57 protein-coding genes and 3 pseudogenes (2 of these 60 cut by a window edge) are annotated in these 54,567 nt (G+C 59.1%); 28 read left to right on the plus strand and 32 right to left on the minus strand.

Annotation, left to right across the window (positions count from 1 at the left end; translation table 11 throughout):
• From ICY20_RS20355 to gstA, 3 genes are all read right to left on the minus strand, one after another.
• Positions 1-128, minus strand: the 5' end (the start) of a protein-coding gene (locus tag ICY20_RS20355) for a class I SAM-dependent methyltransferase (RefSeq protein WP_194938445.1). 691 nt of this gene lie to the left of the window's left edge; 128 of the gene's 819 nt are visible here — the first part of the coding sequence; it begins with the start codon at positions 126-128; the stop codon falls past the left edge of the window.
• Positions 129-188: 60 nt separating this feature from the next.
• A complete protein-coding gene (locus ICY20_RS20360) occupies positions 189-626 on the minus strand; it encodes a GNAT family N-acetyltransferase (protein ID WP_159955704.1) in 438 nt (145 codons plus the stop codon).
• A gap of 309 nt (positions 627-935) precedes the next feature.
• Positions 936-1,538 (minus strand): glutathione transferase GstA, encoded by a 603-nt coding sequence (gstA, locus tag ICY20_RS20365; protein WP_194938446.1) that lies wholly within the window; start codon positions 1,536-1,538, stop codon positions 936-938.
• 108 nt (positions 1,539-1,646) lie between these two features.
• On the opposite strand from gstA, the gene ICY20_RS20370 reads away from it, so the two are divergent.
• The 3 genes and pseudogenes from ICY20_RS20370 to ICY20_RS28490 form a co-directional block, all read left to right on the plus strand.
• The gene (locus ICY20_RS20370) at positions 1,647-2,516 is read left to right on the plus strand and encodes a LysR family transcriptional regulator (protein ID WP_159955708.1); all 870 of its coding nucleotides are present in this window, start codon (positions 1,647-1,649) and stop codon (positions 2,514-2,516) included.
• Positions 2,517-2,659: 143 nt separating this feature from the next.
• A pseudogene (locus ICY20_RS28485) lies at positions 2,660-3,436 on the plus strand (PAS domain-containing protein); the annotation flags it as partial.
• Between the two features lie 123 nt (positions 3,437-3,559).
• A pseudogene (locus tag ICY20_RS28490) lies at positions 3,560-3,979 on the plus strand (methyl-accepting chemotaxis protein); the annotation flags it as partial.
• A 130-nt stretch (positions 3,980-4,109) separates the two neighbouring features.
• On the opposite strand, the gene ICY20_RS20380 reads toward ICY20_RS28490, so the two are convergent.
• The 6 genes from ICY20_RS20380 to gntR all read right to left on the minus strand — a co-directional run bounded on the left by ICY20_RS20380 (position 4,110) and on the right by gntR (position 9,512).
• Positions 4,110-4,598, minus strand: a complete 489-nt coding sequence (locus ICY20_RS20380) for a hypothetical protein (protein ID WP_194938448.1) — start codon at positions 4,596-4,598, stop codon at positions 4,110-4,112.
• 133 nt (positions 4,599-4,731) lie between these two features.
• The gene (locus ICY20_RS20385) at positions 4,732-6,147 is read right to left on the minus strand and encodes an MFS transporter (protein WP_194938449.1); all 1,416 of its coding nucleotides are present in this window, start codon (positions 6,145-6,147) and stop codon (positions 4,732-4,734) included.
• Between the two features lie 156 nt (positions 6,148-6,303).
• Complete coding sequence (locus ICY20_RS20390; protein ID WP_159955716.1) at positions 6,304-6,744, minus strand: hypothetical protein; 441 nt, start codon at positions 6,742-6,744, stop codon at positions 6,304-6,306.
• A 149-nt stretch (positions 6,745-6,893) separates the two neighbouring features.
• Positions 6,894-7,631: an NAD-dependent epimerase/dehydratase family protein gene (locus ICY20_RS20395; RefSeq protein ID WP_194938450.1), complete on the minus strand. Its 738-nt coding sequence runs from the start codon at positions 7,629-7,631 to the stop codon at positions 6,894-6,896.
• A 16-nt stretch (positions 7,632-7,647) separates the two neighbouring features.
• Positions 7,648-8,280, minus strand: a complete 633-nt coding sequence (locus tag ICY20_RS20400) for a glutathione S-transferase family protein (RefSeq protein ID WP_194938451.1) — start codon at positions 8,278-8,280, stop codon at positions 7,648-7,650.
• A 200-nt stretch (positions 8,281-8,480) separates the two neighbouring features.
• The gene (gene gntR / locus ICY20_RS20405; protein ID WP_194938488.1) at positions 8,481-9,512 is read right to left on the minus strand and encodes an HTH-type transcriptional regulator GntR; all 1,032 of its coding nucleotides are present in this window, start codon (positions 9,510-9,512) and stop codon (positions 8,481-8,483) included.
• A 214-nt stretch (positions 9,513-9,726) separates the two neighbouring features.
• Between gntR and ICY20_RS20410 the strand changes: the two genes are divergently transcribed.
• Both ICY20_RS20410 and ICY20_RS20415 read left to right on the plus strand, forming a co-directional pair.
• Entirely contained in the window at positions 9,727-10,260 is a 534-nt protein-coding gene (locus tag ICY20_RS20410) for a gluconokinase (protein ID WP_159955724.1), read from the plus strand.
• Between the two features lie 84 nt (positions 10,261-10,344).
• Positions 10,345-11,697, plus strand: coding sequence for a GntP family permease (locus ICY20_RS20415; protein WP_017738791.1), 1,353 nt, complete (start codon positions 10,345-10,347; stop codon positions 11,695-11,697).
• 160 nt (positions 11,698-11,857) lie between these two features.
• Here ICY20_RS20415 and alaC read toward each other — a convergent pair whose 3' ends face one another.
• Positions 11,858-13,069, minus strand: coding sequence for an alanine transaminase (gene alaC / locus ICY20_RS20420; RefSeq protein WP_122488942.1), 1,212 nt, complete (start codon positions 13,067-13,069; stop codon positions 11,858-11,860).
• Between the two features lie 195 nt (positions 13,070-13,264).
• On the opposite strand from alaC, the gene ICY20_RS20425 reads away from it, so the two are divergent.
• Positions 13,265-13,747 carry a GyrI-like domain-containing protein gene (locus ICY20_RS20425; protein ID WP_159955726.1) on the plus strand — a complete coding sequence of 161 codons (483 nt, stop codon included), beginning with the start codon at positions 13,265-13,267 and terminating at the stop codon, positions 13,745-13,747.
• A gap of 60 nt (positions 13,748-13,807) precedes the next feature.
• Here the strand turns inward: ICY20_RS20425 and ICY20_RS20430 are convergent, their stop codons facing one another.
• The gene (locus tag ICY20_RS20430; RefSeq protein WP_159955728.1) at positions 13,808-14,308 is read right to left on the minus strand and encodes a GNAT family N-acetyltransferase; all 501 of its coding nucleotides are present in this window, start codon (positions 14,306-14,308) and stop codon (positions 13,808-13,810) included.
• A gap of 127 nt (positions 14,309-14,435) precedes the next feature.
• On the opposite strand from ICY20_RS20430, the gene ICY20_RS20435 reads away from it, so the two are divergent.
• On the plus strand, positions 14,436-14,915 hold the full coding sequence (locus tag ICY20_RS20435; protein ID WP_194938452.1) for an SRPBCC family protein: 480 nt from the start codon (positions 14,436-14,438) through the stop codon (positions 14,913-14,915).
• A 77-nt stretch (positions 14,916-14,992) separates the two neighbouring features.
• Here the strand turns inward: ICY20_RS20435 and ICY20_RS20440 are convergent, their stop codons facing one another.
• A complete protein-coding gene (locus ICY20_RS20440; RefSeq protein ID WP_194938453.1) occupies positions 14,993-15,847 on the minus strand; it encodes a LysR family transcriptional regulator in 855 nt (284 codons plus the stop codon).
• Positions 15,848-15,935: 88 nt separating this feature from the next.
• Here ICY20_RS20440 and ICY20_RS20445 point away from each other — a divergent pair, with 88 nt between their 5' ends.
• Positions 15,936-16,448 carry a multidrug/biocide efflux PACE transporter gene (locus tag ICY20_RS20445; protein WP_159955734.1) on the plus strand — a complete coding sequence of 171 codons (513 nt, stop codon included), beginning with the start codon at positions 15,936-15,938 and terminating at the stop codon, positions 16,446-16,448.
• On the opposite strand, the gene ICY20_RS20450 is transcribed toward ICY20_RS20445, so the two are convergent.
• Positions 16,347-17,105: an SDR family NAD(P)-dependent oxidoreductase gene (locus tag ICY20_RS20450; protein WP_159955736.1), complete on the minus strand. Its 759-nt coding sequence runs from the start codon at positions 17,103-17,105 to the stop codon at positions 16,347-16,349. The two genes, ICY20_RS20445 and ICY20_RS20450, sit on opposite strands and share 102 nt — an antisense overlap.
• 106 nt (positions 17,106-17,211) lie before the next feature.
• Between ICY20_RS20450 and ICY20_RS20455 the strand changes: the two genes are divergently transcribed.
• Complete coding sequence (locus ICY20_RS20455; RefSeq protein ID WP_194938454.1) at positions 17,212-18,108, plus strand: LysR family transcriptional regulator; 897 nt, start codon at positions 17,212-17,214, stop codon at positions 18,106-18,108.
• Here the strand turns inward: ICY20_RS20455 and ICY20_RS20460 are convergent.
• Entirely contained in the window at positions 18,105-19,022 is a 918-nt protein-coding gene (locus ICY20_RS20460; RefSeq protein ID WP_159955740.1) for a LysR family transcriptional regulator, read from the minus strand. The genes ICY20_RS20455 and ICY20_RS20460 overlap by 4 nt on opposite strands.
• A gap of 119 nt (positions 19,023-19,141) precedes the next feature.
• Here ICY20_RS20460 and ICY20_RS20465 point away from each other — a divergent pair, with 119 nt between their 5' ends.
• From ICY20_RS20465 to ICY20_RS20475, 3 genes are read left to right on the plus strand one after another with little or no spacing between them, the layout of a single operon-like run.
• Positions 19,142-19,900 carry a 5-oxoprolinase subunit PxpA gene (locus tag ICY20_RS20465; RefSeq protein ID WP_194938455.1) on the plus strand — a complete coding sequence of 253 codons (759 nt, stop codon included), beginning with the start codon at positions 19,142-19,144 and terminating at the stop codon, positions 19,898-19,900.
• A 56-nt stretch (positions 19,901-19,956) separates the two neighbouring features.
• Positions 19,957-20,835, plus strand: a complete 879-nt coding sequence (locus ICY20_RS20470; RefSeq protein WP_194938456.1) for a 5-oxoprolinase subunit B family protein — start codon at positions 19,957-19,959, stop codon at positions 20,833-20,835.
• On the plus strand, positions 20,832-21,806 hold the full coding sequence (locus tag ICY20_RS20475; protein WP_159955746.1) for a 5-oxoprolinase subunit C family protein: 975 nt from the start codon (positions 20,832-20,834) through the stop codon (positions 21,804-21,806). Before ICY20_RS20470 ends, ICY20_RS20475 begins: the two co-directional genes overlap by 4 nt.
• A 79-nt stretch (positions 21,807-21,885) precedes the next feature.
• Here ICY20_RS20475 and ICY20_RS20480 read toward each other — a convergent pair whose 3' ends face one another.
• Both ICY20_RS20480 and ICY20_RS20485 read right to left on the minus strand, forming a co-directional pair.
• Positions 21,886-23,493: an inorganic phosphate transporter gene (locus tag ICY20_RS20480; protein ID WP_159955748.1), complete on the minus strand. Its 1,608-nt coding sequence runs from the start codon at positions 23,491-23,493 to the stop codon at positions 21,886-21,888.
• Positions 23,494-23,722: 229 nt separating this feature from the next.
• Entirely contained in the window at positions 23,723-24,742 is a 1,020-nt protein-coding gene (locus ICY20_RS20485; RefSeq protein ID WP_194938457.1) for a transporter, read from the minus strand.
• Between the two features lie 242 nt (positions 24,743-24,984).
• On the opposite strand from ICY20_RS20485, the gene ICY20_RS20490 reads away from it, so the two are divergent.
• On the plus strand, positions 24,985-26,613 hold the full coding sequence (locus tag ICY20_RS20490; protein ID WP_194938458.1) for a methyl-accepting chemotaxis protein: 1,629 nt from the start codon (positions 24,985-24,987) through the stop codon (positions 26,611-26,613).
• A 13-nt stretch (positions 26,614-26,626) separates the two neighbouring features.
• On the opposite strand, the gene ICY20_RS20495 is transcribed toward ICY20_RS20490, so the two are convergent.
• Entirely contained in the window at positions 26,627-27,799 is a 1,173-nt protein-coding gene (locus tag ICY20_RS20495; RefSeq protein ID WP_159955754.1) for a GAF domain-containing sensor histidine kinase, read from the minus strand.
• Between the two features lie 181 nt (positions 27,800-27,980).
• Positions 27,981-28,286 (minus strand): PepSY domain-containing protein, encoded by a 306-nt coding sequence (locus ICY20_RS20500; protein ID WP_159955756.1) that lies wholly within the window; start codon positions 28,284-28,286, stop codon positions 27,981-27,983.
• A 155-nt stretch (positions 28,287-28,441) separates the two neighbouring features.
• Here ICY20_RS20500 and ICY20_RS20505 point away from each other — a divergent pair, with 155 nt between their 5' ends.
• Positions 28,442-29,305: a sterol desaturase family protein gene (locus tag ICY20_RS20505; RefSeq protein WP_159955758.1), complete on the plus strand. Its 864-nt coding sequence runs from the start codon at positions 28,442-28,444 to the stop codon at positions 29,303-29,305.
• Here ICY20_RS20505 and ICY20_RS20510 read toward each other — a convergent pair.
• Complete coding sequence (locus tag ICY20_RS20510) at positions 29,297-29,950, minus strand: helix-turn-helix domain-containing protein (RefSeq protein WP_159955760.1); 654 nt, start codon at positions 29,948-29,950, stop codon at positions 29,297-29,299. The genes ICY20_RS20505 and ICY20_RS20510 overlap by 9 nt on opposite strands.
• Positions 29,951-31,078: a glycerophosphodiester phosphodiesterase family protein gene (locus ICY20_RS20515; RefSeq protein WP_159955762.1), complete on the minus strand. Its 1,128-nt coding sequence runs from the start codon at positions 31,076-31,078 to the stop codon at positions 29,951-29,953.
• 233 nt (positions 31,079-31,311) lie between these two features.
• Between ICY20_RS20515 and ICY20_RS20520 the strand changes: the two genes are divergently transcribed.
• The gene (locus tag ICY20_RS20520; protein WP_194938459.1) at positions 31,312-31,635 is read left to right on the plus strand and encodes a DUF2025 family protein; all 324 of its coding nucleotides are present in this window, start codon (positions 31,312-31,314) and stop codon (positions 31,633-31,635) included.
• Between the two features lie 135 nt (positions 31,636-31,770).
• Here ICY20_RS20520 and ICY20_RS20525 read toward each other — a convergent pair whose 3' ends face one another.
• Complete coding sequence (locus tag ICY20_RS20525; RefSeq protein ID WP_194938460.1) at positions 31,771-32,091, minus strand: antibiotic biosynthesis monooxygenase family protein; 321 nt, start codon at positions 32,089-32,091, stop codon at positions 31,771-31,773.
• Positions 32,088-32,789 (minus strand): CTP synthase C-terminal region-related (seleno)protein, encoded by a 702-nt coding sequence (locus tag ICY20_RS20530; RefSeq protein WP_159955802.1) that lies wholly within the window; start codon positions 32,787-32,789, stop codon positions 32,088-32,090. The genes ICY20_RS20525 and ICY20_RS20530 overlap by 4 nt, the downstream gene beginning before the upstream one ends.
• A 53-nt stretch (positions 32,790-32,842) precedes the next feature.
• Between ICY20_RS20530 and ICY20_RS20535 the strand changes: the two genes are divergently transcribed.
• The gene (locus ICY20_RS20535; RefSeq protein WP_194938461.1) at positions 32,843-33,766 is read left to right on the plus strand and encodes a LysR family transcriptional regulator; all 924 of its coding nucleotides are present in this window, start codon (positions 32,843-32,845) and stop codon (positions 33,764-33,766) included.
• 49 nt (positions 33,767-33,815) lie between these two features.
• Here the strand turns inward: ICY20_RS20535 and ICY20_RS20540 are convergent, their stop codons facing one another.
• The gene (locus ICY20_RS20540; protein ID WP_194938462.1) at positions 33,816-34,874 is read right to left on the minus strand and encodes a diguanylate cyclase; all 1,059 of its coding nucleotides are present in this window, start codon (positions 34,872-34,874) and stop codon (positions 33,816-33,818) included.
• Between the two features lie 187 nt (positions 34,875-35,061).
• On the minus strand, positions 35,062-35,688 hold the full coding sequence (locus tag ICY20_RS20545; RefSeq protein WP_159955772.1) for a TetR/AcrR family transcriptional regulator: 627 nt from the start codon (positions 35,686-35,688) through the stop codon (positions 35,062-35,064).
• Between the two features lie 122 nt (positions 35,689-35,810).
• Between ICY20_RS20545 and ICY20_RS20550 the strand changes: the two genes are divergently transcribed.
• From ICY20_RS20550 to ICY20_RS20560, 3 genes are all read left to right on the plus strand, one after another.
• On the plus strand, positions 35,811-36,869 hold the full coding sequence (locus ICY20_RS20550; protein WP_159955774.1) for an MBL fold metallo-hydrolase: 1,059 nt from the start codon (positions 35,811-35,813) through the stop codon (positions 36,867-36,869).
• A gap of 189 nt (positions 36,870-37,058) precedes the next feature.
• A complete protein-coding gene (locus ICY20_RS20555; RefSeq protein WP_159955776.1) occupies positions 37,059-37,742 on the plus strand; it encodes an amidase family protein in 684 nt (227 codons plus the stop codon).
• A gap of 202 nt (positions 37,743-37,944) precedes the next feature.
• Positions 37,945-39,396 (plus strand): amidase family protein, encoded by a 1,452-nt coding sequence (locus tag ICY20_RS20560; protein ID WP_194938463.1) that lies wholly within the window; start codon positions 37,945-37,947, stop codon positions 39,394-39,396.
• A gap of 156 nt (positions 39,397-39,552) precedes the next feature.
• Here the strand turns inward: ICY20_RS20560 and ICY20_RS20565 are convergent, their stop codons facing one another.
• The gene (locus tag ICY20_RS20565) at positions 39,553-39,933 is read right to left on the minus strand and encodes a helix-turn-helix domain-containing protein (protein WP_159955780.1); all 381 of its coding nucleotides are present in this window, start codon (positions 39,931-39,933) and stop codon (positions 39,553-39,555) included.
• 214 nt (positions 39,934-40,147) lie between these two features.
• On the opposite strand from ICY20_RS20565, the gene ICY20_RS20570 reads away from it, so the two are divergent.
• Positions 40,148-40,510: a hypothetical protein gene (locus ICY20_RS20570; RefSeq protein ID WP_194938464.1), complete on the plus strand. Its 363-nt coding sequence runs from the start codon at positions 40,148-40,150 to the stop codon at positions 40,508-40,510.
• Between the two features lie 41 nt (positions 40,511-40,551).
• Positions 40,552-41,217, plus strand: coding sequence for a DUF6933 domain-containing protein (locus ICY20_RS20575; RefSeq protein ID WP_200846222.1), 666 nt, complete (start codon positions 40,552-40,554; stop codon positions 41,215-41,217).
• Here the strand turns inward: ICY20_RS20575 and ICY20_RS20580 are convergent.
• The 6 genes and pseudogenes from ICY20_RS20580 to ICY20_RS20605 all read right to left on the minus strand — a co-directional run bounded on the left by ICY20_RS20580 (position 41,214) and on the right by ICY20_RS20605 (position 45,916).
• Positions 41,214-42,167, minus strand: coding sequence for a hypothetical protein (locus tag ICY20_RS20580; protein ID WP_194938465.1), 954 nt, complete (start codon positions 42,165-42,167; stop codon positions 41,214-41,216). The two genes, ICY20_RS20575 and ICY20_RS20580, sit on opposite strands and share 4 nt — an antisense overlap.
• Positions 42,168-42,307: 140 nt before the next feature.
• The gene (locus ICY20_RS20585; protein WP_194938489.1) at positions 42,308-42,952 is read right to left on the minus strand and encodes an HAD-IB family hydrolase; all 645 of its coding nucleotides are present in this window, start codon (positions 42,950-42,952) and stop codon (positions 42,308-42,310) included.
• Positions 42,953-43,025: 73 nt separating this feature from the next.
• Positions 43,026-43,196, minus strand: a pseudogene (locus tag ICY20_RS20590) (HNH endonuclease); the annotation flags it as partial.
• Positions 43,197-43,233: 37 nt separating this feature from the next.
• Entirely contained in the window at positions 43,234-43,743 is a 510-nt protein-coding gene (locus tag ICY20_RS20595) for a hypothetical protein (protein WP_159955788.1), read from the minus strand.
• 75 nt (positions 43,744-43,818) lie between these two features.
• Positions 43,819-45,069, minus strand: a complete 1,251-nt coding sequence (locus tag ICY20_RS20600; protein WP_194938466.1) for a ribonucleotide-diphosphate reductase subunit beta — start codon at positions 45,067-45,069, stop codon at positions 43,819-43,821.
• Positions 45,070-45,646: 577 nt separating this feature from the next.
• Complete coding sequence (locus ICY20_RS20605) at positions 45,647-45,916, minus strand: DUF2790 domain-containing protein (RefSeq protein ID WP_194938467.1); 270 nt, start codon at positions 45,914-45,916, stop codon at positions 45,647-45,649.
• Between the two features lie 398 nt (positions 45,917-46,314).
• Between ICY20_RS20605 and acs the strand changes: the two genes are divergently transcribed.
• The 7 genes from acs (at position 46,315) to ICY20_RS20640 (ending at position 54,363) form a co-directional block, all read left to right on the plus strand.
• Complete coding sequence (gene acs / locus ICY20_RS20610) at positions 46,315-48,270, plus strand: acetate--CoA ligase (protein ID WP_122485096.1); 1,956 nt, start codon at positions 46,315-46,317, stop codon at positions 48,268-48,270.
• A 696-nt stretch (positions 48,271-48,966) separates the two neighbouring features.
• Complete coding sequence (locus ICY20_RS20615; protein WP_159961327.1) at positions 48,967-49,752, plus strand: ABC transporter substrate-binding protein; 786 nt, start codon at positions 48,967-48,969, stop codon at positions 49,750-49,752.
• A 91-nt stretch (positions 49,753-49,843) separates the two neighbouring features.
• Complete coding sequence (locus ICY20_RS20620; RefSeq protein WP_032886746.1) at positions 49,844-50,533, plus strand: ABC transporter permease; 690 nt, start codon at positions 49,844-49,846, stop codon at positions 50,531-50,533.
• Positions 50,530-51,228, plus strand: coding sequence for an ABC transporter permease (locus ICY20_RS20625; RefSeq protein WP_090400459.1), 699 nt, complete (start codon positions 50,530-50,532; stop codon positions 51,226-51,228). The genes ICY20_RS20620 and ICY20_RS20625 overlap by 4 nt, the downstream gene beginning before the upstream one ends.
• 1 nt (position 51,229) lies before the next feature.
• Entirely contained in the window at positions 51,230-52,342 is a 1,113-nt protein-coding gene (locus ICY20_RS20630) for a succinylglutamate desuccinylase/aspartoacylase family protein (RefSeq protein WP_194938468.1), read from the plus strand.
• 27 nt (positions 52,343-52,369) lie between these two features.
• A complete protein-coding gene (locus ICY20_RS20635) occupies positions 52,370-53,134 on the plus strand; it encodes an ABC transporter ATP-binding protein (RefSeq protein WP_194938469.1) in 765 nt (254 codons plus the stop codon).
• Between the two features lie 248 nt (positions 53,135-53,382).
• Positions 53,383-54,363, plus strand: a complete 981-nt coding sequence (locus tag ICY20_RS20640) for a GlxA family transcriptional regulator (protein WP_194938470.1) — start codon at positions 53,383-53,385, stop codon at positions 54,361-54,363.
• Between the two features lie 3 nt (positions 54,364-54,366).
• Here the strand turns inward: ICY20_RS20640 and ICY20_RS20645 are convergent, their stop codons facing one another.
• Positions 54,367-54,567, minus strand: partial view of a dermonecrotic toxin domain-containing protein gene (locus ICY20_RS20645; RefSeq protein ID WP_194938471.1) — the final stretch only. The gene runs 5,721 nt beyond the window's last position; only the last 201 of its 5,922 coding nucleotides appear in the window; its start codon lies off the right edge, out of view; its stop codon occupies positions 54,367-54,369.

The raw sequence follows: 54,567 nt of genomic DNA on the forward strand, positions 1-54,567 counted from the left end.
GCCGGGTCGCGCCAGCTGCCGGCCAGTACGCTTTGGTACTGCTTGGCGCTGATGGGCGCGTCGGCGGCCTGGGTGAACGTGGGGAGGAGGAGGGCGGTAAGGGACAGCACTGCAAACGTCGTTTTCATGATCATCCGAAAAGTGGGCCACTGTGCCGCCGAGGCTAGCACGGGCCCTCTCTCGGCCGATCACACATTATCTAAGGACGACCTCACCAAAGGTTCTAAGCCCATCGCGATCATGGGTTTGTTGCGCTTGTAGCGCACCAACCGCTCGCTGAGGGATTGTGGCAATAGCGTGTCCTGGGTGAAGCCCATGCGCTGGTACAACGTTTCCAGATCCGGATGGCACAGCAGCCATGTCGTGCCTTGCACCGACGCGAGCGCTTGAAGAATCAACTTCGCCGCCAACCCTTGGCCGCGATAGGCCGGGTCTACAAATACCCCCGTCAACCATTGCCCACCCACCACCGGCGTCAGGCACAAGCCGGCGACAATCTCGCCCTCGCGCGCCACCCACAAATGCCCGCCCTTGAGCGCCTTCATCGACGAGTTGTGGTTGCGGTAAAACTTGTTCAGCAGCGGCCACAGGGGCTCTGCCAGCAGATCGATGGTCAACTCGGGCATGGTGTTCAGGCAGCGTGATGGAGGGGCGGGGATTATAAGCGCCTTCTGCCTGGCAATAGGTGGTATACCCACTGCTACATCCCCTTACAGTGGAGTACGCATCATGGCCAAAGGTATGGATTCAAAGAAAGCCGCGAAGAAAAAACCGGCAAAGACCGCCGATGAAAAACGCGCCGACAAGAAAGCCAAGAAAACCGAGAGCGGTTTGTTCGGCCATTGAGTTAAACCTTTAAAACCAGGCATCCGCAAGATTTCCCGCGCCCCAGCACCGCGCGGGAAACATCACCCAAAGGGTGATCGCATTTCAGGTCATTCAGCTTCGGCAGCCAACGCAGCAATCACTGCCGAGCGCTGACCGACTCGTTGTTGAAACCCATCCAGTGCCGGCCATTCACTCAGGTTAATGGAGTGGAAAGCGGCCCAGCGCAGCACCACAAACAGATACGCATCCGCCACCGAATACTGCGCGCCCAGCAGATAATCCTGGCGTTCCAACGTCTGCACCAGCACCGCAAAACGCTTAAACAGCGTGGCCTGGAACATCGCCCGCACATCGCCCTGAATCGCGCCGTTGAAGAACACCGCTAACCCGCCATGAATCTCGGTGGCGATGAAGTTCAGCCATTCCTGCAACCGCACGCGCTCCCAACTGCCATTGGCCGGGGCCAGGTTGGCTGTGGGTTTAAGGTCGGCCAGGTATTGCAGGATCGCACTGGCTTCGGTCAGTACCTGGCCGTTGTCCAGTTGCAGTGCCGCCACGTAACCCTTGGGGTTGATTTGCAGGAAGTCCTCGCCGTTTGCGGTGATTTTCTTTTGGTTGTCCACCCGCACGAGCTCGAATGGCAGCGCCAATTCCCGCAGCACAATATGAGGGGCGAGGGAGCAGGCGTGGGGGAAGTAATACAGTTTCATCTCTGGCAATTCCTGATCGTGGGAGAGGGGATTTGCGCCAGTCTCGCGGCCATGGCACCGTGCGTAAAATTAAACCTTCAGCCCCCTGCCATAAGGACAGCTACTGTCATGATGAACCTGATGCACTGGCGCTTGCTGGTGGCCGTGGCTGATCACGGCAGCATCACCGCTGCCGCCGAACGTGTGGGCATGACCCAATCCGCCGCCAGCCAGGCTATGGCGGGCATGGAGGCGACGTTGGGCGCGCAGTTATTCACCCGGGAGCCGCGCAAGACGTTGCCCACTGCACTGGGGCTCAGTGTGATCGAACAGGCGCGGGTGATGCTCGGCGCCCTTCAGGCGATTCGCAGCACGGTGGACGATGCCAAGCCCACCCTACGTGGGACGCTTCGCATCGCCAGTTTCCCCATGGTGTTGGCGACGTTCCTGACCCCACTTTTACAGCGTTTCGCGCAGCTGTATCCCGGTATCGAGGTCACCACCCTGGATGTCAGCGATAACGAAGTGCACACCTTGCTCAACGCCGATTTGATCGACCTGGGCGTGGTGCTCAACCCCAAGCCTGAACAAAACGCCACGGTGCTGGGCCGCGATTTCTGGATGGCGGTGCTGCCAATACACCACCCCTTGGCGCAACGCCCGGCGGATGCAACGGTGACGCTGGCCGAACTGCTCGACCAATCTTTCGTGCTCGCCACTGGCGGGTGCGTTGCCAATGCTCGCAGCCTGGGCGCCACTGCCGGGCTGACCCTGCGGGACATCCGCGTGGAGGTGCGTGAGTGGAGCAGCGCCTACAGCCTGGTGCGCGAGGGTGTCGGCGTGACCCTGGTGCCGGAAATGGCGTTGCCGGTGCAGCGCAATGGCCTGCGTGTGATGCCGTTGACGGAGCCGCTGCATCGGGAATTCGCCTTGGTCGGCGCCCCGACCCGATCACCGTCCGTCGCCACCCGTGCATTGTTAAAAATGCTGGCTGACTAGTGACCTTGCATAGCGCCAAGCCCTGTCTATGCTCACCCAGAACCGTTGATGACGCTTGGCATATAAAGCGATTCGGATGGTTGTTTCCCCATAAATGAATGGAATGCGCCTTTTTGGCGCCGGGAATCAAGGGTGATCTGACCATGTTCAACCTCCACCACAAAGCCGACCTGCAAGAAATCGAACGTTTCTCCTGCGCCCTTACCGAATCCAACGCCAAACTCGCCGCCATCAGCCGTTCCATGGCGATGATCGAGTTCGACCGTCATGGGGTGATCCTCGACGCCAATGACAACTTCTGCAAAACCATGGGCTACAGTGCCGATGAGATCCGTGGCAAGCACCATCGGGTGTTCTGCGAAGAGGCCTACACCCATACCGAGGAATACGCCAAGTTGTGGCGCGACCTGGCGCGGGGCGAGGCCATCAGTGGCACGTTTATGCGCCTGAACAAGCGCGGTGAAGAAGTGTGGCTTGAAGCCAGCTACATGCCGGTGCTGGACAGCGAAAAACAGGTGCAGAGTGTCATCAAGGTGGCGTCGGACATTTCGGCGCGGGTTCACCACGAACACGAAAACCAAAGCCTGATCGATGCCATCAGCCGGTCCATGGCGGTGATCGAGTTCACGCCCCAGGGGCAGATCCTCAACGCCAACGACAACTTTTTGCGCACCGTGCAATATTCCCGCGAAGAAATCATCGGCCAGCACCACAGTATGTTTTGCCATCGCAGCGAAGTGGAATCGCCGGCCTACAAGGCGTTTTGGGCGTCCCTCAACCGCGGCGAATACCACTCGCACCGTTTCGAGCGCAAAAACAAATACGGCAAGACCCTGTTTCTGGAAGCGTCCTACAACCCGATCTTCGACACCAACGGGCGCCTGTACAAAGTGGTGAAGTTCGCCAGTGACATCACCGATCAGGTGACCACCCTGCGCAACGCCGCCGATTCCGCCCACGCCACCTCCGTCCAAAACGACGCCTGCGCCCGTAAAGGCTCGGAGGTGGTGCAGCAAACCGTGCAGATTATCGAAGAGATTTCCCACGACCTGAACGAGGCGGCCAAGAGCATCGATGCGGTAAGCAAACAGTCCGACATCATCGGCGCGATTGTGCAGACCATCCGCAGCATTGCCGAGCAGACCAATATGCTTGCGCTCAACGCCGCCATCGAAGCCGCGCGGGCCGGTGAACATGGGCGTGGGTTTGCCGTGGTAGCCGATGAAGTGCGCACCCTCGCGGCCCGCACCAGCCAGGCCACGGTGGAGATTGTGGACGTGGTGCGCAAGAACCACGACCTGTCGCTGAGTGCGGTGTCGAGCATGCAGTCGAGTTTGAGTCGCACGGGGCTGGGGGTGGAGTTGGCGAACGAGGCGGGGCAGGTGATCCTGGAAATTCAGGAAGGCTCACGGCATGTAGTCGATGCGATTGGCCAGTTCAATTCGACGTTGCAACTGCAATAACTCTATCAATGTGGGAGCTGGCTTGCCTGCGATACAGGCACCTCGGTGCTTCAGATGTACCGAGGCGATGCAATCGCAGGCAAGCCAGCTCCCACACAAGCCTGCTTTCACATTGGATCAGTGCTGTGGCTTAGATCGCTGCCAGGGTTTCTTTAACAGTGTGCGCTGGGTCAGTGGCTTTGGCCGTTAGCTGCTGCTCTTGCTGTTGTTTCACACGGTCGGCCACTTGCTTGGAAATCGCGTCCTGCTTTTCCTGGGACATGTTCTGCACATCCGCCTCGGTCAAACCTTGCTCCTTGAGCAACTGCTCACGAATGCGTTCGGCTGGGGATTTGCTCATGTAGTCGGTGAACTCGGAGCGCGCCGCAGACGTGGCACTGGTGGCCGGCACATCGGTCGTGCTGGCCTGCAACTGCACACGGGTTTTGGCGAAGGCTTCGTCGATACGGTCGGCGGCCTTGTCCAATGCCTTCTGCGCAGCCGGCACGGTCACGCTTTGCTGCGCCGCTTGCAGGGCACCGCTGTACAGCGCGCTGGCAGCGGCGTTGGCCGGGTCCATGTCGGAGCGCTTGAGTTGCTGCACGGTGGTCACGGCTTGGGTGTTGTTGTTAACCAGCATGATCGGTCACCTGTGGAAAAATGCATGTGCCACAGGTGGAGCAAATAGCGTGCCGGGCAGCAAGTGCCCAGTTTTGTTAGGGGGGAGTGACCGCCGCGGCAAGACTTGTCCCGCCGGCGGCCATCCGTTGCCGTCAGTGGGCGATATTATCCAGCGCCAGGTTACGCGTACGCGGCCCGAACCAACTGATGGTGATCATTACGATCAACATGCTGCTGGCGATAAACGCCAGCACGCCCGGCGTGCCCAAGTGTTCGAGGATAAAGCCGATCAGCAGGCTGCTGAACACCGTCGACAAGCGGCTGAACGAATAGCAGAACCCCACTGCCCGCGCACGAATATTGGTGGGGAACAGTTCGCTCTGGTACGAGTGATAACTGAAGCTCAGCCAGGCATTGCAGAAAGTGATCATCACCCCGCAAATCACCAACCCCACCGCCGTGGTTTGCAGGGCGAACAGGCTGCCGAAGACCATCGCGCCCAGGGCTGAGCCGACGATCTGCCATTTGTTTTCAAAGCGGTTGGCTACCTTCACAAACAACAACGGCCCCAGTGGGTAGGCAAGGGTGATGATGAAGGCGTAGAGCAAACTGTGGGTCACGCTGACACCCTGGCCCGACAGCAACGCCGGCAGCCAATTGCCGAAGCCGAAGAAGCCGATGGCCTGGAACACATGGAACACGATCAGCATCAAGGCGCGGCGGCGGTATGGCGGTTGCCAGATATCGGCAAAGCGCCCACTGCCTTGCACGCTGACGGCTTCTGGTTCCGGCTCATCCAAGGGTTTGCCGTGGTCCTTCTGGCAGCGCGCCTCAAGGTTATCCATGATCGCTCCGGCTTCGTTGAAGCGACCTTTCTGTGCGAGCCAGCGCGGTGACTCCGGCAGGCGCTTGCGCAGTTGCCAGATAAACAGCGCAAATACCGCACTGCTCAACACCACCCAACGCCAACCGGATACGCCGAACGGCGCTTGGGGCACCAGCCACCACGACATCAGCGCCACCGCCGGCACCGACAGAAACTGGATAAAAAACGCAAAGGCGAATGCCGAGCTGCGCATGCGCTTGGGCACCAGTTCCGAGAGGTAGGCGTCGATGGTCACCAGTTCAATCCCCAGGCCAATGCCCACCAAAAAGCGCATGCAGATGATGCCTATGGCGGAGGTCTGGATGCCCATTAGCACCGTAGCGACGGTGTACCAGATCAGCGCAAAGGTGAAGATCGCTCGCCGCCCGAAACGGTCGGCGATGGGGCTAAGTAGGCTGGCACCGAGGAACAGACCCAGAAACGTCGCCGAGGCAAATGCAGCCTGGTCGGAGAAGCCGAAGACGCCCTCCTTGCCGAGATGGAAGATGCCATCGCTGATCAGGCCGGGGCTGATGTAGGCGGTCTGGAACAGGTCATACAGCTCGAAAAAACCGCCGATGGACAGCAAAGCCACCAGGCGCCAGACGGTGGCGACGGCAGGCAGGCGATCAATGCGCGCGCTGATATGGGCGGCACGTATCGGGTCGATGCCGTCGGTGGCAGAGGCGGTGAGAGTGGACATGGTGGGAGATTCCGGGGGCAGTGACCTGGAATCTTAGCTGGCTAACGGAAATCGGTGTTTGTGAAGTTGCAGGCAGCGGGCTGTATTTTTGCTGATTTATTGCGTAAAGCCCCTACGATTCAATGAATTATGGCGTAGGGGGCCACATGAGAGACGTTACGCGTGGCGTCCAGGCCCACCAATCTTCAACTCGCCTTGAGTCACGTGCAGCGGGTCTTCCTTCGGTGGGACGTCTTCAGACGTGAAGGAGAAAGTCGCCGTGACTTGCTGATCCTCCACATTGAACTCAGTGAGGCTCAGCGTCCCCGTGCTGGGCTGGTAAGTCCATGGCGTCGAGCCTTGAGCGAGGTAGTAAGAGACCTTAACTTTGCCCTTGTTATCGGCAAGATCATAGTTGCCGGGTGGCGTGCCTTTAGCAAACTCAAAGCTGACCATGCGATGTTCTGTACTGATCCTGGCGTCTATAAAAACAGCCTCTGGGAAGTCGTGGAGTTGGATGTCAGCTGATTTGAACTCTCCAGTCGGATGGCTGATCTGTGCTGCTACCGAGCCATGGACGGGCAATGACTTCAAGGCCTTTGATCGATCATTAGTCATAACGGATATCTCTGAGTGGGCTAAAGGCACTTCCAGATCTTTTCGCGCTCAGTTAAACGGCGGCCAAGGGCAGCGTCTACTGTCAAGGTTGACAGTTGACCGGTGATATTCGATAGGCGGCTAATCCCGCGTCCAGCCGGGTAACCAACTTAGTCAGTAATAGGAATCTCAAAGGTCCGGAACGCATCATCCTGGGGGTGGTAACCCAGCACCCGCGTAGTTTCGCTCAAGTCCAGGCGCTTGAAGCGGTTATTGGAAATACCGTGGGCGATCAGGTGTTTCACGCCCTCGGCTTCCACTGAGCGTTGCAGCAAGTGCACCGCATCGCGGGGGCTGAGCCAGGCGCTGAGGTCGCGGGCGTTGTTGAGGTCGTGGGTTTCGGGGAATTCGAAGGCGCCGATGCGCAGGGCAATGGTCGACAGCGGCGTTTTGGCGGCGTAGTAGCCACACAGCGCCTCGCCGTAGCATTTGCTCACGCCATACAGGTTGGCGGGCATCACCTGCATGCCGGGCGTGATCTGGCGGTCTACCGGGTAGCCTTCGATGGTTTGCGCGCTGCTGGCAAACACCACGCGTTTGACCCCGGCGGCCACGGCAGCTTCGAACAGGTAGGTGGTGGCGAGGATATTGTTGGGCAGCAGTTCGTCGAACGACGCGCTGGCGTGAGGGATGCCCGACAGGTGCACGATCACGTCGATGCCATCGAGCAGGGCGGCCAGGCTGGATTTGTCGCTGAGGTCGGCCTGTACGAAACGGTGTTCGCCGAGGGCGAAATCCGGCGCGATGCGGTCGGTGAGGGTGAAGCGGTAGCGGTCGTTCGAGGTTTCGAAAAACGTCTTGCCGATTCTGCCGCAGGCGCCGGTTAGCAGTACCTTGAGTCCTTTCACGGTGTCGTCCTTGTGATTAGTTATGGCCATCGAGGGCAAAGGCCTGGAAGCCGGGGCGGTGGCTGAGGCGCTGGTAGTACGCCTCGACAGCGGGGTAGGGCGGGTGCGGTAGCGGCGCGTTGCGCCAGCGGTGCACCGACAGGCCGACGAGGATATCGGCCAGGGTGAATTCATTGCCGGCTACGTAGGCGCCGGTTTTGATCAGCTGTTGTTCGAGCAGGCCCATCTTGTCGTTCCAGGCTTGTACACCGGCCTGGATGCGCTGCGGGTCTTGGTAGTCGGGGTTTTGACGTACCAGTGCGTGGAACGCGTAGCCCCAGGATGGGTTGAGCTCGGTGGCTTGCCAGTCCATCCATTGTTCGACGCGGGCCCGCGGCGCGGGTTCGGCGGGGAGCAGGTCGTGGCGCTCATAGAGCCCGACCAGGTAACGGCAGATGGTATTGGACTCCCACAACACGCCGTGGTCATCGATTAATACGGGCACTTGGGCATTGGGGTTCAGCGCCAGGAACTCGGGGGATTGGGTGGGGGTGTAGCCGATGCCCCAGTCTTCGCGGTGATAGTCGATGCCCAGCTCCTGGCAGGTCCACAGTACTTTTCGTACGTTGATGGAGGACGTGCGGCCCAAGATTTTCAGTGAATGTCCCATGGTGCTTCCCTGGCAGTCGAGAGCAGCCAATCTAGCAGGGGCAGGAAGTTACGGCGATGTTTCCAAGTGGGCACAGTAAAAAATGTGGGAGGGGGCTTGCCCCCGATTGCGGTGGGTCAGTCAATAGGGTTGGTGACTGTTACACCGCTATCGGGGGCAAGCCCCCTCCCACATTTTTGACCGTGCTCGGCTTTAGAGGGTCAGGTGCTTTCGCGAATCTGGAGTTCAAACCCCATATCCACCACCGGCTTTGCCACCTTGTTACCCGCCATGATCGTCAACAAATGCTCCGCTGAACGCCGCCCAATCGCCTCACGTGGCGTACTGATGCTGCTCAAGCGCGGCACCATGAAGGACGAAGAGGGCAGGTCGTTGAAGCCCAGCACCGCCACACGTTCCGGCACCTTGATGCCATGGCGCATGGCTTCCAGCAAAGCGCCCTGGGCCAAGTCATCGTTGCCGAAGAAGATCGCATCCACATCGGGATGAGCGGCCAACAACTGCAGAAACAGTTCGCCACCCAGCCCAACAGAGGACGGGCGCGGCGTCAAAACTTCCAGTGCCGGGTCGTACAGGCCGGCCTGTTGCAGCGCCCGGCGGAAGCCTTCGCCACGCAACAACGTGCGCTGATCCAGTTGTGCACCTATATAAGCCAGGCGCTTGTGCCCACGCGACAGCAAATGCGCAGCTGCCGTTTCCCCCGCTGCCAATTGCGAAAACCCTACGCAGTTCACCCCGGCATTGGGGTCGAGGTCCATCATGTACACGCACGGCACATTGCTGGCCTCGACCATTCGTCGGGCGCTTTCGGTGCGGTCGAAGCCGGTCAGCAGCAAACCCCGTGGCTGGTAGGCCATGTAGTTGCGCAGCAGGTTTTCTTCTTCGTCACGCGAATAGTGGGAGTTGCCGATCAGCACTTCGAAGCCTTTAGGCCGCAGCACCTGGTGGATGGCTTCGAGGGTTTCGATAAACAGCAGGTTGGACAGCGACGGCACGATCACCACCACCGAATGGCTCTGGGCCGAGGCCAGGGCGCGGGCGGCGGGGTTGACCACGTAGTTGAGTTCGCTGGCGGCCTTTTGCACTTTTTCCACCAGTTCGGTGGCCACGGTGCTGATGCCGCGCAGGGCGCGGGAGGCGGTAATCGGGCTGACGCCAGCCAGGCGGGCGACTTCGTTGAGGGTCGGGCGACCCGTGGTGCGTAATTTTTTATCGTTCTTGGAGGTCATCAGGCGGCTTGCCAAACAAAAATCGAGGCACTAAGGTAGCGCTGTCTCCAAAAGGCTGCAAATTCTTGAATTTCGGGTTGCCTGATCCGGGTTCAAACGCTTGGAGCGGATGCACGCGTCACTCCATAAAAAAAGACAAGACGGCGCGGGAAAAGCCTGTTTTTGCACTAGCCTTACAGCGTGCAAAGGTAGCGCTATCTGCGTCCTGAGGTGTTTCATGAGTCAACCTGTTACTGCCCTGGTCATCATGGGTGTTGCTGGCTGTGGCAAGACCAGCGTCAGCGAAGCCGTGTGCCGCCTGAACGGCGCCACCGCCATTGAAGGCGACAGCTTCCACCCCGCCGCGAACATCGAAAAGATGAGCGCCGGCCACCCCCTCAACGACGACGACCGCGCCGGCTGGCTCGACATCCTCTGCGATGAACTGCGCCGCTCGCTCAAGGCCGGGGAACACCCGGTGCTCACCTGTTCAGCCCTCAAGAAGAAATACCGCGACCACCTGCGCGAAGCCGCGCCGGGCCTGGGTTTCGTATTTTTGGAGCTGACCCGTGAAGTCGCCTCTGACCGCGTGTCCCATCGCCCCGGCCATTTCATGCCGGCAAGCCTGATAGACAGCCAGTTCGCCACCCTTGAATCGCCCGTGGGCGAGCCGCTGACCCTGGCCCTCAACGCCAGCGTCGACAGCATCGAGCAATTGGCCGAGCAGACCCATGCCTGGTGGCTGCAACACGGCTTCGAACCTTCCAAGTAATTTTTTGCCAGAAAAGATAGCGCTATCTGCGGCAGGAAATTCAACACCCGCTTTAATAACAACAACAAACAGGAGAGACCCCCCATGTTTGGCATGTCCCACGAGTCTTACCTGCTGCTTGATGCAGTGGTCACTATCATCGGGTTGATCGTTCTGATCACCAAGTTCAAGGTGCACCCGTTCATTGCACTGATCATCGCGGCCGGCTTTCTCGGCCTGACCTCGGGCATGCCCGTGGACAAGATCATCAAGGCGTTCCAGGACGGCTTCGGCGGCGTGCTCGGCTTTGTCGGCATCATCCTCGCGCTGGGCACGATGCTCGGCAAGATGATGGCCGAATCCGGCGGTGCCGATCAGATCGCCCAGACCCTGATCCGCGCCTTCGGCAAAGAGAAGGTGCAGTGGGCGATGATGTTCGCTGCGTTCCTGGTGGGCATCCCGCTGTTCTTCGAGATCGGTTTTGTATTGCTGATCCCGCTGGTGTTTATCGTGGCGCGCCGTACCGGTGTGTCACTGATCAAGATCGGCATCCCGTTGCTCGCCGGCCTGTCGGCGGTGCACGGCCTGGTGCCACCGCACCCGGGCCCGCTGCTGGCCATCGGCGTGTTTGGTGCGGATATCGGCAAGACCATTCTGTACGGCCTGATCGTCGCACTGCCGACCGCCATCATTGCCGGCCCTATCTTCGGTACGTTCATCGCCAAGTACATCCCGGGCAACCCGTCCCAGGAACTGGTGGACCAACTGGCCCGCGAGTCGGAACACAAAAACCTGCCGAGCTTCAGCATTACCCTGATCACCGTGCTGTTGCCGGTGTTCCTGATGCTGCTCAAAACCTTCGCTGACATCGGTTTGCCAGACGGCCACATCGTGCGCAACTGGATGGACATGATCGGTCACCCGATCTCCGCCCTGTTGCTGGCGTTGCTGCTGTCGCTGTACACCTTTGGTCATCGCCAGGGCATTCACTCCAAGCAGATCCTCAAGCTGCTCGACGCCAGCCTTGCGCCGACTGCCGCGATCATCCTGATCATCGGTGCCGGTGGTGGCTTCAAGCAGATGCTGGTCACCAGCGGCGTGGGTGACGTGATCGGCCATATGGCGGTGAACGCGCAGATCAACCCGATTCTGCTGGCGTGGCTGGTGGCGGCAGTGATTCGTGTAGCGACGGGTTCGGCCACTGTGGCAACCATTACCGGCGCGGGCATCGTGGTGCCGGTGGTGGGGATGATTCCGGGGGTTAACCGTGAGCTGCTGGTGTTGGCGACGGGGGCGGGCTCGTTGATCTTGTCTCACGTCAACGATGCGGGGTTCTGGCTGGTGAAGCAGTACTTCAATATGACCGTGGCTGAGACGTTCAAGACGTGGACGGCGATGGAGACCATCCTGTCGGTGGTGGCGTTGATCTTCATCATGTTGCTGTCGTTGGTGGTCTAACAGGTACACCACAATCCAAATGTGGTAACCCAATCAAATGTGGGAGGGGGCTTGCTCCCGATTGCAGAGTGTCAGTCACTGCATCTGGTGACTGACCCACCGCTATCGGGAGCAAGCCCCCTCCCACATTTTTGACCACATTTATTCAGGTGGATCGGTGTTAGGCCTTTGTGACCAATCCATCCGCCCTGAACATCCCCCGAATCCCTCGCACTGCCTGCCGAATCCGGTCCTGGTTCTCGATCAGCGCGAAGCGCACATGATCATCGCCATACTCACCAAAGCCAATGCCCGGCGACACACACACCTTGGCTTCCAGCAGCAGCTTCTTGGCAAACTCCAGCGAACCCATGGCGGCGTACTGCTCGGGAATCTTGGCCCAGACGTACATCGACGCCTTCGGGTTTTCCACCATCCAACCCAGCTCATGCAAGCCTTTGACCAGCACGTTGCGACGCTGGCGGTACTGCTCGGCAATGTCTTTCACGCACTGTTGGTCGCCTTCCAATGCCGCAATGGCGGCCACTTGCAGCGGCGTGAACGTGCCGTAGTCGTGGTAGCTCTTGATGCGCGCCAGGGCGTTGACCAGTTCGGGGTTGCCCACCATGAAGCCGATGCGCCAGCCGGCCATGTTGTAGCTCTTGGACAGGGTGAAAAACTCCACCGCAATGTCCTTGGCGCCGGGCACTTGCATGATCGAGGGGGCTTTCCAGCCGTCGTAGACGATGTCGGCGTAGGCCAGGTCGTGGATCACCAGCACGTCGTACTGTTTGGCCAGGGCGATCACGCGTTCGAAGAAATCCAGCTCCACGCACTGCGCGGTGGGGTTGGACGGGAAGCCCAAAATCATCATCTTTGGCTTGGGGATCGAACCGCGAATCGCGCGCTCCAGCTCGGCAAAAAAATCGACGCCAGGAATCAGCGGCACCGAACGTACCTGGGCGCCGGCAATCACGGCACCGTAGATATGAATCGGATAGCTCGGGTTGGGCACCAAAACAGTGTCGCCCTGGTCCAGGGTGGCCAGCATCAAATGCGCCAGGCCTTCCTTGGACCCGATGGTCACGATGGCTTCCGACTCGGGGTCGATGTCCACTTCATAACGGTCTTTGTACCAACGCGAAATCGCCCGGCGCAGACGCGGAATGCCTTTGGAGGTGGAGTAGCCGTGGGTGTCTTCGCGCTGGGCCACTTGCACGAGTTTTTCAACAATGTGCGGCGGCGTGGGGCCGTCAGGGTTGCCCATGCTCAAGTCGATGATGTCTTCGCCGCGCCGACGCGCAGCCATCTTCAGCTCGGCAGTGATGTTGAACACATAAGGGGGGAGTCGATCTATGCGCGCAAAGCGGCGCGGCGAACCTTGGTCTGCCATTGTTGCCTCGAAGTACGTAAGCGCCCGGAACCGTCCGAGCGACGTCGGCCACTGCGGTGGCCTGCGGGGCAGACAATACGGTCGATGATGGCCAGTTGTCCAGATGCGTAGGAAAATTTTCTGCTTGGAGTGCAGCGCGGATATGCCCCTATACTCGATACGGGTTTGTTCCCTCATAAGAAGGAGACTGTTCGTATGGATCAGCAGACAAAACTACCGTTAGAGCCACGCATGGAAGCAGGCAAAGCACTGGTGATTGCGGGTGTGCAAGGGCGTTATTCGAAGGCCACCGTGGGGGATATCCCCAAGTTGTGGGAGCTGTTCGACACCTGCATCAAAGACATCAAGAAGCGCGTCGGCGGCGTGACCTACGGTGTGTGCCATAACCCCAAGCATGGTGAATTTGATTACATGGCCGGGGTTGAAGTACCGAGCAAAAGCGACGTGCCGGGCAACTTTGAAGTCATCGAAATTCCACCGCTCAACTATGCGGTATTCCCGCATTACGGGCCGGTGCAAGCACTTGAGCAAACGTACGAACGCATTATGTTCGAGTGGTTGCCGCACTCGGGCTACAAAGTCATGGGCGCGGACTTCGAGCGCTACAGCGCCGATTTTGATGTGCACAAGGGCACCGGGACGGTGGAAATCTGGCTACCGGTGGGCGAAAGAGGCTGAAACGGCAGCCAATGTCACGTAAACAGGACATGCACTTCTGAAAGTCATGTTTACGTGACATCAGCGTTGTTGATTAAACACCCAGCTCAACCTGCGCTCATGCCCAATCCGCCCCTTGTACGCCTCCCCGTTGTCCACCCAACCAGCGGACAGGTACAACCCCATCGCCACGGCATTGTCCGCGTCCACCGACAACTCGATCCCCTTGATCTGCGGCCAGGCCCGCAACGCCGCGTCGGGCAGCGCGTGCAAACACGCCTTGCCAAACCCCCGGCCTTGTTGCCCGCGGTCCACCTGCAACGCATGCAGCGTGGCGCTGTGTTCATCGGCCCAGTGGGGTAGGCAAGGTGGGCGTTTGAGCAGCAGGAAGGCGACGGGGAGGTCATCGGCGAGCAGCGCGAAGCCTTTGACGCTGTCAGGGTTGGGGTTGACCAGCAGGCTGTTCAGCGCGCAGTAGATATCGCCGGAATAGGCCAATTGCTCAGGGTGCACTTGCAGGGTGTCGAGCTGCTGTTTTTGCACAAGGCTCAGCGTCTCATAGGGGACGAGGCGGGTTTCCATCGGGGCTGCATCCCAAATACTACAGAGAGGCGGCGATTCTAGCGGGTTTGGCGCTGATCTATAGTGAATACCGTTCGAACACTGAATCCCTGACCACAACAACCCCAAGACTCAGGAGGTTTATCCCATGACTGCTCAACCTGCCGAATTTGAACTGTCCATCAGCCGCGTAATCGATGCGCCCCGCAGCCGGGTGTTTCGCGCCTGGACCGAGCCTGCCCTGCTGCAACAGTGGTGGGGGCCCCACGGCATGACCACCCCCGAGTGCGAAATGAACCTGTGGGTGGGTGGGCTGTTTCGTACCTTGATGCGTGCCCCGGATGGCAGCGAATACCCGACCCAAGGCGTGTTCCTGGAGATCGTCGCGCCCCGGCGACTGGTGTTTACCGATGCGTTTACACCGGGCTGGATTCCGTCCGGCAAGCCGTTTATGACGGCTGAAGTGACCTTGCAGGAAGTAGAGGGCAACAAGACGCTCTACACCGCCCGTGCCATGCATTGGAATGCCGAAGACAAAAAAGCCCATGAGGCCATGGGCTTTCACGACGGCTGGGGACAGAGCCTGGACCGTCTGGTGACGTTGGTCACCGAAAGCATGCGAGATTAAACAGGCTGGAGAAGCTCTAAATGTGGGAGGGGGCTTGCTCCCACACTTCGATCTTTATTGCCTGCAAGTGAGGGGCATCATTCGAGCATCTTGCCCAACAGCCAACTCCCCGCCGGCCCCGGCGGGAGCTGGCGCGACCACAACGCATCCACTGCCACAAAACGCGGCCAACTGCGCGCCTTGAGTTCCACCAGTTGGCCGCGCGCAAAGCGTTCCACCAACCAGCGTGGCAGGGGCGTCCAGCCAAAACCCAGCTGGGCCATTTCCATCAGCATCAGGTAACTGGGGGCCGACCATACACGGCCGCTGGCGCGGGTTTCCGTGGGGTTGATGATGCTCGCAAGGCGCAGCTCGCGGTGTTGTTGCAGGGTGTCGGCCGAGATGTTTTGCAGGGTGGCCAGCGGGTGCCCCGGTGAGACAAACAGCGCAATCTCCGTGCTTTGCGCCATCGGTGCGCCGGTAAGGTCAGGCGGGTAAACCTCCTGTTTTTCGATAAACGCGATGTGTGCCCGGCCACTTTGCACGAGGGCGATCAGGTCTTCGCATTCAGCGATCAGGCATTCCAGCTCAAGGTCGGGGTAGCGCTGTTCAAAGCGTTTTAGCGCGATTTCGAAGTGGTCGGATTGGTAGGTATCAGACATCGCGATCGTGAGCTTCGGCTCCAGCCCCTCGGCCAGTTGGCTTGCCGCCAACTCCAGGCGGCTGTTGGCTTCGAGCACCTGCTCGGCGCGTTGCAGCAGCACGTGCCCGGCCGGCGTCAGGGTCGGCTTGCGGCTGCTGCGGTCAAACAGCACCACATCCAGGTCAATCTCCAGGCTCGCCACGGCCGCACTGACGGTGGACTGGCTCTTGCCCAGCTTACGTGCGGCCGCTGAAAACGAGCCCTGGGTCGCGGCCTGGACAAACGCCTGCAGCACCTCATTGGAAGCCATAAGTATCGCCATGGTCGATGGTTATTGGTTATGAAGTATCGGTTCCAAAGGTAATGATGGCAACTATCTTCACTCACGGAGCCGGGCCATGACCCCCACCAAATCGATGACTGAGCGTGTTTGCCAAGCCCTTGGCTTTGAGGGCCTGGCCCTGTTGATCTGCACCCCGCTGTTGGTGTGGATTACCGGCCGGCCGGCCTTGGAAATGGGGGCTGTCACCTTAGGTCTGAGCCTGCTGGCGCTGACCTGGAACATCATTTTCAACAGTCTGTTCGACCGTTTGAAAGTGCGCCTGCAACTGGCTGGTGGCGCGTGGACGCGGGTGTTGCATGCGCTGCTGTTTGAAGGCGGGCTGATTATCGTCGCGGTGCCGTTGATTGCGGCCTGGTTGAATATCAGCCTGATCCAGGCGTTTATGCTCGACATCGGCGTACTGCTGTTTTTCCTGCCGTACACCTATGTCTATCACTGGGGCTATGACGTGCTGCGCGAGCGGTTTTTACAGAAACATACCGCCCGACGCCTCGATGCGCTGCCCGGTGACCCAGTGGCTGCCGTCGGCCAGCAGGCTGGCGATTGCGCCACCGATATCGTCCGGTAAGCCGGCGCGGCCCAGGGCGGTGTTGTTGGCGACCATGCTGTTGAGGGCCGCATTGTCGCGAACGGCGCCGCCGCCGAAGTCGGTTTCGATTGCGCCCGGCGCGAGGATATTGACGCTGATACCACGTGCACCCAATTCCTTGGCCTGATAACGGGTGAGCACTTCCATCGCGCCTTTCATTGACGCATACGCCGCATACCCCGGCAGGCTGAACCGCGCCAGGCCGCTGGAGATATTGAGGATGCGGCCACCGTCGCTGATCAGCGGCAAGAGTTTCTGGGTCAGGAAAAACGGGCCTTTGAATTGGATAGCCAGCAGTTGGTCGAACTGCTCTTCAGTGGTGTCGGCAAAACTGGCATGGGCGCCGATGCCGGCGTTATTGATCAGAAAATTGAAGTGATCCTGTGCGAAAACATCCTTGAGCACGCTGCTGACTTCGCCAACGAATGTACTTAAGGTCGCGCTCTGGCTCACATCCAGTTGCAGCATGACGGCTCGGCCACCCAAGGCTTCGATTTGCTCGACCACTCCTTGGGCCTCAGCCGCTGCGCTGTGGTAGGTGCCAATGATATCGACGCCTTGCGCCGCCAAGTGCAGCGCGGCGCTTTTGCCCAGGCCACGGCTGGCGCCGGTAATCAGTGCGATTTTACGGGTCATGGTGCAGTCCTCTCTGGTGATCGATAGGACTGAGTGTATTTATTCGCCCATAACATGATAAACAGCGCTATACCGGAATCACTGGCCGGATAAGGCGAACAATCCCATGAACAAACTTGAGCTGCTGCGCACCTTTGTGCGCGTCACCGAATTGTCGAGTTTCACCCAGGCGGGCGAGAGCCTGGGGTTGCCACGTTCCACGGTGTCCGAGCATGTGCAGGCGCTGGAAGAACTGCTTGGCGCACGCCTGTTGCAGCGCACCACGCGTAAGGTGCAGGCGACCCAGGACGGCCGCGTGTTGTATGAGCGCAGCAAGGATTTGCTGGCGCACATGGAGGAATTGGAAGGCCTGTTTCGCCAGGACGAGGCACAACTGAGCGGGCGAATCCGCGTGGACATGCCCAACGTGATGGCGCGGGAATTGATCCTGCCGCGCCTGCCGCAATTTATGGACGCGCACCCGTTGATCGAGTTGGAGATCAGCAGCACCGACCGCCAGGTCGACCTGCTCGCCGAAGGCTTCGATTGCGTGCTGCGGGTGGGCGCGCAGCCGGACCAGACGGTGGTGGCGCGGCGACTGTGCAGCCTGCCGATGATCAACTGCGTGAGTGCAGCGTACCTGCAACGTTACGGCGTGCCAGAGACCTTGGCTGATTTGGCACATCACCAATTGGTGCACTACGTGCGGCCGCTGGGCTCGCGCTCGCCGGGTTTCGAATACCTGCAAGGCAACAAGGTGCATCGCGTGCCGATGGCCGGGCGGGTTACGGTCAACAGCACCGATGCCTATCGGGTGGCGTGCCTGGGCGGCTTTGGCATCACTCAGGTGCCTGCCCTGGGCATTCGCGATTTATTGGCCAATGGTGAGCTGGTGGCGGTATTGCCCGATTACCCGGCGCCGCCGTTGGATGTATCTTTGCTTTACGCAGGCCAACGGCATTTGCCGCTGCGGGTACGGGTGTTCATGGATTGGCTGGCCGGCGTCCTGCAAGCCCAGCTTTAACGGCGCCCCGACAACTGCTGCGGTGCCAGGAAGGCATCGTGGAAGTAATCGCGCACCGCTTGCATCGCAGGCGTAAACGCACGTTCGCGGTGCCAGGCCAGGCCGACGCTCATCGGCGTGACGGGGTCGGTGACGGTCAGGGTTTCGATGCGTTTGCCTTCCAGGGACCAGGGCCTGTGTACCAGGTCTGACAGAATCGCCACGCCGCTGCCATTGGCGACCATGCTGCGCACCGCCTCCACGGAACTGGTGCGCAGGCGCACCTTTGGCGTTTGCCCGGCTTGTTCCCAATAGCGCATGGCACTGTGTTCGGCCTCGTCGACGGTGAGCAGGATATACGGCTCTTGCGCCACATCCGCCAGGCTCACGGTGCCGCGCTCGCACAGCGGGTGATGGCTGGGCAGCCACAGGCGGCGTTCGGAATTGAACAGAATCTCGGAGACGATATCCGGGTGAGTCAGGTTGGCGGTGAGCACCACGGCCATGTCGAACTGGCCATCCAGCAAGCCGTGCTCGATGGCCTGGCGCTCCTGTTCGAACACCTCGATAGTCACATCCGGGTGCCAGTGCTCCATGCGTTGCAGGTGGTGGGGCAGGAAGTAACCGAGCACCGTGTAGCTGGCGGCCAGGCGCAATACGCCGCTGGCGCGGTAGTCGGGCAGGGGGCTGTTGAGGGCATCGTCCACGCTGCGCACGATCACATAGGCGCGGTTGAGAAAATGCCGCCCGGCGTCGGTGAGGTTCATGCCCTGGGCCGAGCGCACAAACAGCTGCACGCCGAGCATGGCTTCCAGTTCCTTGATCGCGGTGGTCACCGCCGACTGGGAGATGTTCAGGTGAATCGCCGCCTGGGAAATCTGGCCGATCTCGGCGGTGGCGACGAAGTAGCGGACTTGGCGCAGGGTCAGGGACATCGGCCTCTCCAAAACACTGGGTTATCTGATTTTCAGAAGATGGGTCATCTGATAATAGATCTTCCCAAGGGGTCAAGCTCCAGCCTACTTTCAAGCATCACTTAGGCGGAGCGACCCCGATGCAGGCAGTGGATTTCAACTCGGACATGGGCGAAGGCTTCGGCCCCTGGACCATCGGCGACGGCGTTGACGCCGAACTGATGGCCTACATCAGCTCGGCCAACATCGCCACCGGCTTCCACGCCGGCGACCCCGGCACCATGCGCCGCACCGTGGCGCGCGCCAAGCAATTGGGCGTGGCCATCGGTGCCCACCCAGGCTTTCGCGACCTGGTGGGGTTTGGCCGCCGACACATCAACGCTCCGGCCCAGGAATTGGTCGACGACATGCTCTACCAACTCGGCGCCCTGCGGGAAATCGCCCGGGCCCAGGGTGTGACCTTGCAACACATCAAGCCCCATGGCGCGCTGTACATGCACCTGGCCCGCGACGAAGAAGCGGCTCGCTTGCTGGTGCAAAACCTGCAAATCATCGAGCCGACGCTGTTGCTGTACTGCATGCCCAACTCGGTGATCTGGCGCGTAGCCAAGGAACTGGGGCAGCCGGTGGTGCGGGAGTTTTATGCCGACCGTGAGTACGATCTGACAGGCTCCATCGTATTTACCCGCAACGTGCGGGCGCTGGACCCGACAACGGTGGCAGCCCGCGTCCTACGCGCCTGCCAGACCGGGTTGGTCAGAACCGTAGAAGGCGAAGACCTGTTTATCGAATTCGATTCCATCTGCCTGCACAGCGACACCCCCGGTGCCCTGGAACTGGTGGAAGCCACGCGCGAGGCCCTGGACCAAGCCGGCATTACCGTCAAAACACCAAAATAAAAATTGTCCCTTACTTTTTCGCCTGCCTTTCTACAACGATTCCAAGAGGAACAGACATGGCTGAAACGTCCCCCATCCGCTACAGCTTCGGCGGTGATGAACACCTGTTTGCCGAGGTCAGCGACAGCATGTCCCTGGAGGCCTTTTTCACCGGCATGGCGGTGACCCGTGCCGTGGAGCGCCTGGCCCTGGAAGGTGTGCTGGACGTGTGCCTGGCCAATGCGTCGTTCCAGATCCGCTTCGACCCCGACCGTATCGCGCCCCATGTGCTGCTCGACGCGGTACAAACCGCCGAAACCCAGGCCGTGGCCGAACGCACCTTGCACACGCGCATCATCGAAATCCCGGTGCTCTACAACGACCCCTGGACCCATGAAACCCTGATGCGCTTTCGCGACCGCCATCAAGACCCCAGCGGTACGGATTTGGAATACGCCGCACGCATCAACGGCCTGGCCGATGTGGACGCGTTTATCGCTGCCCACAGTGGCGCGCCGTGGTTTGTGTCGATGGTCGGGTTTGTCGCGGGCCTGCCGTTCATGTTCCAGATGGTCGAGCGCGAGCGCCAATTGCAGGTGCCCAAGTACCTGCGCCCGCGCACCGACACCCCCAGATTGACCCTCGGTCATGGCGGCTGCTTTGGCTGTATCTACTCGGTGCGCGGCGCTGGCGGCTACCAGATGTTTGGCGTGACCCCGGCGCCCATCTACGACCCGGCGCAGCAGTTGGCCTACCTCAAGGAACACATGGTGTTCTTCCGCCCCGGCGATATCGTGCAGTTCAAACCCATCGACCGCGACGCCTATGACTTGGCCGTGGCCGAAGTGGACGCAGGACGTTTCAACCTGCGTATCCGCCCGGTGGAGTTTTCCCTTGATGCCTTTCTCGCCGACCCCATCGGCTATCCGAAAACCCTGCAAGAGGCGCTGGCATGATCAAGGTCCTCAAACCTGGCTTGGCCACCTCCGTTCAAGACCTTGGCCGTGAAGGTTATTACCACCTGGGCATTCCGCCCTCGGGTGCGCTGGACCAGTACGCGTTGAGTGCAGCCAACCATTTGGTGGGCAACCCGCTTGGCGCGGCCGGCCTGGAATGCACGTTGATCGGCCCCGAGTTGGAGTTCCAGCAAGACGCTCTGGTAGCCCTGAGCGGCGCCTTGATGTCGCCGCGCCTGGACGGTGTAGTGGTGCACCAGGACACCGCGTTCCAGGTGCGTGCGGGGCAGGTTTTACGATTTGAATTTCCCAAGGCTGGGGCGCGCACTTACCTGGCCGTGGCGGGCGGGGTTGATGTGCCGCTGGTGCTGGGCAGTCGCTCGACTTACACCCTGGGTGCGCTCGGTGGCTTTAACGGGCGACGGTTGCAGGAAGGTGACGAGTTGCCCATCGGCGTGCCAAGCGGAGCAGGGCGTGCGGGCAACAGCTTGCCCATGGCCTTGCGCCGGTCCGTCGGAGGTGATGTGACCCTGCGCGTAGTGCCGGGGCTGTATTACGAACGCCTGAGTGACGCGGCGAAAAGCAGTTTTTTTGCCGAGCCCTGGACCGTAGGTTCGGAGGCCGACCGCATCGGCTATCGCTTCAAGGGCGGTAGTGCGCTGAGCTTTCAGCCACGGGAACAGCCGTTTGGCGCGGGATCGGACCCTTCAAATATCGTCGACAGTTGCTACCCCATTGGTTCGATTCAGGTACCGGCTGGGTTGGAACCGATCGTGTTGCATCGGGACGCGGTCTCGGGCGGTGGTTACGCGATGATTGGCACGGTGATCAGTGCCGATCTGGATTTGATCGGGCAGATGCAGCCGAACCAGCGGGCGGGGTTTGTGGCGGTGACGCTCGAGGAGGCGTTGGAGGCAAGGCGAGTCTATAAAAAGCGGCTGAAAATAATGGGTGGGTTGTTCGGTATCTGAAAACTAAGATGACCAAATGTGGGAGGGGGCAAGCCCCCTCCCACATTAGTTCTCTATTTACATTGGGTTTTGTGAGGTGTCAGAACAGTTTGGTGAACAGCCAGTACAGGCTGCCGGAAAGCAGGATTGCCGCTGGCAACGTCAACACCCACGCCATCGCCAAATTGCGGATCGTCCTCATCTGCAACCCACCGCCATTGGCCACCATCGTCCCCGCTACACCGGACGACAACACATGCGTGGTCGACACCGGCAACCCGTACATATCCGCTGCGCCAATGGTGAGCATCGCAACCATTTCAGCCGAGGCGCCCTGGGCGTAGGTCAGGTGAGTCTTGCCGATCTTCTCGCCCACCGTCACCACGATGCGCTTCCACCCCACCATGGTGCCCAGGCCAAGGGCGATGGCCACGGCGATCTTGACCCACAGTGGGATAAAACGCGTGGCGTTGTCGATCTGTTGTTTGAACAGTTGCAGCTTGCCCTGGGTGTCGGCGTCAAAGTTGCCGACCTTGCCCTTGTCCATCAGGCGGATGGTTTCACTGGTCAGGTACATGTCGTTACGCACGTTGCCCACGGCTTCTGCCGGCACTTTGGCCAGAGACCCGTAGCCTTTGACTTCATCCCCGATATGGCCGGCCAGTGCCGCCAGGGCGGGGACCAGTTCCGCAGTGGCTTCCTTGGTGCGCACGTAAGTCGAGAGGATCGGCCGTGGGTCGCCCGCCAGTGGTTGCGGCGCGCTTTTCACCAGGGCCACTTGGGTCACCTCGGCCACGGCAGCGAACTGCAACGACTGCTCGGCCGGCATGGTGCGGTTCAGCGCGTAAGCCATCGGCAGGGTGCCCACCAGAATCAGCATGATCAGGCCCATGCCCTTTTGACCGTCGTTGGAACCGTGGGCGAATGACACGCCGGTGCAAGTGGCGATCAGCATGCCGCGTATCCACCACGGCGGCGGGGTATCGCCTTTGGGGGCCTTGTACAACGCGCGGTTTTTGACGAAGGCGCGCAGGGCCAGCAACAGCAACGCGGCAAAGGCGAAGCCGATCAAGGGCGACAGCAGCAGGGCATAACCGATCTTGATCGCCTGGCTCCAGTCCACACCGCTGGTGCCGTCACGCCCGTGCATCAACGCATTGGCCACGCCGACGCCGATGATCGAGCCAATCAAGGTGTGGGATGACGACGCCGGCAACCCCAGCCACCAAGTGCCCAGGTTCCACAGGATCGCAGCGATCAGCAGGGCGAAGATCATCGCGAAACCGGCCGATGAGCCCACCTGCAAAATCAGCTCCACCGGCAGCAGCGCAATGATGCCAAACGCCACCGCACCGCTTGAGAGCAGTACCCCGAGGAAGTTGAAAAATCCCGACCACACCACCGCAAAATGCGGCGGCAGCGAGTTGGTATAAATCACCGTTGCCACCGCGTTGGCGGTGTCGTGGAAGCCGTTGACGAACTCGAAGCCCAGGGCGATCAACAGCGCCACGCCCAGCAGCAGGAATGGCGTCCAGGTGGTGAGTTGGGCGCCCATTTCGTGCATGTCGTGCATCAGGCTGTAGGCGGTGAAGAGCAAGCCCATGGCGAGTACGGCAAAGAAGATGATCACTGTCACCAGGTTGGGTTTCTTGTCCAGCCGAGGTTTGGGGGCGACGTGTGAGGAGGCGGTCAGGGAAGGGGTGGCCATGCCGGAGCATCCAGTGTGGGGAGGATGTCGTTGATGATCATTGCAAGATGTTACAGAGATGCTGCCGCAGGTCAGTGTTTGGTTAATTGAGCCTTGCGCCGATCTAAGAAGCGCTGGAGAACCAATGCGGGAGGGGGCTTGCCCCCGATGACAGAGTGTCAGTCACTGCATCTGTTGACTGGCACACCGCCATCGGGGGCAAGCCCCCTCCCACAGTTTTGAATGCATTTCAGGTTGAGAATTTGCGGAAGGCCCAGCGGCCTGCAATCACGGTAAAGGTGGCTACCAACGCCACCAAAATCCAAAACCCCTCCGGGTCCGTAGAGAGCGGTACGCCCCCCACGTTCATGCCAAAAAAGCCGGCAATGATATTGATCGGCAACGCCAACACCGTCACCACCGTCAGGGTGAACAACGTGCGGTTGCTCTGCTCGTTGAGGTTGGCGGCGATTTCTTCCTGCAACAACTTGATGCGCTCACCCAGCGCCGTCAGGTCGTTGATGATCAGCGCAAACTCTTCGGTGGATTTGCGCAACTCCTTCACGTCTTCCTTTTGCAGCCACTGCGGCGGGCGGTTGAGCAGGCGCAGCAGCGAGCCCGGTTCCAGCGCCAGCAGGCGTTGCAAGCGCACCAGCACCCGGCGTGCGGCACCCAGTTCGGCGCGGTTGGTCGACAGGCGCGAAGACAGCAACTGGTCTTCGATATGGTCGACGCTGAGGCTGGTCTTGCGCACGATCTGCGTCAGCACTTCGCCCTGGTCGCGCAGCAGGTGTACCAGCAGCTCCAGCGGCGAGCGAAAGTGTTCACCTGCCTTCACCGACGAGCGCAACTTGTCTACCGAGTGCAGCGGTTGCAGGCGTGCGCTGATCAGCAAGCGGCTGCGGGCGCACACCCAGAGCGTGGAAATATCCGACGAGACCATGCTGCTGAAGTTGAACACCACATCGTTGACCACCGCCAGCAGGGCCGAGTCGACATGCTCGATGCGGGTGGAGCGCGAGCCTTCGTGCAAGGCTTCGAAAAACTCTGCGGGCAAGTCCAGGTGCGACTGCATCCAGCGCTCGCACGCGGCGTGGGCGAGGTTCAGGTGCAGCCACAGAAACTCTTGCGGATCGTCCGGTTGCTGCAAGGCCTTGAGGGCGGTGGCTGAGTCGATCTGCTGGCCTTTTTCACCGGGGCGAAAACGAAAACCGTAGAGCAAGCCAAACAGATCGGGGTCCTGGTGGCTTTGATCAATGCTGTGGTTCATGGAGGCTCTCAGGAAAAGGGCCTGTAGGACATTTCACAGGTCGCGTGGCGAATCATTACAGGGTGAAATGACATTTTTGTGACATTTCTGGATTTACTTCACTGAAATGACATTTATTTGACCATTTGTCAGAGGCCGTTAAAGAAGGCTCTAACACGGCCGATTCAGGCCTCAAGAATCGTTTGATAACAGGGAGGTTAAGGCGTGCATGCACCAATTCCCTGTATCGAGGCTTTACCCCGATGAATGTTTTGCGTACCTCCTTGAGAGCACAAATCCTGTCGTTGCTCGGTGGCAGCCTGCTGGCGATATTGTTGATCGCCCTGGCTTGTTTCAACTTCCTGTCCAACGGGGTGCAGAGTTATCGCAGTTTGATTGACGGGCCCTTGCTCACTTCCCAACTGATCGACGAAGCCAACCTGCAATTCAAGGTGCAGGTGCAGGAATGGAAAAACGTCCTGCTGCGCGGCAAGCAGCCCCAGGACATGGATAAATATTGGGGCCAGTTCCAGGACCGCCAGCGCGATGTGCAAGGCATTCTCACTCGGCTGGTGACCCATACCACCGGCGACGCGGCACTGAGTCGTCGTATCGAAAGTCTGCGCCAGGAACATCAGCAACTCGGCGTGGCCTACCAGAAGGGCCGCGATGCCTACCTGGCCGCCGGAGGCGATGCGAGCGCAGGTGACAGCGCCGTGAAGGGCGTTGACCGCGCCGCCAGCGAGCAGATGAGCGCGCTGGTGAGCGACCTGCGCGAGCAAGGCAGCCAGCAATCCAAGGCCATCAGCGCTTACGCCGAACGCACCGTGTTGGTGGGCCTGGCGATCATGCTGCTGTCAGGTGTGTTGATTGGTCTGTTCAGCCTGTGGTTGATCAACCGCAACCTGATCCTGCCGATCCGCGGCCTGATCGACTACGTGACCCAACTGAGCCACGGGCGGTTTGCCGAGCGTGTCGCCAGCCGTCGCCAGGATGAACTGGGCCATCTGGCCGCTGCCGCCAACACCTTGCGCGACTTTCTTGCCGAAACCTTCAGCCGCTTGCAGCGCAGCGCCACCGACCTGGTCAGCGCCAGTGGCGAGCTGAACTCGATTGCCGGGCAGATGAGCGCCGGTACCCATGAACAATTCGACCGTACCGACCAGGTGGCCACGGCCATGACCGAAATGTCGGCTACCGCCCAGGAAGTCGCACGCCACGCCGCCAGCGCTTCACGGGCTGCCGATGACGCCGATCAGTCGGCCCGCGAAGGCGGTGAAGTGATGAAAGTCACCATCGCCACCATCGGGCAGATGCGCAACGAAATCCTCAACACCGGCACCATCATCCGCCAGTTGGAAACCGACAGCGTGCGCATCGGCAAGGTCTTGGAAGTGATTCGCGGCATCGCCGAGCAAACCAACCTGCTGGCGCTCAACGCCGCCATCGAAGCCGCCCGCGCGGGCGAAGCGGGCCGTGGTTTTGCGGTGGTGGCCGATGAAGTGCGCAGCCTGGCACAACGCACGGCGGCGTCGATCATCGAGATCAACCAGATCATTCACGCGGTGCAAACGGGTGCGGTGGATGCGGCCCAAGCGATTGTCAGCGGCCAGTCGAGCAGCGATGAAAGCGTGGAAAAAGTCGCCCAGGCCGGCGCCATGCTGGCGCACATCACCCAGGCAGTGGAGGCGATTCGCGACATGAACCGCCAGATCGCCACGGCCGCCGAAGAGCAAACCTCGGTGGCCGAGGATATCTCGCGCAACATCACCCAGATCACCACGGTGGCGACCGCCAATATGGACAACGTGCAGCGCACCGAAGCGGCGAGCGTGAACCTGCGGGGCTTATCGGGTGAGTTGAATGAAGTGACGGCGCGTCTAGGCGCTTGATTCAGCCGCCTGATCAGGCGATAGGCAGACGAAAGGTAAAGACCGTGCCGTGCTGCTCGGTAGTGGACACACTCAGTTCACCGCCATGGGCGTCGGCGATCTGCTTGACGATATACAACCCCAGGCCGAGCCCGGCTTGGGGCGTATCGGTGACCGGTCGCGCGTAGGGCTCAAACAGCCGCGGCAGGGCTTGTTCGCTAACTTGGCCAGCGTTCTTCACCGACAGCGTGAAATGCGTGTGTTCGATCTTTGCGGTGACTTCCACCTGGCCATCCTGGTGACCATGGTGGATGGCATTGGCGACCAGGTTGGAGAGCATTTGCGCCAAACGGTCTCGATCGCCTTTAAGCCCCTGAAGATCGCCGATATCCGCACGTATCTCACGCTGCGGGTGCACGCTCTGTACCTCCGACACCACATGCTGCAACGCAGCCTGCAAGCCTTGGCAATCGCCGATGCTCAGCGGGATGCCGTTGCCCATACGCCCACGGGCGAAATCCAGCACATCCTCAACCAATTGCGCCGCACGCCGGCCGCTGGTGAGGATATGCCGCACAACGCTGTCGGTCGCGGGGTTAGGGTGTTTACGCAGCAACCGTTCGGCGCCGAAATTAATCGCAAACAACGGGTTGCGCAGGTCGTGCCCGAGCACGGCGATGAACTGCTCGCGCAACTCGGCGGTGCTGCGCTCTTCGTTTAAGTCGGCTTCGGTTTGTTGCTGGTTTTCTTCGGCTTCGATTTGCAACGACAACACGCGCGCGAACGACTCCATGGTCGACTGGATAGTGCTGCTGCGCAAGGTTGCAGGGTTGGGGTCGAGGGCGCAAATAGTGCCGAAAAAACGCCCGTCAGTGCGAAACACCGGTACCGAAATATAGCTTTCGAACTGATAGAGACGCGGGGTGTGATGGTCGTGATAGAGCGGGTCTTCACTGGCTTTATCGATCACCACCGACACGTGAGAGCCACGGATTTCATGGCAGATGGTGGTGGTCAGGTCCAGTTCGCCACCGACGCCCAGGCCAAAGCCCAGGCTGTCGAGCACGGCGCAGGCGGTCCAGGTGTCTTCGGTGACGCGGGCGACGGCGGCGAAGCGCAAACCGGTCATGTCACTGATGACTTTGAGCATGGCCGGTACCGCGCTGATGCGGCCGATGGTGGCGATGTCGGCGGCTTTTTGCCCCATGTAACGGTCTCGATTTGGCGGCGATGGCGTAATGCCCTGTCTGAGACTGGGAGTCTAACGAGCTTGCGCTGGGTTAGTGTGATTTCCTTCATTTGTGCGAGGTTTTTCCTACGCCTTGCCGACGAGCGCCCATAAAAAAACCGCGTCACCGGTGGGTGACGCGGTTTTTTGAGTGTTCAACTCAGGTGTCTTGCTTGTCTTCCAGCACTGCACCGGTCTTGGCATCCAGCTTCACTTCAAACTTCTTGCCAGTGGTGTCGGTCAGGTCGACTTCGTAGACCAGCACGCCATTTTTGTGGTCCAGCTCGGTGTCGGTGATGCTGGCGCCAACATGTTTGGCCAGCGCTGCAGCGTTGAGCTTGTCGAATGGCATCACGGCACCGGACTTGAGCAGGCCGTCAATATGGTCCGGGCGCACATCGGCTTGAGCGAGGCCAGCGGTCAAGGTCAGGGCAGTAGCGGCGAACAATGCGGTCAGGGCTTTCATAATGTGTGTCCTTCTTGGGTGAGCTGTTTAAGTGGCCTCAGGTTAGCCATCACAACTTAATTCACCCTTAATTATTTCAAGCAGTTGCGCAGTTTATTCAATCCAGTAGGTGTGCCGGATCTCATGCTGAGGCCTCATTAAGACGGAGGCTTGAGATGAAACGAATAGTGAGTGGGCTTTATGCCCCGGTATTTCTGTTGGGGTTTATCGCATGCGGGATGTGGCAGCCGCACTGGCTGGTGCTGGTGTTCGTGGTCGCGGTAGGCGTGTCGTTCTTGATGGAGCAATGGCTGCCCTATGAGCCACAGTGGAACCGCAGCCAGGGGGACCGCCGTCGCGACACCCTGCACGCACTGGTCAATGAAAGCCTGAACGCTGCGGGCCTGTTGATCCTGCCGGTGCTCACTGCATTGTTGGCGGTGGACGGCATCTGGCCAAGGGGCTGGCCGCTGTGGCAGCAACTGTTGCTCGCCATCGTGCTCGCCGACGCGGGCATCACCCTGATGCATTACGCCAGCCACCGCATCGCGCCGCTGTGGCGTTTGCATGCGGTGCACCACAGTGTGCAACGGCTGTACGGGTTCAACGGTTTGATGAAGCACCCGTTGCACCAAATGCTCGAAGCCACTGCGGGTCTGCTGCCGTTGATCCTGCTGGGTATTGCGCTGGAGCTTGCACAGTTGCTGGCACTGGCCATCGCCCTGCAATTGCTGCTGCAGCACTCCAATGTGGACATGCGCCTGGGCCCCTTGCGCTGGGTGTTCGCCTGGGCGCCGGTGCATCGCTTTCACCATATGAAGTATGGTCGTGCTGGTGACGTGAACTTTGGCTTGTTTTTCAACCTGTGGGATTGGCTGCTGGGCACAGCGTATTACCGCGAGGGCTATCGCATGGGGCCTGGGGACTTGGGAATAGGCAGCCGCCCGGATTTTCCGGTGGCCTATGGGGCGCAGATGCTCGACCCGTTCAAACCTGTGCGTCTGGCCAAGGAGCCGCCGTTACCCGCGGATTTACACTAACAACTGCACATCCAGTTGGCGCAGCGACGCTGCGGCCGTGACACCAAACAGCTGCTTCATGGTGCGTGAGAAATGCGCTGAATCGGCGAACCCCGCGCCATGGGCCGCTTCAGTCAAGGTGCTACCGGCCAGGGCCAGTTGCAGGGCGACGCGCAGCCGCCGCCACTGCACGAGGCGGCGCACGGGCAGGCCGATTTGGTGGGCAAACAGTCGTTCCAGTTGGCTCAACGACAGGTGCGCTGCCTGGGCCAAGGCCAGGGCCGACACTTTACCGCTGAGTTGCTCATCCAGGGCGGCGAGGGCACGTTCCAGGCGCGGATCGCCGAGGCTGCGCCGGGGTAGATCGCGCAACGTTTCCAAGGACAGGTCCTGATGCCGCAGAGGGGCGATGTCGAAAACGGCAGGTTCGGCATACAGCACCGTCACCTCGCCCTCGGAATCAAGGATGGCGTGGGTTTGCCTCGAAGGAATAAACAGGCGCTGAGCCGTGGTGACCTTGCCCTCCAGGCTCACGGTGATCGGCGCGCCGGGGCTGAACATCAACTGGTGGGCATAGTGCGCATGGGGCGCGCTGCGCCCCAACTCGCCGACGATCAGGCCGTAGTCATGCCCCAGCCACAGGCGGCCTGACCATTGGCTTTTCACTCAGTACTTATAGTCGTTCAGCAGGTCTTGCACGCTGGATGACGGCCAGCGCTTGTAGAACTTCAACAGCTCAGCGGCGCGGTTGGTGAAGATGCCATCGACGCCAGTGCCCATGACTTTCTGGAAGTCCACGGGCTCGTCCACGGTGTAGACGTGCACCAGCAGGCCTTTGTCGTGGGTCAGCTTGTTCATCTCAGGCTTGACCAGGTCGGTGTAGCTCTGGTCGCCGTGGTCGGTCAGCTCAGCCGACGGGCCAGTACCGATGGCGCCGAGGCTCTTGGCTTCGTCGACCCACTTTTCGAACTCGGCGGCGTCCTTGGGCTCTTGCTTGGCGTAGTAGGCGGCCTTGCTGGTTTCGCCGGACTCGGCAAAGGTCTGCTTGTTTTTTGGCTCGATGCTGCCTTCACCCACCCACAACAGCAGGATTTTCGGGGTGTTGGGCATTTCCTTTTGCAGCTCTACCAAGCTGGATTTTTCGAAGGTTTGCAGCACCACGCGGCCACGGCCCTGGCCGACACCGGTGTTGCTCTTGCCCAGTTTGGAACCGGCGGAGCTCAGCCAGCCTTTGTCCAGCAGCTTGTTCTTGAGGTCGGCCTCAATGCCTGGGAATTGCTTGGGCTCTTTGGTCTCGATATACAGGCCGGGTTTGTGCTGCGGGTTGCCTTCGGCGATCTTGATGATGTCGTCCAGGCTCAGGATTTTGAGGCCGACAAAACCTGGGCGCGCGCGCTCGGGGTAGGCGGCGTTGAACCAGCTGCCGGCGTCGAGGGTTTGCAGTTCTTTCCAGGTGAATTCGTTGGCCGGGGCGTCTTTGCGCTCGGGGAACTTGGTGGCCACGTCGGTGGTGCGCTGCAGGTTGTTGTCGTGCAGGGCGAACAGCACGCCGTCCTTGCTGCGCTGCAGGTCTAACTCCAGGTAGTCGGCGCCCAGGTCGCGAGCGACCTTGTAAGCGGCGGCGGTGGACTCGGGGGCGTCATAAGATGCGCCACGGTGAGCGATGACCGCCGGGTACGGAATGCCTTCGTTTGTTGCCAATTCAGCCGGGCTGATCGGTTCCGCAGCCTGCGCCTGGCCAAGGCCGAGCATCAGGGCGAGCAGCAGGGCGCTCTTGGAAAACGTGACAGGCATAAGCGAAGTCCTTTCGTGGAGGTAACTTTGAGAAGGCCTCCTTTTTAGCAATTGATTGCGAAAGGCGCCATCACCAAACCGACATTAACGTGCGTACGCGCCAATTTTTTTCGGTATTTTTGCGCGGCGTTGCAGTACTCTTGCCCGCAGCTGCCCCGTCAGAGGGCAGTACTTTTCGCCACGCGTGTAAACCATCTTTCCAGTCCCTGTGGGACTTTTCAGTGAGGTTTACCATGCGCATCACCTCCGAGCTTATCTGCCAGGCCGCCGACCAACTCCACGGTTTCGTGGGCCTTAACCGCAAGACCGGCCAGTATATCGTGCGTTTCAGCGAAGATTCCTTCGGCATGGACGTGGCCGACGACGGCATCATCCCCACCGCTGAGTTTGTCTGGCTGCCGGCTCCCGAGCAGACCATGACCCTGTCCCGTGAACGTATCCAGTTGCTGCTGGACCAGAACATCGACGACCGCATCAACATCACCGAGGCGCTGCGGGTGTATATGCGGCGGGTGGAGATTCCACAGATCAGTGCGTTGCGCAGTCTGGTCAGCTAAGTCGATATTTTTTTTGCCGAGTGAAGATCAAAAATGTGGGAGCGGGCTTGCTCGCGAATGCGGTGTTTCAGTCACCAGATTCATAGCTGATACACCGCTTTCGCGAGCAAGCCCGCTCCCACAGGGGGCAGCATTTCAAGTTTGGAAGGTATAGGCCCTTTCGACTTTGCACACCCTTGTCTGAAACGCCGAATACCAGCGCGCCCGCCCTTGCTCACGCACCGCTTTATGCTCGGCCTGCTGCTTCCAGGCCAAAATCGCCGCCTCACTTTCCCAATACGACACGGTAATCCCCAACCCATCCTCCCGCGCCGACTCCACACCGAGAAACCCCGGTTGTTCACTGGCCAGTTCCAGCATGCGGGTTGCCGCTTCGCCGTAACCTTGATCCCCTTCGGTACGCAATGAGCTGAAGATCACCGCGTAATACGGTGGGGCCGGTGTGTGGGCGATCATGCCGTCGCCTCCTGGCAGGCCTTGAGCAAGGCCAGCGCCAACGGCGGGGTGATGCCCTTGAGCGCTGCGCGTTCGGGTTGGAACAGGGTGGCGATGAAGAAAGGGTGGTCGAGCAGTTCCACCGCGCGTAGTTCGCCCGCCGCGTCGTGGCCGCCGGGGATCAAGTCACCGTCCAGCAAGGCATCGAGAAACGCAGGGTTGACCCCGTAGCGGCAGCGATAGCCTTCGCTGAGATCAAGGGTGCCGTAGGCCTCGGCGATCCGGGTGTAGGGCACCAGGCGTACGGTGTCGGTGGCTTCCACCAGTGAGCAACGCAGTGGTGTGATAACTGCACGTTTAGACGACGGTGCCAGCTCACCGTGTTCGGCGTCGGCCCAGCCCAGTACGTTGCGGGCATATTCCAGCACCGCATGTTGAAACCCGCCGCAGGTACCGAGGAAAGGTCGCTTTTGTTCGCGGGCAAAGCGAATCGCGCGCATGGCACCGTCGGTGTCGCGGTAAGGGCTGGCGGGTACGCACCAAAAGCCGTCGAAGCCGTGGAGTGATGGGGGCAAGGTGTCCGTGGCCAACCACTGAACATGAACCGTCAAACCCAGGGTGTCGGCGGCCTGTTGCAGCGCCAGGGGGATGGCCTGGTGGGCGATTACTTCAGGGTTGTAATCGCCGATCAAGGCGAGGTGCAGCGCGGTGGTTTTCATCATGTATGGCCCGTAGCTTGTGGTGTCTTGGGGGGCACTATAAATTGGCGTCGATGCAATCAATATTGGCGTTTACCCATAGGTTCAATGCAGTGACGCACTATCAAATGGATTACCCCGACCTGACGTTGATCCTTGCCCTGGTGCGCGGGGGCACGCTGGCACGGGCGGCGGCGTTATTGCGGGTGGATGTATCCACCGTGTTCCGTGCGGTGCGGCGCCTGGAAGCGGCGCTGGGCCAGACGCTGTTCGAAAAAAGCCGCGCGGGCTACCTGCCCACCAGCCTGGCCACAGACCTGGCGCAGCAGGCTGAACGCGCAGAACAAGCCCTGCAAGCCGCACGGATTGGCGTGGAGCAGGGCGGTGAAGTGATCAGCGGCACGGTGCGCCTGACCTGCACCGACTCGGTGTTGCAAGGCTTGCTGCTGCCGGCGCTGGCGCAGTTCATGCCGGCGTACCCGGCGCTGGTCCTGGAGCTGAGTACTTCGAATGATTTTGCCAACCTCAGTCGCCGTGACGCCGACATCGCCCTACGCCTGACCCGCACGCCCCCCGAGCACCTTGTAGGACGTTGCCTGGGCACGGTGGCTTATCAGGTTTGTGCAAGCCCCGCCTACGCCCGCCAGCACGAGGGCCGTGAGTTGGCCGAGTTGGCCTGGATCGCCCCGGATGACTTCCTGCCCGACCATCCCACCGTCGCCTGGCGCCGTGAACACCTGCCGGGCGTGCGGCCCCGTTATCGCTGCAACAGTATGTTGTCGGTCACCGAGTTGGTACGGGCGGGAATGGGCGTGGCGGCGTTGCCGGATTTTCTGCTCGATGGCGCCTTGCAACCGCTGGGGCCTGCCTTGGCAGGGCATGACACCGCGCTATGGCTGCTGACGCGTCCGGATTGCCGGGCGTTGCGCTCAGTGGTGACGTTGTTTGATGAGTTGGGTCGGCATGTGCAGATAAAATCCCAGGCACGCCACGCTTAAAAAATGTGGGTACTGGTTTGCCTGCGATAATGGAGTATCAAGTTGACGTTCAGGCGGAATAGGCAATGACATCGGCGCTGACGTTGACCCGGTTGCGCCCAGTGTCCTTGGCCACATACAGCGCCCGGTCTGCCGCATTTAGCCACATGGACGCATCGGTGTAGGACGGTTGGAAATCCGCCAGGCCGATGCTCAGGCTGACGCGCAAATCAGGGATCTGCGGGTTGCGGTAGTTACTGAAGGTTTCGCGCATGCGCTCCATAGCCTGCGCGGCTTGTACCAGGGGCAGCTGCGGAAGAATCACGCAGAACTCATCGCCACCGTAACGCCCGGCCAGATCGTTTTCCCGCAGATTGCGACGTAACTCCAGGCTCAACTGCCGTAGCACCACGTCGCCTACGATATGGCCGTGGGAGTCGTTGATCTGCTTGAAGTGGTCAATGTCGATCAACGCAATCGTGGCGTGGCTTTGCTGCTGTTGGCACTTGTGAAACTTGAGTTGCAGCAGGTCTTTCCACGAGCCGTGGTTGAGCAGGCCGGTGAGGCTGTCAATACGGCTCAAGGCGCTGAGGGCGCGTTTGTGTTCAGAGAGTTTGATTGCCAGTTGATAGCAGACCATGCCGATGGCCATCGGGTAGAGGGTCAACATCGGCAGGCACGCGTAAACCTGGGTCTGGCTGACGGACGGGTTGAATTGCAAGCCGAACAGTCCCCCCGCCACGATTATGCCAAGCCCTTGGGCCAGTAGACCGCGCATCAACAGACGTTTGCCGCCAGCAGCGACGTTGTTCATGCTGACCATCGACAGCAGCGTCACGGTAGTCAATGGGGTAAATTGCAGCGTCGCTACCCAGAAACCGCTGAATAGAGCGTCCCACACTAAGTTGCGTTGCTCTGCTTCGTAGGGGATTTTCGACCTTTTCGCCAGTTGATAAGCCACGTGCGGCCAGATAAAACCATTGACCAGCAGCACTGACCAGAGCCACTCAGGCTTTGATAGCGGATACAGGGCGGCGATTACGCTGATGCTGCACATTGCCGTGCCGACGATTCTTGGCCCGTAGATGCGCCTGGCGAATGAAAGCCCTTTGCCTTGTCTGTTTTCCATAAATGTCTGGGTCAACTTTTTTTGCAGATTCGACAGCGCGCGTTCGCGAGATAACCGTTGATCGGATAATACCGTCGAATATTGTCAGGTATTCCTGTGAATAATCAGTGTCCTTACAGGCCATTTCTGCAATTAAGAGGGCGAATACGTCAAAAGCGACCGATGATGTCGTTCAGGCAACAGGTTTTTATTGCGCGGGGAACGGCGAGACTTCATACCCGGCCAGGAACAGGTCGATGGCTGACTCGATCACACTGGCCTGGTGAGCGGCATCCAGAATGGGTTGGCCGAGGGTAATCTGGGGCCAGAAAGCGAAGGCTTTGAGCATGCCCTGGATCTGGTGGGCGGCAAACGCGGGGTCGCTGCCACTCAGGCGACCGTCTTCCTGGGCGGCGCGAACCCATTGGGTAAAGCCTTCCTCGCGCTTGCTCAGGCGGTTGACCATGTCTTGCGCACGTTCAGGTGAATGGATGGTGGCGGCGATGGCAACGCGGGCCAGGTCCAGAAAGTTGGCGTCCGACATCATCTTCATCTTGGCTTGCAGCAACCCGCGCAATTGTTCGCGCAGAGGGCGGTCGCTGGCGTAGCTCACATCCAACTGCGCGACACTGCTGGCCCAGAGTTGGTGGAGGATTTCGGCGAAGAGTTCTTCCTTGCTGGGGAAGTGGTTGTACACCGTGCGCTTGGAAACACCTGCGGTGGCGGCGATCTTGTCCATGCTGGTGACCTCAAAACCGTTCGCGCGAAACTCGGCAATGGCTGCAGTCACGATGGCTTCGCGTTTACGGTCGGTGAGGCGTTGGGGGGCAGTCATCGGCGACGTTCGGCTCATAGAGAAAATTACACTCGGTAGTTTACTTGCTCCGGGTTTTGTTGCAATCTTGAAACTACACTGTGCAGTGTAATTTTTGAGCGGTCTGTAGGAGTTACCTGGTAATGGCCACGATTTCATCCCGCCCCGACCCCGCGCCTGTCGCCCGCCAATCGGCGGAGCAGGATCAACGGCACTTCAGCAACAACCCCCCCGTGCAACATGGCGGTCTGGGTAAAACCCTGCGCATCTTCTGGAACATGCTGTTCAACAAACCGCGCACTACTCGACCGGTTGGGCAGATCCCGGTGCAGGCGTTGACCCGCGAGCAGCTGCTGGCAGCGCCAGACCACAGCGTGTTTCGCCTCGGGCATTCCACCGTATTACTCAAAATGCGTGGCAAGTTTTGGGTGACCGACCCGGTATTTGCCGAGCGAGCCTCGCCGTTCAGTTGGGCCGGCCCCAAGCGTTTTCATCAGCCGCCTATCAGCCTCGAAGAACTGCCGCCGTTGGAAGCGGTGATTCTTTCCCACAACCACTACGATCATCTTGACCGCAAGGCTGTCGTCCAATTGGCCGACAAGACCCGTTACTTCCTTGCGCCTCTGGGTGTGGGCGACCTGCTCGTGAAGTGGGGCGTCAACGCCAGCAAAGTGCGGCAACTGGATTGGTGGCAAGGCACTGAGGTGGACGGCATTCGTTTTGTCGCCACGCCTGCGCAGCATTTTTCCGGTCGTGGGTTGTTCGATGCGAACCAGACCTTGTGGTGTTCCTGGGTGATGATCGACGGCGAGCGACGAATTTTTTTTAGTGGCGACACCGGCTATTTCGATGGCTTCAAGCGCATCGGCGAACAGTACGGCCCGTTTGACCTGACACTGATGGAAACCGGTGCTTACAACGTCGACTGGCCCCATGTGCACATGCAGCCTGAGCAAACCTTGCAGGCGCACATCGACCTCAAGGGCCGTTGGCTGCTGCCGATTCACAACGGTACTTTCGACTTGGCGTTCCATGCGTGGCACGAACCGTTTGACCGCATCATGGCCCTGGCGTGGGAACGCAATGTATCGATTACCACGCCACCGATGGGGCAGCCGTTCAGCCTGAACCAGCCTGAGCGGGGGTATGCGTGGTGGTTGGAGGTGGAGACTAAGGGTGTTGAAGAACACGTTGTAGGTTAAAAGGTACGGTCCTTGAAAAATGAATTTTCAAGGTGTTTCCGCCTTGCGACAAGCGTGCGGTGACGGTGCGATGATCCCAAGAATTTTATTTCTCGGGAGTCTCTTCGGATGGACGAAAAGTGTAGGAAATATTCGCGTACGTGCGTGCCGTGCCCCACGGGGGGCAATGCTTCGTTACCTTCGGATTGCATGCCTGCACCGACTCTTTCTGACACCACGATCGAGAGTTCAGGCAAGGGCGGTATTGCGTTCGGTATTGCGCCTCGGGTTTCTGAACAGTCGGTAGCCGGGTCCCCCCTTCCCAGGTTTGATGTGCCCGGGCCTCTGATGAAAACACTGCGTGATCCAGCGTTGTCCCTCAATGCCTTGAGTGGCATCGACCCCTCGGGGCCAGTCATGGTGGAAGTCCCTCTGGTGTTGAATAACAGCACCTTTACCGCTGTTCAGACATTGGCTGGTTGGCGCATAGGGTATGCCCTGCGATATGTGGGGGCCGGAGAGAGTGGGGCCATTGACCACAGTGAAGCGTTTCTCCAGGCATTGAATACCCTGCGCTCGGCGGGTGCTGTCTTGGTGCCGTTGGACTTGAACCGCAGTGACGAGATCAATCAATTAACCCTGAATACGCGAAATGAAATCGATACGTGCGTCAGCGAGCATCGCCTTGATGCCCTGGTGTCCGAAAGTCAAAGCGCTGCGTTTCATGGCGCTTGCCGAAGCGGCTACCCGGCGTTGTGTGAGTCACTTGGGGGTGAAGCGAAGCTTTGGTTTTACGGCGCCCTTTGGGCAGGTGACCGCGTGATGGCGCTGGTGCAGGTCTATCGTCAGTTACTACAGCAGGTTGAGTTGCTGCCTACAACGGAGTGCGAGTGATCGGCCTGGGCAGCAGGACTTGCCCCAACGGCAGTGGGTGGATGGCTTCTTAGACTGGTGTCGGGTTATCGCCTGATGGCCCGAGCATTCAGTCAAACGGAGGGGGCATTTCATGATTGGGCCAATTTCGGTAGGGGGGTGGGCTACAGGCCTGTTCGAGGCAGTTTCGGACCCTGCGCAGGGCTTTAAGAGCGCCCAGCAAATGTCAACAGAGATGGCCGAGAAGGGGAGCGTGACCTCAGAGTCCCTGGTAAAGAACTCGTTGAAGCAAATCGCCAACATTGATCAAGGGCTTCAAGGGGGTAACGCGTTTCTCGAAACCAACCCAGATGCACGAAAGGAGGCAAAAGCGCGAGACCTTGAACGTGGCAATGGGCATGTGCGTAGTTATTTGCACGGGGTACCGGTAGCGCTGAAGGACGTGTTTGAAACCAAAGACCGCATGCAGACCAGCGCAGGCTCCAAGGCGTTGGTGGGGGCGCCCGCGACTAAAAATGCAAAGGTCGTCGACAATTTGTTGAAGGCGGGTGTGGTGGTTTTGGGTAAAACCAATATGAGCGAGTTGTCCAACTACCGTTCTTTATCGCCAACTAATGGTTGGAGCTCGCGCGGCGGTCAGACGCTCAATCCCCATCGGTTGGGTGGCCAGGTAGCGGGGTCGAGTTCAGGTTCTGCCGTGGCGGTGGCGCAAGGGCATGTCCCGCTGGCGCTGGGGGTTGAAACCACTGGTTCGATTATCGCACCAGCGGCATTTAATGGCGTTTTTGGCCTGAAAACAACAGTTGGGCTGATCAGCACGGAGGGCGTAATGACCAGCTCGCGGATGGATACGGTGGGCACATTTACGCGCAATATCCGTGATGCGGCAGAGGCGCTCAACGCCATGACCGAGACCAACGCATACGACGATGGGTTGCACACTGATGCGCTAAAGGGTAAGCGAATCGGCTACACACCCTTGCCTGAGTTGACTGCAGACGATGCCAATAATCCTGCTATCCGAGCAGATAGGAAGCACTTTGAGCAGGCGCTTGAAATCTTGAAAGATAAAGAGGCCATTCTGGTGCCGGTAGGTCGATTGGACGATGGTGTTTCGGGCGACATCTATCAGGGCTATGGCGATGCATTGTTAGCCGACGCTAAACAGCAGCTTGAGGAGTACCTGGCTGGACGCAGCGGTTTGCCGGTCAAGTCGCTGACAGAACTGATTGCCTTCAACAAACTCAACGAGAAACCCGGTGAGCCCGACCAGGCATTTCTGGAAATGATCAACGGCTTTGACTTGCCTCAGGATCAGCGCGAAAAATTGTGGGCCGATGTCATGCCAGTCTTCCAGAGCACCATCGACGGGCCGCTGAAGGCGCACAAGCTTGACGCAATGCTGTCGAACTTTCTGTCTAACAGTTATTACTTCAGCGCTGCCGCCGGCTACCCAGGCATATCGATGCCGTCCGGCATGGACGATGAAGGCATGCCAACCGCGCTTCACCTGTACGGTGCGGGTAACAGCGAGGCTACGTTGTTGTCGATCGCCTATGGGTATGAGCAAGCGTCGCAAGCCATCAGGGAGCCTGCGTTTGAGCCTGGCGCACCTTTCTCGCCAAAGCCTGTGAGCGCAGATGACGCGGTTGACGTGCAAGAAAAGGACGACTGATTTACCCCAAACGCTATATGCCGAGACGCAGCAGAGGTTGATTCCTGAGTTCGAACCTTAAGATGTCGTGCGGCTTACAATTAAGGCCATGGAGGGATGCCATGGCCAACAGAATCCGCATACTCGGCGCTCCCCGGTTAATGGTGTCGCTGTACGCTACGCACCATTTGGTTGAGGGGATTGTGAGTCAATTGTTGCCGCTGTCGAGCCGATCAAACGCGAGATGATGCCTTGCGCAGTAGGCTCGGCTGGTGCGGTATCAAACTGGCGAACGCTCATTCCCCATCCCGGCGCAAAACCCGGGAAAAACACCAGCCCTTCAGCCTCCAGGCGAAACGCCAGGGTCAAACGGATTTCATCCTCCACCTCGGCGTGGCTTTCAAAGCGTTGCACTGCATTCACCGCTACACCGGCCTGGCAGGCCAGGTCTTCCCGGCTCCAGCCCAGCATGGCGCGGGCTTGGGCGCTGTGTTTGGCGGTGAATTGGTGCAGGACGATCTGCTGTTCTACGAAAGAGCTCATTGCCAGGGAGGACATTGGGGGTTTCTCCAGGGTTTGATGGGGTAGGCAAACTATACTGTGTTTTTGTACAGTTGTTTTGACCGCTCATCAACTGGATTTTTTCTCAGCGCCTACGATGTTCTATTTTCATGTCTGCAACCTCACGCTTTCGAGCTGGACAGAAGCTCGGCCTAAACGACTACGCAGGTTGCGACCTATTCAAACCCTGGGAGATACGCAGGAGGCTCTGATGGCTATTTCTGAAAGCGATTGGAAAAAATTCAAAGAATTGAGAAAAATCGCGCTTGAGCGCTTTCACCTTGGCGTGTTGAGTGACGCAAAGTCAGTCACTGAGAACGAGGCGCTATCGCCGGTCAACCGCTACAGGACGCTCTACCGTCTGGTTGCAGCGCGTGACAAAGACATTGTGAGAATATTCGAGGGATTCAGTCGTACATGGGCCCTCGACAGCCTGGCCCTGATGGTGGCACATGATCTGTTAACGGATACCGAGCTTGCCGTGTTAAGCGAACACGCGCGGGGTGCAATTAGTTATGCGGTAAGGCAGCCTTATGAAATCAATTGGGTTGATGAACCAGAATCAGCCCCCTAAGCCCTCACTTCCAGGCCACATTTGGTCTTTGAGGAACAAGCGTGACGCTGACCTTCAACTGCTCACAAGCGGCCTGTGATTTTTTCAGCCGTATTCACAAGGGCAGAAAAATCACAGCGATCCAACCCGTGCCGCCGATTCAAGTATCGGGGGAGGCTCTGTATACGGATCCCCATCAGTGGTTACTACACGCTGCGACTGTCCAGCGTAAGCATGTAGTGCTGGCGATTCACTTGAAAACCCGTTATTGCATGCTGTTTTTTGACATGAAAAAAGCCGATGCCGAAGGCTTTGTGCAGGCGTTTATCAACCGTTGGACGATGGGGGTCATGGATCTTGCAATGAAGTGCGGGTTACTCGACTTTGTTGATCCGCAAATGCCAGAGCAGTTGTTGAAGGAGGTGTGCCAATCCTTTCTTATGCTCCCGCGCGGCGATCGCAGTGCGCAAACACACATCAATGAAGTGCTTCGGTTTTTCAAATGGGATGCTGAAGACTTTGATTTTGTAAACCAACCCTGGAGTGCTGTTCGCTACGACGCTCGTACCAATCACACACCAAGAACCATCAAGGGGCAGAAGGGCTGCATCTGGCCCGATGAGGAAATGTTGATGTACTGGGTGGTTACGTTAGGCGGTACGCCTGTGCCAAAGGCTGAACAGGTTCGAGAGATCTACCGGCAGTCTTTACGCATGCGGGTTGATTAAAGACTCTCCACCCCTGGCGCCTCCCGAATAATCAGGTGGTCCAGGTTTTCGATATTGACGCTGAACACCCCAAACGTCTGCTCGGGATTCTTCATGCTTGGCACCTGTTTCAGTTCCGGCGTCACTCCGTAGAAGAAACAATACAACGGCCGCTCGCTGCCCGCCGCGGCCTTGATCTGCTCCAGGAATGCCTTGCGCTTGCGGTAGTTGTCGATGAGTTTTTTGCTCAAGTAGACGTTGACCGAATACGGTTTTTTGTCGAGCCACACCTTCTTTTCGAAGTCGATGCGAAAGCTGCTGGTGTAGTCCTTGATGGCCTTGATCTTGCCCCAGTAGATCAGGCCTTTATTGTCTTGCAGGTATTCGATCTTCTTGAAAAACGTCCAGTAAGTGGCGGTGTGGTCGCCGATCTTTAACGGCATGGACTTGAGCTTGTCCTTGTCGTCGATATTGGACACGTAGCATTCCACCGGGTGGGCGAACACGCTGGTTTTGTCTGGTGTGGTTTCGCTGGCGACATGGGCGTGGGGGACGCTGCTTGAAGGCACTTTCGGTGTTTCTTGTGGGGCGTTTATTTCACCGCCAATAACGGGGGCTTTACGCGCGTACTGACGCCGTGTGAGCACAAATTCCGATGGGAAGTTTTCCTCCCGCTCGTCGTCACTTTCATCGGTCGCCGCTTTGTGCGCACTGGCGTAGCGGCAGCCTTCGATATGCCGGGTGCTGGCCTTGTTCTTGAAGTGCGGGGTGCGCAGGTAATTGACGTTCTTGGCGTTGAAGGTGCTCAGCGCATTGCCCGTATTGAACGCTGCGCGGCAGTCGTCGTTGGGGCAGAGGAAGCGGTCCTTGTCGGAATCGAAGGCGGCGGTTTCGTCGAAATTCAGGTCTCGCACGTCGTAGATCGACAATTTTTCGTCGAGACTCAGGCAATAGGCCGTATCGAATTTCATGGGGCTCGGGTCCGTGAACGCAGTTGCTAGATATTACGCAGATATCAGTCATGAAGGAGATCAAAATGTGGGAGCTGTCGAGCCCCAGCGAGGCTGCGAAGGGTTCGACTCGGTCTCCCGGCCGACCCCACTCACCCGCATCACCGCTGCAACCGAGCTCGCTTCTTCTTCGCATGAAAATGCCGAAAATGCGCATCCTGTGCCGCCGCCAGCAACTCGCGATCCCCTCGCGTATCGCCCCAGGCCCGCAGCCGATACTCCCCCAGGTCCCCATACACCGCCTCAAGCCTGAGCACCTTGTTTTCGCACCGGCAATTATTGCCAGTGAGCTTGCCAGTCAACACGCCGTCGACCACCTCAAGCTCAGTGCCGATCAACTTGATCCCCAAACGATCAGCAAACGGCTGCAACACCAGCGCAGGTGACGCCGAACACAACGTCACCTCTGCCCCGGAGCCCAGCTCCTGTTCCACCGACAGCACCCCAGCCGGGCGCATCAACCGCGCCCAATTCTTCTGGCAATACTCCTCGGCCTTCTGCTGCACCCACGCCTTCTCCACCCCGGTCATAAAGGTGCGGATCAACTGCGCCTTCAACTCATCCCGGCTGATCTGGCGCAGCAAAAAACGCAGCCCTGGCACCGCCAGTTTTACCATCCGGCCATAGAATTCCGAGGCGCCAAAGGCAAACTTGAGGAAGGGCACAAAACTGTCGTGGTGGGTGAGAGTGCCGTCGAAGTCAAAGACGGAAAGTACTTTGGCATCTGCGGGGCCGGCTTCGAGCATGTCTGGGTTCACGGTTGGCCTCGATCCTATCTAATATTTTTTTGAGCGTGTATCAGGTTGTGACAGCAGGAGGTCACTCCCGTGCCAATCTTTGGACTTTTGCGTAAAGCCCTTCGGTGAAAGCATCCCGATCAGTCGATCGGTGACAACGCTGATGGCAATTGGTGCACAAGGCTACAGCATTGCTGACGCGATCCGAACCCTTCTGGGCGAGGTGCTTGACGTGATGTACTTCAAGAAATGGCTGGCTTTGAAGGTTAAGCGCGATCTTTCGGCTGAAGTCAGGGGTAGTCCATGCGCTCCAGCCGATCGATGGCTTTATCCAGGACTATTTGCTGGTCGCATAGCCGCATACGCAGATCTATAAGCCTTTCTTTCTGTTCTCCAATCGACCGCGCTGACGGGTTATCTAGCATTTCTTGGGCGTTTAATTGGATCACTTCGATGTTCTTGAGGGTGGCGTTGACAGCGGCTCTCGCGCGCACTTTGTCGGCTTTGGCCAGGTGCTGGGCTTTCAACAAAATGCCGCTGGCAATCAAGCTGCCGCCTGCTGCCGCAATGGTGTAGCTGACAAATGAGGCTGCCAGCTTCAGGTCGCTGAAAAACTTTGCAACTTGGGCATTATCAGCAGCTTCCTGCAATGCATAGGAGAGATACCCTCCCGCGAGTGCAAGGACAAACCCGGCGATGTAAAGAATAAACGGCTTTCTAAAGACAAATCCGCCGAGAAAGAGCCAGGCTGCCAGCCCCAATGTTGTGATGATGAGGAGAGTGGAATAGAGCATTTCCATTTGCTGATTCAACCTTCTAAGATTTTTTGCAAAAAAAAGAGCCGCTTGTGGGCGGCTCTCTTTATGACCTTGGAATCAATCCCAGCTCAGCGCACCGCCAGTCTGGTACTCAATCACGCGGGTCTCAAAGAAGTTCTTCTCTTTCTTCAAGTCCATGATCTCGCTCATCCATGGGAACGGGTTGGTCGTCCCTGGGTATTCTTCTTTCAGGCCAATCTGCGACAAACGACGATTCGCGATGAACTTGAGGTAGTCCTCCATCATCGCCGCGTTCATGCCCAGCACACCACGTGGCATGGTATCGCGCGCGTATTCGATCTCCAGCTGAGTCCCTTGCAGGATCATCTGGGTCGCTTCTTCTTTCATCTCGGCATCCCACAGGTGTGGGTTTTCGATTTTGATCTGGTTGATCACGTCGATACCGAAGTTCAGGTGCATCGACTCGTCACGCAGGATGTACTGGAACTGCTCGGCCACGCCGGTCATTTTGTTGCGACGGCCCATGGACAAGATCTGGGTGAAGCCGCAATAGAAGAAGATGCCTTCCAGCACGCAGTAGTAGGCGACCAGGTTGCGCAGCAGCTCCTTGTCGGTGTCGACGGTGCCGGTTTCGAACTTCGGATCGGAGATCGAACGGGTGTACTTCAAGCCCCAAGCGGCTTTTTTAGCGACCGATGGAATCTCGTGGTACATGTTGAAGATCTCGCCTTCATCCATGGCCAGCGATTCGATGCAGTACTGGTAGGCGTGGGTGTGGATCGCTTCTTCGAAGGCCTGGCGCAGGATGTACTGGCGGCACTCCGGGTTGGTGATCAGGCGGTACACGGCCAGTACCAGGTTGTTGGCAACCAGGGAGTCGGCGGTGGAGAAGAAGCCCAGGTTGCGCATGACGATGCGACGTTCGTCGTCGGTCAGGCCTTCAGGGTTGCGCCACAGGGCGATGTCGGCGGTCATGTTGACCTCTTGCGGCATCCAGTGGTTGGCGCAGCCGTCGAGGTACTTCTGCCAGGCCCAGTCGTACTTGAACGGCACGAGTTGGTTGAGGTCGGCGCGGCAGTTGATCATGCGTTTTTCGTCAACGGCGACGCGGGCGGCGGAGCCTTCGAGCTCGGCGAGGCCTTCGGCGACGTCGAGTTTGTCCAGGGCGGCCTTGGCGCGCACGATGGCGGCGGAGTCACTGGCGGTGACGGCGCGGGCTTCGATGGCGGCAGCAGCGCCGGCGCCGTCGAGGCGGTCCATGTTGGCTTCGGTGGCGTGGCCGGCGTTGGCGCCTTTGGTGGCTACTTCGCCTTCTTCTTCTTTGTCGAATTCGTCCCAGCTCAGCATGACGTGTCGTCTCCTGCGTGAGGGCTCAAAGGTGCCCGTGTGAAACCGGATGGTTGGGTGTTCACACGGCCCAGAGGCCGCGGTGGATCTTAAGGAATCGTTTGTTGCAACAGCTCGCGCAGGCATTAAACGGAATCAGGGTTACGGGTGGTCTGCTTGAGGCTGAGGGGCGGAGCGGTGGGTGCTTGCTCCAGCGGGGCCTCAGGTTTGGCTCTTCATCCCAGTGTAAAGGGATATTGCAGGCCCGATTTACCCGCGCATTGTAGGGGAAAAAAACCGGTTTGTGTTGGGGCGGATGGTCACGGTGAGCAGACAAAAAGGCGGCTATTTGAGCCAGAGTGCGGGTTTATAAGGCTTTGCTGGGGTTGGATTTTTTTGACGGACGGTGGGCGGGTTTTTACAGGCTGGGGGAGGGGCGGGTAAGTAAGGCTTTACGGGGTGGGTATGGCAGCTACCGCCATCGGGGGCAAGCCCCCTCCCACATGTTGACCGCGTTGGGTCGAGAGGTAGGTGCTTTGCCGCAAGAACGATTTCTTGCGGCGAATAAGATCAGGTGTGGGTTTAACTAACGAAGTTGTTAACCGTTAGAGCAACCATTACCCATGATATGGTAATTAAGAATGTGACGTTGACCTTGCGAGTCCTCATATTCCATCTTCACCGGTACAACTTCGCAAACGTCTGGAATACTGCTCATGGACAATACTTTTGCTACGTCCAGGTGGGTGCTGTAAGTGTAGTCCTCGACAATCGGGGCGTTGCGGCCAGCTACGTCAGTCGGGGCTTCGTCGGCCAGGGCGGCGGTGGCGCACAAGCTGCTGAGGGCCATAACTACTAAAGCTTTCATTTCTCTATTTACCTTATTGAGGTCGAGTGGGGTCACGGGGCCCTTGTGAGGCCACGTGTGTAACTTAAGAGTTGGGAAGTTCGGATTAACGTTGCCTTCGTGGGGGCTGTTGCGTTGTTAATCTCGGTGTCTTGTTGACGGAGTTGATTTTAGGCCTCTAGGTTATATTCATATACCCGTGCTTTTGATAAACACTATTGGCGGTTTTTGTAACAATCCCGTGGTACAGCTTTTTTCACACATCGCTCAAAGCGCCACGGGCCGCAGGCCAGAGCGGCAAAAGCACATAGCAGGGCAAAATGTAGGGGCTTGTTACTACCATCGTCGAATGGTTCTATGGGGCCGCCCCGGCTACAACAGGGCATACAAAAACAACTATTGTCACCGAGGTAAGAAAGATGAGTGCGGCTTCCCTGTACCCCGTTCGCCCCGAAGTAGCAGCCAATACCCTGACTGATGAGGCGACCTACAAGGCCATGTACCAGCAGTCGGTGGTCAACCCCGATGGCTTCTGGCGTGAGCAAGCCAAGCGCCTTGACTGGGTCAAGCCTTTCACCGCGGTGAAGCAGACCTCGTTCGACGATCACCATGTCGACATCAAGTGGTTTGCCGATGGCACCTTGAACGTGTCCTACAACTGCCTGGACCGCCATCTCGCCGAGCGCGGCGACCAGGCGGCCATCATCTGGGAAGGCGATGACCCTTCCGAAAGCCGCACCATCACTTACCGCGAGCTGCATGAAGAAGTCTGCAAGTTCGCTAACGCCTTGCGTGGCCAGGATGTGCATCGCGGCGACGTGGTGACTATCTATATGCCGATGATCCCCGAAGCCGTGGTCGCCATGCTGGCGTGTACCCGCATCGGTGCGATTCACTCCGTGGTGTTTGGCGGCTTTTCGCCGGAAGCACTGGCCGGTCGCATTATCGACTGTAAGTCGAAGGTGGTGATCACCGCCGACGAAGGCATTCGTGCCGGTAAGAAGATTCCGCTGAAGGCCAACGTCGACGACGCGCTGACCAACCCGGAAACCAACAGCATCCAGAAAGTCATCGTGTGCAAACGCACCAATGGCAACATCAAGTGGAACCAGCATCGCGACATCTGGTACGAAGACCTGATGAAAGTGGCGGGCACTGTGTGTGCGCCTAAAGAGATGGGCGCCGAAGAAGCGTTGTTCATCCTTTACACCTCCGGCTCCACCGGCAAGCCTAAAGGTGTGCAGCACACCACGGGCGGCTACCTGCTTTACGCGGCGCTGACCCACGAGCGCGTGTTCGACTATCGCCCAGGTGAAATCTACTGGTGCACCGCCGACGTTGGCTGGGTCACCGGCCACACTTATATCGTCTACGGCCCGTTGGCCAACGGCGCGACCACGCTGCTGTTCGAAGGCGTACCGAACTACCCGGATATCACCCGGGTGGCGAAGATCGTCGACAAGCACAAGGTCAATATCCTCTACACCGCCCCGACCGCGATCCGCGCCATGATGGCTTCCGGCACCGCAGCCGTGGAAGGCGCCGATGGCAGCAGCCTGCGCCTGCTGGGCTCGGTGGGTGAGCCGATCAACCCTGAAGCCTGGGACTGGTACTACAAAAACGTCGGCCAATCCCGTTGCCCGATCGTCGACACCTGGTGGCAGACCGAAACCGGCGGCAACATGATGAGCCCGTTGCCAGGCGCCCATGCCCTCAAGCCGGGTTCGGCGGCACGCCCGTTTTTCGGCGTGGTGCCAGCGTTGGTGGACAACCTGGGCAACCTGATCGAAGGCGCCGCCGAAGGTAACCTGGTGATCCTCGATTCGTGGCCGGGCCAGGCGCGTACCCTGTACGGCGACCATGACCGCTTTGTCGACACCTACTTCAAGACCTTCCGTGGCATGTACTTCACCGGTGACGGTGCGCGTCGCGACGAAGACGGCTACTACTGGATCACTGGGCGTGTGGATGACGTGCTGAACGTGTCCGGCCACCGCATGGGCACTGCCGAGATTGAAAGCGCGATGGTTGCCCACCCTAAAGTCGCCGAAGCGGCGGTGGTAGGTGTGCCGCACGACATCAAAGGGCAGGGCATCTATGTGTATGTCACCCTCAAAAATGGCGAAGAGCCGAACGAGGCGCTGCGCCTGGAGCTGAAAAACTGGGTGCGTAAAGAGATCGGGCCGATTGCTTCGCCGGATGTGATCCAGTGGGCGCCGGGCTTGCCGAAGACGCGCTCGGGGAAAATCATGCGCCGGATTCTGCGCAAGATTGCTACCGCGGAATATGACGGGTTGGGGGATATCTCCACCCTGGCAGACCCAGGTGTGGTGGCGCATTTGATTGAGACGCACAAGACCATGAATGTTGCGTAAGGCGCATTGATGGTCCCAAGCCCCGCCCGGTGCAAACCAGGTGGGGCTTTTTTTATGAATTCCAGAGGCCAGTGGAGATCAAGTGTGGGAGGGGGCTTGCCCCTGATGGCAGTGTGTCAGTCAGCACAGGTGTGTCTGATGTACCGCTATCGGGGGCAAGCCCCCTCCCACAGTTGATCTCCATTGCACATTCAGGTGGATGGTGGTCTGACGGACTCGAATAACCCCCAACCCAATAAATATCGGTTTCTATCGTAGGAGGTTTCTGGATGTTACCGCCATTGCCAAATGTGTAACCCCGCGCCCAAACATGAGGCAATGGGCTACACCTCTGCCCCGAAAAGCCGCATTCCAGACACCCTCCCAAATAAGATTAAACGCCAGACTTGCCGTCCCAGAAGGGTTTGCGAATAATAGGCCCGCAATTTGCAGCGTCTACAGGTTTACTGTCTTTTGCTTCTGCATAAAAAACAGAGGCTGTCAATGTGCTGGAACCGCTTTCTCAGTGCTTCTGTAAATTGTTGTCGCATTGAGGAAATATCGGCTTCCGGCCTGTCGTTAGAATGCCGATCACTCGCTCGTCGTCTCCGATGTTGAATCGGTGTAGGACGAAGCACCGCTATTCGGTTTCACCTTCGCCGCATCGTGGGCCATGGCTCATACTGCTGTTTTGCCCTATACCGATGGAGTCCCAAGATGAAGAAACTTGTGCTGTTGGGCGCCCTGGCGCTGTCTGTGCTGTCCATGCAGGCTTTCGCTGAAGGCAAGCCTCTGAAAATTGGTATCGAAGCAGCTTACCCTCCGTTTGCCTCCAAGGCGCCGGATGGCAGCATCGTCGGTTTTGACTACGACATCGGCAACGCCCTGTGCGAGCAGATGCAAGTCAAATGCACGTGGGTTGAGCAAGAGTTCGACGGCCTGATCCCTGCGCTCAAAGTGCGCAAGATCGACGCGATCCTGTCGTCCATGTCCATCACTGACGACCGCAAGAAATCCGTGGACTTCACCAACCGTTACTACCTGAGCCCGGCGCAGTTGGTGATGAAGCAAGGCACCACTGTCAGCGATAGCCTGGATGAATTGAAAGGCAAGAAGATCGGCGTGCAGCGCGGTTCGATCCACGACCGTTTCGCCAAGGAAGTCCTGGCGCCTAAAGGTGCAACCGTTGTGCCTTACAGCTCGCAGAACGAAATCTACCTGGACGTGGAGGCCGGTCGCCTCGACGGCACCGTGGCTGACGCTACCCTGTTGCAGGAAGGTTTCCTCGATACCCCAGCGGGCAAAGGCTACGCGTTCGTAGGCCCACAGTTCACCGACGTCAAATACTTCGGCGAAGGCATCGGCATCGCGGTACGCAAGGGCGACAAGGAAAACCTGGAGCGCATCAACGCTGCCATTGCCGCGATCCGCGCCAACGGCAAGTACAAGGCTATCCAGGATAAGTACTTCAACTTCGACATTTACGGCCCTGAAGCCAAGTAAATCGTCTTAGCTGTCTGTCTGAAATGGCGCAAGCAACAGAATTCCTGCGGTTTGCGCCATTTTTTCACCCCCCTTTTCGAGGACCTGAATCATGTTGAAAGGCTACGGGGCCGTCATCCTCGATGGCGCATGGTTGACGCTTCAGCTCGCCTTGTCGTCCATGGCCTTGGCCATTGTTCTGGGTCTGATCGGGGTCGCGTTACGCCTGTCGCCGGTGCGCTGGTTGGCCTGGCTGGGTGACTTGTACTCCACGGTGATCCGTGGGATCCCTGACCTGGTGCTGATCCTGCTGATTTTCTACGGCGGCCAGGACTTGCTCAACCGCGTCGCGCCGATGCTCGGCTACGACGACTATATCGACTTGAACCCCTTGGCCGCCGGTATCGGCACCCTGGGTTTCATCTTTGGCGCCTACCTGTCGGAAACCTTCCGCGGCGCCTTCATGGCCATTCCCAAGGGCCAGGCCGAGGCGGGCCTTGCGTACGGCATGAGTAGCTTCCAGGTGTTTTTCCGGGTGATGGTGCCGCAGATGATTCGTCTGGCGATCCCCGGCTTCACCAACAACTGGCTGGTACTCACCAAGGCCACTGCGCTGATCTCGGTGGTGGGCCTGCAAGACATGATGTTCAAGGCCAAGCAGGCGGCAGATGCCACCCGCGAGCCTTTTACCTTCTTCCTCGCAGTGGCAGCGATGTACCTGGTGATCACCAGTGTGTCGTTGCTGGCCCTGCGCTATCTTGAGAAGCGCTACTCGGTAGGCGTAAGGGCGGCTGATCTATGATCTTCGACTACAACGTCATCTGGGAGGCCATGCCGCTGTACCTTGGCGGCCTGCTGACCACCCTCAAATTGCTCGCTATCTCGTTGTTTTTCGGCCTGCTCGCCGCCTTGCCCCTGGGCTTGATGCGGGTGTCCAAGCAGCCGGTGGTCAACGGTGCCGCCTGGCTCTACACCTATGTGATTCGCGGCACGCCGATGTTGGTGCAGCTGTTTTTGATCTACTACGGTTTGGCCCAGTTCGAAGCGGTGCGCGAAAGCTTCCTGTGGCCGTTGCTGTCCAGCGCTACGTTCTGTGCGTGCCTGGCGTTTGCGATCAATACCAGCGCCTACACCGCCGAGATTATTGCCGGTAGCCTCAAGGCCACCCCCAATGGCGAGATCGAAGCGGCCAAGGCCATGGGCATGTCGCGCTATAAGCTGTACCGCCGCATCCTGCTGCCATCGGCCCTGCGCCGGGCGCTGCCGCAGTACAGCAACGAAGTGATCATGATGTTGCAGACCACCAGCCTGGCCTCCATCGTGACCTTGATTGACATCACCGGTGCCGCACGCACGGTGAACGCCCAGTTTTACCTGCCGTTCGAAGCCTATATCACCGCTGGCCTGTTCTACCTGTGCCTGACCTTCATCCTGGTGCGCTTGTTCAAGTTGGCCGAGCGCCGCTGGCTGAGCTACCTGGCTCCACGGAAGCACTGATATGCAGCGAATTGATCACCTGTTGCCTTGGAGTCACCTGGGCTGCGAGCGCCAGCTGAGCGTGTTTCGTTTCGGCAAGGGCGAGCGCAAGGCCTATATCCAGGCCAGCTTGCACGCCGATGAATTGCCGGGCATGCGTGCCGCCTGGGAGCTGAAAAAGCGCCTGACCGAACTTGAAGAGCAGGGCGCCCTGAACGGCGTAATCGAGTTGGTGCCGGTGGCCAACCCGATGGGCCTGGGGCAGTTGCTGCAAGGCAGCCACCAGGGGCGTTTCGAGATTGGCAGCGGCAAGAATTTCAACCGCGACTTCGTTGAGTTGAGCGAGCCGGTGGCAACCTTGCTGGAAGGCAAGCTGGGGGATGATCCCCACGCCAACGTGCGCTTGATTCGCCAAGCCATGACCGATGCCCTCGACGCATTACCCGAGCCAAGCAGCCAGTTGCAAGGCATGCAGCGCGTACTGCTGAGCCACGCCTGCACGGCCGATGTGGTGCTCGACCTGCATTGCGACGCCGAAGCCGCGCTGCACATGTACGCGTTGCCGCAGCACTGGCCGCAGTGGCGTTCGCTGTCGGCGCATTTGAATGTGAAGGTTGGCTTGCTGGCGGAAGATTCCGGCGGCAGTTCGTTCGATGAGGCCTGCTCGTTGCCGTGGTTGCGTTTGGCCCGGGCGTTCCCCGAGGCGCAGATTCCGCTGGCGTGCCTGGCGACTACCCTGGAGTTGGGCGGGCAAGCCGATACCGGCCGTGACGAGGCGATCTTCCACGCCGAAGGCATCCTCGCGTTCCTGGCCGAGCAAGGCTTGATCAAGGGCGAATGGCCTGCGCCCCAACACGAGCCTTGCGAAGGCCTGCCCTTCGAAGGCACCGAATTGCTGTTCGCGCCCCACGCCGGGGTGATCAGTTACCTGCGTAAAGCCGGTGACTGGGTAGAAACCGGCGAGCCGATTTTTGAAGTGATTGATCCCCTGGAAGACCGCGTCAGCATCATCCGCGCGGGCACGTCTGGGGTGTTGTTTGCCGTTGAACGGCTGCGTTATGCCCAAGCGGGTTTCTGGCTGGCCAAGGTGGCGGGGCGCGAAGCGCTGCGTCACGGGCGCTTGCTCAACGACTGACCACCTGTTTTTGTGAGAACCGACCGCATGTACAAACTTGAAGTCCAAGACCTGCATAAACGCTATGGCAGTCATGAAGTGCTCAAAGGCGTGTCCCTGGCCGCCGCCGCCGGTGATGTGATCAGCATCATCGGTTCCAGTGGTTCGGGCAAAAGTACCTTTTTGCGCTGCATCAACCTGCTGGAGCAACCTCACGCCGGCAAGATTCTGCTCAACAATGAAGAGCTGAAGCTGGTGGCCAACAAGGACGGCGCCCTTAAGGCTGCCGACCCAAAACAACTGCAACGCATGCGTTCGCGCCTGTCGATGGTGTTTCAGCATTTCAACCTGTGGTCGCACATGACCGCGCTTGAAAACGTGATGGAAGCCCCGGTGCACGTGCTGGGCATGTCGAAGAAAGAAGCCCGTGAAAAGGCCGAGCATTACCTGGCCAAGGTCGGTGTGGGCCATCGTAAGGATGCGTTCCCGGGCCATATGTCTGGCGGTGAGCAGCAGCGCGTGGCGATCGCCCGTGCCCTGGCGATGGAGCCTGAGGTGATGCTGTTCGATGAGCCTACCTCGGCCCTCGACCCGGAGCTGGTGGGTGAAGTGCTCAAGGTGATGCAGGACCTGGCCCAGGAAGGCCGCACCATGGTGGTGGTGACCCACGAAATGGGTTTTGCTCGTGAAGTGTCGAACCAGTTGGTGTTTTTGCACAAAGGCATTGTTGAAGAGTGTGGCAACCCGCGGGAAGTGTTGGTGAACCCGCAGTCGGAGCGACTTCAGCAGTTCCTCTCCGGCAGCTTGAAATAATCAAGGCTGCTTTTGTGCACTGAAGTAGTGCATTCTTTGCAGCTTTAAGGTTCGATCCAATTCCCTGTGGGAGCTGGCTTGGCTGCGATAGCGGTGTATCAGAAACAGATGTGCCAACTGACCCACCGCTATCGCAGGCAAGCCAGCTCCCACATTTGGAAACTCATCAGCTTTAAAGATTTGTGTTGGTTTCCGGGCTAGCATTGGCCCTTGTCTTCATTACCGTTACTGGCTTCGGATAGCACTCCATGACCGCCCATAAAATTGGTTTCCTGATTTGGCCCAGCACAAAAGCACTCACGCTTGCGCTGGCTGAGGAGGCCTTGCGCGTTGCCCAGCGGGTGCATCCGGACGTGGTCTACGAGCTGTCGTTCTTGCTTGCCGAACCAGCCATCGATGGCGCCTGGCAACTACCGGGCGAGCCGTGGGCGGGTAAGCTCGAAGGTTTCCAGAAGCTTTTCCTGCTGGCAGACGAGCCGCCGGTTGCCATCGCTTCTCAACTGAGCACCGCCCTCAAGCAGTTGGTGCGGGCTGGGTGTGTGATCGGCGGTCTGTCAGCCGGTGTGTACCCATTGGCCCAGCTCGGTCTGCTCGACGGCTACCGCGCCGCCGTGCATTGGCGCTGGCAGGACGATTTCGCCGAACGCTTCCCCAAGGTTATCGCCACCAGCCACCTGTTTGACTGGGACCGCGACCGCCTCAGCGCCTGCGGTGGCATGTCGGTACTCGACCTGCTGCTGGCGGTGTTGGCCCGTGACCACGGCGCCGAACTGGCCGGCGCGGTCTCTGAAGAGTTGGTGGTGGAGCGCATCCGTGAAGGCGGCGAGCGCCAGCGTATCCCATTGCAAAACCGCCTGGGTTCCAGCCACCCGAAGCTGACCCAGGCTGTTCTGTTGATGGAGGCGAATATCGAAGAGCCGCTGACCACCGACGAGATCGCCCAGCACGTGTGCGTGTCGCGACGACAACTCGAACGCATCTTCAAGCAATACCTCAACCGTGTTCCCAGTCAGTACTACCTGGAACTGCGCCTCAACAAGGCGCGCCAGATGCTCATGCAGACCAGCAAGTCGATCATCCAGATCGGCCTGTCGTGCGGCTTCTCCTCGGGGCCACACTTCTCCAGCGCCTACCGCAATTTCTTCGGCGCCACGCCGCGTGAAGACCGTAACCAGCGGCGTAGCAGCAGCCCATTCGAGTTGTCGTCGGTGCCGGCCGAACGCGGCTGATCGTTATTCTTCCATGGGCACCGGTGAACCGCGCACTACCAGCGGGTTGCCGTTTGCATCCAGGCCCGCTGCCGCCACCGCCAAGTCGTCGCCGGTTTGTACGTAGTACTGCCTGAGGATGTCCAGGCTCGATGCCGACAATGGGTTACCGCTCAGGTCTGATGCGGCGTCGAGTTGCGTGGCCAGTTGCAGAAAGCCCGCAGG

The sequence above is a fragment of the Pseudomonas pisciculturae genome (genome assembly GCF_015461805.1).
Lineage (GTDB): Bacteria > Pseudomonadota > Gammaproteobacteria > Pseudomonadales > Pseudomonadaceae > Aquipseudomonas > Aquipseudomonas pisciculturae.

Excerpts from the sequence above, each read along its gene's own strand:
- ICY20_RS20400 (WP_194938451.1), bottom strand. The coding sequence starts at position 8,280 with ATGGGACATTCACTGAAAATCTTGGGCCGCACGTCCTCCATCAACGTA.
- ICY20_RS20385 (WP_194938449.1), bottom strand. The coding sequence starts at position 6,147 with ATGTCCACTCTCACCGCCTCTGCCACCGACGGCATCGACCCGATACGT.
- ICY20_RS20475 (WP_159955746.1), top strand. The coding sequence starts at position 20,832 with ATGATCAAGGTCCTCAAACCTGGCTTGGCCACCTCCGTTCAAGACCTT.
- ICY20_RS20555 (WP_159955776.1), top strand. The coding sequence starts at position 37,059 with ATGCCTGCACCGACTCTTTCTGACACCACGATCGAGAGTTCAGGCAAG.
- ICY20_RS20485 (WP_194938457.1), bottom strand. The coding sequence starts at position 24,742 with ATGAACCACAGCATTGATCAAAGCCACCAGGACCCCGATCTGTTTGGC.
- ICY20_RS20360 (WP_159955704.1), bottom strand. The coding sequence starts at position 626 with ATGCCCGAGTTGACCATCGATCTGCTGGCAGAGCCCCTGTGGCCGCTG.
- ICY20_RS20440 (WP_194938453.1), bottom strand. The coding sequence starts at position 15,847 with ATGGCTTCCAATGAGGTGCTGCAGGCGTTTGTCCAGGCCGCGACCCAG.
- ICY20_RS20565 (WP_159955780.1), bottom strand. The coding sequence starts at position 39,933 with ATGTCCTCCCTGGCAATGAGCTCTTTCGTAGAACAGCAGATCGTCCTG.
- ICY20_RS20410 (WP_159955724.1), top strand. The coding sequence starts at position 9,727 with ATGAGTCAACCTGTTACTGCCCTGGTCATCATGGGTGTTGCTGGCTGT.
- ICY20_RS20370 (WP_159955708.1), top strand. The coding sequence starts at position 1,647 with ATGATGAACCTGATGCACTGGCGCTTGCTGGTGGCCGTGGCTGATCAC.
- ICY20_RS20530 (WP_159955802.1), bottom strand. The coding sequence starts at position 32,789 with ATGAAAACCACCGCGCTGCACCTCGCCTTGATCGGCGATTACAACCCT.
- ICY20_RS20585 (WP_194938489.1), bottom strand. The coding sequence starts at position 42,952 with ATGCTCGAAGCCGGCCCCGCAGATGCCAAAGTACTTTCCGTCTTTGAC.
- gstA (WP_194938446.1), bottom strand. The coding sequence starts at position 1,538 with ATGAAACTGTATTACTTCCCCCACGCCTGCTCCCTCGCCCCTCATATT.
- ICY20_RS20600 (WP_194938466.1), bottom strand. The coding sequence starts at position 45,069 with ATGCTGAGCTGGGACGAATTCGACAAAGAAGAAGAAGGCGAAGTAGCC.
- ICY20_RS20450 (WP_159955736.1), bottom strand. The coding sequence starts at position 17,105 with ATGACCCGTAAAATCGCACTGATTACCGGCGCCAGCCGTGGCCTGGGC.
- ICY20_RS20605 (WP_194938467.1), bottom strand. The coding sequence starts at position 45,916 with ATGAAAGCTTTAGTAGTTATGGCCCTCAGCAGCTTGTGCGCCACCGCC.
- ICY20_RS20390 (WP_159955716.1), bottom strand. The coding sequence starts at position 6,744 with ATGACTAATGATCGATCAAAGGCCTTGAAGTCATTGCCCGTCCATGGC.
- ICY20_RS20635 (WP_194938469.1), top strand. The coding sequence starts at position 52,370 with ATGTACAAACTTGAAGTCCAAGACCTGCATAAACGCTATGGCAGTCAT.
- ICY20_RS20465 (WP_194938455.1), top strand. The coding sequence starts at position 19,142 with ATGCAGGCAGTGGATTTCAACTCGGACATGGGCGAAGGCTTCGGCCCC.
- ICY20_RS20535 (WP_194938461.1), top strand. The coding sequence starts at position 32,843 with ATGCAATCAATATTGGCGTTTACCCATAGGTTCAATGCAGTGACGCAC.
- ICY20_RS20550 (WP_159955774.1), top strand. The coding sequence starts at position 35,811 with ATGGCCACGATTTCATCCCGCCCCGACCCCGCGCCTGTCGCCCGCCAA.
- ICY20_RS20630 (WP_194938468.1), top strand. The coding sequence starts at position 51,230 with ATGCAGCGAATTGATCACCTGTTGCCTTGGAGTCACCTGGGCTGCGAG.
- ICY20_RS20415 (WP_017738791.1), top strand. The coding sequence starts at position 10,345 with ATGTTTGGCATGTCCCACGAGTCTTACCTGCTGCTTGATGCAGTGGTC.
- ICY20_RS20545 (WP_159955772.1), bottom strand. The coding sequence starts at position 35,688 with ATGACTGCCCCCCAACGCCTCACCGACCGTAAACGCGAAGCCATCGTG.
- ICY20_RS20580 (WP_194938465.1), bottom strand. The coding sequence starts at position 42,167 with ATGAAATTCGATACGGCCTATTGCCTGAGTCTCGACGAAAAATTGTCG.
- ICY20_RS20505 (WP_159955758.1), top strand. The coding sequence starts at position 28,442 with ATGAAACGAATAGTGAGTGGGCTTTATGCCCCGGTATTTCTGTTGGGG.
- ICY20_RS20500 (WP_159955756.1), bottom strand. The coding sequence starts at position 28,286 with ATGAAAGCCCTGACCGCATTGTTCGCCGCTACTGCCCTGACCTTGACC.
- ICY20_RS20430 (WP_159955728.1), bottom strand. The coding sequence starts at position 14,308 with ATGGAAACCCGCCTCGTCCCCTATGAGACGCTGAGCCTTGTGCAAAAA.
- ICY20_RS20515 (WP_159955762.1), bottom strand. The coding sequence starts at position 31,078 with ATGCCTGTCACGTTTTCCAAGAGCGCCCTGCTGCTCGCCCTGATGCTC.
- ICY20_RS20595 (WP_159955788.1), bottom strand. The coding sequence starts at position 43,743 with ATGGAAATGCTCTATTCCACTCTCCTCATCATCACAACATTGGGGCTG.
- ICY20_RS20560 (WP_194938463.1), top strand. The coding sequence starts at position 37,945 with ATGTCAACAGAGATGGCCGAGAAGGGGAGCGTGACCTCAGAGTCCCTG.
- ICY20_RS20455 (WP_194938454.1), top strand. The coding sequence starts at position 17,212 with ATGAACAAACTTGAGCTGCTGCGCACCTTTGTGCGCGTCACCGAATTG.
- ICY20_RS20470 (WP_194938456.1), top strand. The coding sequence starts at position 19,957 with ATGGCTGAAACGTCCCCCATCCGCTACAGCTTCGGCGGTGATGAACAC.
- ICY20_RS20540 (WP_194938462.1), bottom strand. The coding sequence starts at position 34,874 with ATGGAAAACAGACAAGGCAAAGGGCTTTCATTCGCCAGGCGCATCTAC.
- ICY20_RS20640 (WP_194938470.1), top strand. The coding sequence starts at position 53,383 with ATGACCGCCCATAAAATTGGTTTCCTGATTTGGCCCAGCACAAAAGCA.
- ICY20_RS20520 (WP_194938459.1), top strand. The coding sequence starts at position 31,312 with ATGCGCATCACCTCCGAGCTTATCTGCCAGGCCGCCGACCAACTCCAC.
- ICY20_RS20445 (WP_159955734.1), top strand. The coding sequence starts at position 15,936 with ATGACCCCCACCAAATCGATGACTGAGCGTGTTTGCCAAGCCCTTGGC.
- ICY20_RS20460 (WP_159955740.1), bottom strand. The coding sequence starts at position 19,022 with ATGTCCCTGACCCTGCGCCAAGTCCGCTACTTCGTCGCCACCGCCGAG.
- ICY20_RS20495 (WP_159955754.1), bottom strand. The coding sequence starts at position 27,799 with ATGGGGCAAAAAGCCGCCGACATCGCCACCATCGGCCGCATCAGCGCG.
- ICY20_RS20425 (WP_159955726.1), top strand. The coding sequence starts at position 13,265 with ATGGATCAGCAGACAAAACTACCGTTAGAGCCACGCATGGAAGCAGGC.
- ICY20_RS20525 (WP_194938460.1), bottom strand. The coding sequence starts at position 32,091 with ATGATCGCCCACACACCGGCCCCACCGTATTACGCGGTGATCTTCAGC.
- ICY20_RS20615 (WP_159961327.1), top strand. The coding sequence starts at position 48,967 with ATGAAGAAACTTGTGCTGTTGGGCGCCCTGGCGCTGTCTGTGCTGTCC.
- ICY20_RS20480 (WP_159955748.1), bottom strand. The coding sequence starts at position 23,493 with ATGGCCACCCCTTCCCTGACCGCCTCCTCACACGTCGCCCCCAAACCT.
- ICY20_RS20435 (WP_194938452.1), top strand. The coding sequence starts at position 14,436 with ATGACTGCTCAACCTGCCGAATTTGAACTGTCCATCAGCCGCGTAATC.
- ICY20_RS20625 (WP_090400459.1), top strand. The coding sequence starts at position 50,530 with ATGATCTTCGACTACAACGTCATCTGGGAGGCCATGCCGCTGTACCTT.
- ICY20_RS20380 (WP_194938448.1), bottom strand. The coding sequence starts at position 4,598 with ATGCTGGTTAACAACAACACCCAAGCCGTGACCACCGTGCAGCAACTC.
- ICY20_RS20570 (WP_194938464.1), top strand. The coding sequence starts at position 40,148 with ATGGCTATTTCTGAAAGCGATTGGAAAAAATTCAAAGAATTGAGAAAA.
- ICY20_RS20490 (WP_194938458.1), top strand. The coding sequence starts at position 24,985 with ATGAATGTTTTGCGTACCTCCTTGAGAGCACAAATCCTGTCGTTGCTC.
- ICY20_RS20620 (WP_032886746.1), top strand. The coding sequence starts at position 49,844 with ATGTTGAAAGGCTACGGGGCCGTCATCCTCGATGGCGCATGGTTGACG.
- alaC (WP_122488942.1), bottom strand. The coding sequence starts at position 13,069 with ATGGCAGACCAAGGTTCGCCGCGCCGCTTTGCGCGCATAGATCGACTC.
- acs (WP_122485096.1), top strand. The coding sequence starts at position 46,315 with ATGAGTGCGGCTTCCCTGTACCCCGTTCGCCCCGAAGTAGCAGCCAAT.